General features: G+C 66.5%; 37 protein-coding genes and 1 tRNA gene. 25 read left to right on the top strand and 13 right to left on the bottom strand.

The window, feature by feature from the left end:
• The 3 genes from E6K76_07035 to E6K76_07025 all read right to left on the bottom strand — a co-directional run.
• The coding region (locus tag E6K76_07035) for a hypothetical protein (GenBank protein ID TMQ58770.1) at positions 1-334 on the bottom strand (334 nt) is incomplete at its 3' end.
• 45 nt (positions 335-379) lie between these two features.
• Positions 380-1363: an electron transfer flavoprotein subunit alpha/FixB family protein gene (locus tag E6K76_07030; protein ID TMQ58769.1), complete on the bottom strand. Its 984-nt coding sequence runs from the start codon at positions 1361-1363 to the stop codon at positions 380-382.
• Positions 1363-2151 carry an electron transfer flavoprotein subunit beta/FixA family protein gene (locus E6K76_07025; protein TMQ58768.1) on the bottom strand — a complete coding sequence of 263 codons (789 nt, stop codon included), beginning with the start codon at positions 2149-2151 and terminating at the stop codon, positions 1363-1365. The genes E6K76_07030 and E6K76_07025 overlap by 1 nt, the downstream gene beginning before the upstream one ends.
• 99 nt (positions 2152-2250) lie before the next feature.
• On the opposite strand from E6K76_07025, the gene E6K76_07020 reads away from it, so the two are divergent.
• From E6K76_07020 to E6K76_06970, 11 genes are all read left to right on the top strand, one after another.
• Positions 2251-4146 (top strand): bifunctional homocysteine S-methyltransferase/methylenetetrahydrofolate reductase, encoded by a 1896-nt coding sequence (locus E6K76_07020; GenBank protein ID TMQ58767.1) that lies wholly within the window; start codon positions 2251-2253, stop codon positions 4144-4146.
• Positions 4147-4201: 55 nt separating this feature from the next.
• Positions 4202-4286 (top strand) — tRNA-Leu (locus E6K76_07015).
• A gap of 2 nt (positions 4287-4288) precedes the next feature.
• Positions 4289-5575: a trigger factor gene (tig, locus tag E6K76_07010; protein TMQ58766.1), complete on the top strand. Its 1287-nt coding sequence runs from the start codon at positions 4289-4291 to the stop codon at positions 5573-5575.
• 31 nt (positions 5576-5606) lie between these two features.
• Positions 5607-6230: an ATP-dependent Clp endopeptidase proteolytic subunit ClpP gene (clpP, locus tag E6K76_07005; GenBank protein ID TMQ58765.1), complete on the top strand. Its 624-nt coding sequence runs from the start codon at positions 5607-5609 to the stop codon at positions 6228-6230.
• Positions 6231-6243: 13 nt separating this feature from the next.
• Positions 6244-7497 carry an ATP-dependent Clp protease ATP-binding subunit ClpX gene (gene clpX / locus E6K76_07000; protein TMQ58764.1) on the top strand — a complete coding sequence of 418 codons (1254 nt, stop codon included), beginning with the start codon at positions 6244-6246 and terminating at the stop codon, positions 7495-7497.
• Between the two features lie 31 nt (positions 7498-7528).
• Positions 7529-9931 carry an endopeptidase La gene (locus E6K76_06995; protein ID TMQ58763.1) on the top strand — a complete coding sequence of 801 codons (2403 nt, stop codon included), beginning with the start codon at positions 7529-7531 and terminating at the stop codon, positions 9929-9931.
• Positions 9932-9968: 37 nt separating this feature from the next.
• On the top strand, positions 9969-11129 hold the full coding sequence (locus tag E6K76_06990; protein ID TMQ58762.1) for an alanine--glyoxylate aminotransferase family protein: 1161 nt from the start codon (positions 9969-9971) through the stop codon (positions 11127-11129).
• On the top strand, positions 11119-12114 hold the full coding sequence (locus E6K76_06985) for a hypothetical protein (GenBank protein TMQ58761.1): 996 nt from the start codon (positions 11119-11121) through the stop codon (positions 12112-12114). Before E6K76_06990 ends, E6K76_06985 begins: the two co-directional genes overlap by 11 nt.
• A 222-nt stretch (positions 12115-12336) precedes the next feature.
• On the top strand, positions 12337-12954 hold the full coding sequence (thrH, locus tag E6K76_06980; GenBank protein TMQ58760.1) for a bifunctional phosphoserine phosphatase/homoserine phosphotransferase ThrH: 618 nt from the start codon (positions 12337-12339) through the stop codon (positions 12952-12954).
• A 137-nt stretch (positions 12955-13091) separates the two neighbouring features.
• Entirely contained in the window at positions 13092-14396 is a 1305-nt protein-coding gene (locus tag E6K76_06975) for an adenylosuccinate synthase (protein TMQ58759.1), read from the top strand.
• Positions 14365-14955: a response regulator transcription factor gene (locus tag E6K76_06970; protein ID TMQ58758.1), complete on the top strand. Its 591-nt coding sequence runs from the start codon at positions 14365-14367 to the stop codon at positions 14953-14955. The genes E6K76_06975 and E6K76_06970 overlap by 32 nt, the downstream gene beginning before the upstream one ends.
• Here E6K76_06970 and E6K76_06965 read toward each other — a convergent pair.
• The 6 genes from E6K76_06965 to E6K76_06940 all read right to left on the bottom strand — a co-directional run bounded on the left by E6K76_06965 (position 14950) and on the right by E6K76_06940 (position 25626).
• A complete protein-coding gene (locus E6K76_06965) occupies positions 14950-15369 on the bottom strand; it encodes a response regulator (GenBank protein ID TMQ58757.1) in 420 nt (139 codons plus the stop codon). The genes E6K76_06970 and E6K76_06965 overlap by 6 nt on opposite strands.
• Positions 15370-15385: 16 nt before the next feature.
• The gene (locus tag E6K76_06960) at positions 15386-16687 is read right to left on the bottom strand and encodes a PAS domain S-box protein (protein TMQ58756.1); all 1302 of its coding nucleotides are present in this window, start codon (positions 16685-16687) and stop codon (positions 15386-15388) included.
• Position 16688: 1 nt separating this feature from the next.
• Entirely contained in the window at positions 16689-17039 is a 351-nt protein-coding gene (locus E6K76_06955; protein ID TMQ58755.1) for an STAS domain-containing protein, read from the bottom strand.
• An 84-nt stretch (positions 17040-17123) separates the two neighbouring features.
• A complete protein-coding gene (locus tag E6K76_06950) occupies positions 17124-19205 on the bottom strand; it encodes a HAMP domain-containing protein (GenBank protein ID TMQ58754.1) in 2082 nt (693 codons plus the stop codon).
• Positions 19202-21049: a hypothetical protein gene (locus E6K76_06945; GenBank protein ID TMQ58753.1), complete on the bottom strand. Its 1848-nt coding sequence runs from the start codon at positions 21047-21049 to the stop codon at positions 19202-19204. The genes E6K76_06950 and E6K76_06945 overlap by 4 nt, the downstream gene beginning before the upstream one ends.
• The gene (locus tag E6K76_06940) at positions 21046-25626 is read right to left on the bottom strand and encodes a hypothetical protein (protein TMQ58752.1); all 4581 of its coding nucleotides are present in this window, start codon (positions 25624-25626) and stop codon (positions 21046-21048) included. Before E6K76_06940 ends, E6K76_06945 begins: the two co-directional genes overlap by 4 nt.
• A 319-nt stretch (positions 25627-25945) precedes the next feature.
• Between E6K76_06940 and E6K76_06935 the strand changes: the two genes are divergently transcribed.
• From E6K76_06935 to E6K76_06915, 5 genes are all read left to right on the top strand, one after another.
• On the top strand, positions 25946-26695 hold the full coding sequence (locus E6K76_06935) for a hypothetical protein (protein TMQ58751.1): 750 nt from the start codon (positions 25946-25948) through the stop codon (positions 26693-26695).
• A gap of 60 nt (positions 26696-26755) precedes the next feature.
• Positions 26756-27520, top strand: a complete 765-nt coding sequence (locus E6K76_06930) for a hypothetical protein (protein ID TMQ58750.1) — start codon at positions 26756-26758, stop codon at positions 27518-27520.
• A gap of 154 nt (positions 27521-27674) precedes the next feature.
• The gene (locus E6K76_06925) at positions 27675-28130 is read left to right on the top strand and encodes a chromate resistance protein (protein TMQ58749.1); all 456 of its coding nucleotides are present in this window, start codon (positions 27675-27677) and stop codon (positions 28128-28130) included.
• Positions 28127-28837 (top strand): GntR family transcriptional regulator, encoded by a 711-nt coding sequence (locus E6K76_06920; protein TMQ58748.1) that lies wholly within the window; start codon positions 28127-28129, stop codon positions 28835-28837. Before E6K76_06925 ends, E6K76_06920 begins: the two co-directional genes overlap by 4 nt.
• Positions 28744-29985 (top strand): ArgE/DapE family deacylase, encoded by a 1242-nt coding sequence (locus tag E6K76_06915; GenBank protein ID TMQ58747.1) that lies wholly within the window; start codon positions 28744-28746, stop codon positions 29983-29985. The genes E6K76_06920 and E6K76_06915 overlap by 94 nt, the downstream gene beginning before the upstream one ends.
• Before the next feature lies 1 nt (position 29986).
• On the opposite strand, the gene E6K76_06910 is transcribed toward E6K76_06915, so the two are convergent.
• On the bottom strand, positions 29987-30823 hold the full coding sequence (locus E6K76_06910; protein ID TMQ58746.1) for a tetratricopeptide repeat protein: 837 nt from the start codon (positions 30821-30823) through the stop codon (positions 29987-29989).
• A gap of 18 nt (positions 30824-30841) precedes the next feature.
• Entirely contained in the window at positions 30842-31750 is a 909-nt protein-coding gene (locus tag E6K76_06905; GenBank protein ID TMQ58745.1) for a Ku protein, read from the bottom strand.
• A gap of 85 nt (positions 31751-31835) precedes the next feature.
• On the opposite strand from E6K76_06905, the gene ligD reads away from it, so the two are divergent.
• The 4 genes from ligD (at position 31836) to E6K76_06885 (ending at position 37004) form a co-directional block, all read left to right on the top strand.
• Positions 31836-34475, top strand: coding sequence for a DNA ligase D (gene ligD / locus E6K76_06900; protein TMQ58744.1), 2640 nt, complete (start codon positions 31836-31838; stop codon positions 34473-34475).
• Complete coding sequence (locus tag E6K76_06895; GenBank protein ID TMQ58743.1) at positions 34472-35149, top strand: alpha/beta hydrolase; 678 nt, start codon at positions 34472-34474, stop codon at positions 35147-35149. The genes ligD and E6K76_06895 overlap by 4 nt, the downstream gene beginning before the upstream one ends.
• Before the next feature lie 21 nt (positions 35150-35170).
• Positions 35171-35875, top strand: a complete 705-nt coding sequence (locus E6K76_06890; protein ID TMQ58742.1) for a DUF72 domain-containing protein — start codon at positions 35171-35173, stop codon at positions 35873-35875.
• A 457-nt stretch (positions 35876-36332) separates the two neighbouring features.
• Positions 36333-37004: a sigma-70 family RNA polymerase sigma factor gene (locus tag E6K76_06885; protein TMQ58741.1), complete on the top strand. Its 672-nt coding sequence runs from the start codon at positions 36333-36335 to the stop codon at positions 37002-37004.
• A gap of 17 nt (positions 37005-37021) precedes the next feature.
• Here the strand turns inward: E6K76_06885 and E6K76_06880 are convergent, their stop codons facing one another.
• On the bottom strand, positions 37022-37288 hold the full coding sequence (locus tag E6K76_06880) for a UBP-type zinc finger domain-containing protein (protein ID TMQ58740.1): 267 nt from the start codon (positions 37286-37288) through the stop codon (positions 37022-37024).
• 14 nt (positions 37289-37302) lie between these two features.
• Between E6K76_06880 and E6K76_06875 the strand changes: the two genes are divergently transcribed.
• A complete protein-coding gene (locus E6K76_06875; protein ID TMQ58739.1) occupies positions 37303-38214 on the top strand; it encodes a hypothetical protein in 912 nt (303 codons plus the stop codon).
• 45 nt (positions 38215-38259) lie between these two features.
• Here E6K76_06875 and E6K76_06870 read toward each other — a convergent pair whose 3' ends face one another.
• Entirely contained in the window at positions 38260-39180 is a 921-nt protein-coding gene (locus E6K76_06870) for a hypothetical protein (GenBank protein TMQ58738.1), read from the bottom strand.
• A 337-nt stretch (positions 39181-39517) separates the two neighbouring features.
• On the opposite strand from E6K76_06870, the gene E6K76_06865 reads away from it, so the two are divergent.
• The 4 genes from E6K76_06865 to E6K76_06850 form a co-directional block, all read left to right on the top strand.
• Positions 39518-42220, top strand: a complete 2703-nt coding sequence (locus E6K76_06865; protein TMQ58737.1) for a PKD domain-containing protein — start codon at positions 39518-39520, stop codon at positions 42218-42220.
• An 80-nt stretch (positions 42221-42300) separates the two neighbouring features.
• Positions 42301-43488, top strand: a complete 1188-nt coding sequence (locus E6K76_06860; protein ID TMQ58771.1) for an aminomethyl transferase family protein — start codon at positions 42301-42303, stop codon at positions 43486-43488.
• Positions 43485-45068, top strand: coding sequence for an NAD(P)/FAD-dependent oxidoreductase (locus E6K76_06855; GenBank protein TMQ58736.1), 1584 nt, complete (start codon positions 43485-43487; stop codon positions 45066-45068). Before E6K76_06860 ends, E6K76_06855 begins: the two co-directional genes overlap by 4 nt.
• On the top strand, positions 44981-46177 hold a 1197-nt coding region (locus E6K76_06850; protein ID TMQ58735.1), incomplete at its 3' end, for an NAD(P)/FAD-dependent oxidoreductase. The genes E6K76_06855 and E6K76_06850, both read left to right, overlap by 88 nt.

The following is a 46177-nucleotide window of genomic DNA, read 5'->3' as shown; positions in this document are numbered from 1 at the left end:
CCAGGAGCGAGATCATTTTTTTGAGCAGCGTAAGCCCCTCTCGAAGGGGGAGGTGCTCGATCACGTCGAGGCACAGGATCGCTCCGTAATGGCGCCGAATCTCGTCTACATCTCGGTAGGTGTAGCTTCCTTCTCCTCCCACGTCCTGCGTGTGGTACTCACCTCGATAGCCGGCGCGCTGGAGCTTGCGCATGATCCTGAGATCTCCCGCTCCCACGTCTAGCAGGCTGGCCGAGCCGTGGATCGCGTCGAAGTACACGCGCTCGATCTCGCAAAGGTCTTCGGTCTCCCACCATCGGCGGACGGGGAAGCGGGGCGCTCCCTCCCGAAGCAACTGTTTGCGTTTCCAATAGGTTTCGTACGCAGGATCCGTGGTCGTCTACTCCTTGAGGGCTCGTTCGAACTCCTCGGTGAGGAGGGGCACGACCTGGTAGAGGTCGCCGACGATGCCGTAGCTCGCGATCTTGAAGATGGGAGCGTCCCGGTCCTTGTTGATCGCGACGATGGTGCGGGAAGAGGACATGCCGGCGAGGTGTTGGATCGCCCCCGAGATTCCGACGGCGAAATAGACCGTCGGGTTGACCACCTTGCCGGTCTGGCCGACCTGATGGCTGTGGTCGATCCAGCCCGCGTCCACGGCCGCCCGCGAGGCTCCCAAGGTCGCGCCCAGCACCTTGCAAAGCCTGCGAAGAAGCTCGAAGTTCTCGGGGCCCTGCATCGCGCGGCCGCCGCTCACGATGATGTTCGCTTCGGTGAGATCGAGCATCTCTCCCTCGGATCGTTCGAAGCCCACGACGCGGGCGCGCGCCTTCACCGGCCCGATTGGAACGTTCTCCACCTTCGCCTTGCGGGAGGTATCGGGCTCGAGGGGCGTGAAGGTATTCGGCCGAACGGTCGCGATCCGCGGGCGCGCCGCGTTCCATGCAACCCGGCCGAATGCTTTTCCCGCGAAGATGGGTCGGCGGGCGGTCAGGTCGCCGTTGTGAAAGGCGAATTCGGTGCAGTCCGAGGCGAGCCCGACGCGCAGCCGCGCCGAGACGCGAGGCGCCAGATCCTTGCCCTGGGATGTCGCTCCGATGAAGAGCGTATCCGGTCTTGCTCGATCCAACGCCACCTTGACTCCCTCGGCATAAGCCTCGGCGGCGTATCCCGAGAGAGCCTCGCCTTCCACGTGGTAGATATGGTCCGCGCCCTGGTGCGCGAGGCGGTCGCTTTCCCCGGGCCCAAGCGCTCCCAGCGCGATGAGACCGACGGTACCCCCCCCGGAAGCGTCCGAAAGCCGCCTCGCTTCGGCCAGCATCTCGAAGGTGATTTTCCGCGCGGCGCCGTCCTTCAATTCCGCCAGAACGGCGAGCGTGGCCATCAGATGACCTTCGCTTCCTCGTGCAGGATGCGAACCAACTCGCGGGCGGTATCCTTGGGCTCCCCTTCGAGGATCCGGCCGGCGGGCCGGGGAGGCGGGAGCGAGAACTCGAGGAACCGGATGGCCGCGGCGCCCTCGCCGACCGCGGAGGGATCGACGCCCAAATCCGCCGGGGTCCATTCGGGGATGACCTTCTTCTTCACGGCCATGATTCCCTTGAGGGAAGCGTACCGGGGCTCGTTCAGGCCCTTCTGCGCGGTGATCACGGCGGGGAGCCCGAATTCCACGGTCTCGACGCCTCCCTCGACCTCCCGTTTGGCGACGCCCCGCTTCCCGGGAGGATCGAGCTCGAGCCCCACGACCACGGACACATGGGGCAGGTCCAGAAGCTCCGCGAGTATGATCCCGGCCTGGGACCAGTCGTGGTCGACCCCCTGCTTCCCCGTGAGAATGAGGTCGAACCCCAGCTTTCGCGCCGCGGCCGCGAGCACGGTGGCGACGGCGAGCGGGTCCCAGAGCGCCACGCCGTCTCCTTTGACGTGCACGCCCTCGTCCGCGCCCAGGGAGAGCGCATACTTGATCGCTTCCTTAACGCGGTCGGGTCCCAAACTCACGACCGTGATCTTGCCTTGGCCGAGACGCTCTCGGATCCGCAGCGCCTCCTCGATCGCGAACTCGTCATAGGGGTTCGCGACCCATTTCACGTTCGTCGTGTCCACGACGCCGTCCTTGAGCTGGATCCGCGTCTCGGTGTCGAGGACCTGTTTCACGAAGACAAGAATGTTCATGAAGTCGCGCGCTCCCTCATTTCGTCCACGGCGGGCCGCGCAGTATAGTACGATGTCAGGAGCGATGGAAGAGCCCCTTCCCCTATGGAGCCATCGAATTTGAAACATCCCTTCCTCAAACGTCTCGAGGAGGGCGTCGTTCTGGCGGACGGCGCCATGGGCACCCTCCTCTACGAGCGCGGAATCCCGTTCGACCGCTCCTTCGACCTCCTGAACCTCCAAGAGCCCGCGCTCGTCCAATCGATCCACCGTGACTACATCCGCGCCGGAGCGGAGCTGATCGAGACGAACACGTTCGGCGCGAGCCGCGTCCGCCTGGCGGCGCACGGGGCGGGGGAGGACGCGCGGCGCGTGAACCGCGCGGGGGCGCAGCTCGCGCGGAACGCGCGTGAGGAAGTCGGGGAGGCGGTCTTCGTGGCGGGCGCCATCGGACCGCTGGGGAAACCGGTCGCGCCGCTCGGCACGATCCCGAAAGAGGAAGCGCTCGCGGCCTACGTGGAGCAGGTCGAGGGGCTCGTGGAGGGCGGCGTCGATCTGCTCATCATCGAGACGCAGACCGACCTCGAGGAAATGAAGCTCGCGATCCAGGCGGTGCGTCGGGTGACCGACCTTCCCCTCGTCGCCGAAATGACCTTCACCGAGGACGGACGCACGCTCTACGGAGCCTACCCGGAAGACGTGGTGCGGGCCACGCAGAGCCTCGGGGTGAACGTCCTCGGCGCGAACTGCAGCGTCGGACCGCAGAAGATCCTCGAGATCGTGCAGCGTCTAAGGCGGCGCACCGAGCTTCCCATCTCGGTCATGCCGAACGCCGGGCTGCCGCAATTCGTGGGCGGCCGGTTTCTCTACCTCGCCTCCCCCGACTATTTCGCGGACTACGCGATCCAGCTCGAGGCCGCGGGGGCGCACCTCATCGGGGGCTGCTGCGGCACGACTCCGGCCCACATCCGCCGCATGCGCGAGGCGCTCGCGCGTCCAGGCGCCGGCGCCGCGGAGGCCGCCGCCTTGGACCGCGCGTCCGCACCGCCGCCTCCGCCCCCGGCTCCCCACGTCGTCCTGGAGGAGCCGGCGGCTGGCGATCCCGCTTCGCGCTCGCTCCTCGCGCGGAAGCTCTCCAATCACGAATTCGTCGTGAGCGTGGAGGTGGACCCGCCGCGCGGCGCGCGTCCCAAGAAGATGATCGAGGGCGCGCAATTCCTGAAAAGCTCCGGGGTCGACGTCATCAACGTCGCCGACAGCCCGATGGCCCGGGTGAGGATGTCCTCGCTCGCGCTCGCGTCGATGATCTCGCACCAGGTCGGCGTGGAGACGATCCTCCACTTCACGTGCCGCGACCGCAACTTGATGGGCATCCAGTCGGATCTCATGGGGGCGCATGCCCTCGGCATCCGGAACATCCTCGCCTTGACCGGCGATCCGCCGAGGATCGGCGATTATCCCAACGCCACGGCGGTGTTCGATGTGGATTCGGTCGGGCTGATCCGGATCTTGAAGCAGCTCAACGCGGGGACCGATCTGGCGGGGAACTCGATCGGGGAGCCGACCCGCTTTCTCATCGGGTGCGCGGTGAACCCGGCCTCGGAGGATATCCATGCCGAGCTCGAGCGCTTCTCCAAGAAGGTCGAGGCCGGCGCCGAGTTCACGATGACGCAGCCGCTCTACGAGCTCGAGCCGCTCACCCGCTTTCTCGAGGCGGTCGGGAAAAAGCGCGTTCCGGTTCTCCTGGGGCTTCTGCCGCTCCAGAGCCACCGCCACGCCGAGTTCCTCCACAACGAGGTGCCGGGCATCAACATTCCCGAGCACGCGCGCGAAGCGATGAGGAACGCCGGGGAGAAGGGGATCGAGGTGGGGGTCGAGATGTGCCGCGCCCTCCTCCTCAAGGCGAAGGACATGGTCGAGGGGGCGTATCTGATGCCCTCATTTGGCCGCTACGAGGTCGTGGCCAGGGTCGCGGAGGTGGTCCGGAGCGCCCCCAAGGCGGCCTCCCCCGCCTGAGCGGGGCAATGTTCTTGAACCACAACCACTTCGCTGTTAGACTGGGGTTGCCTTCGCGAGAGTGGCGGAATTGGCAGACGCGCGGGACTTAGGATCCCGTGAGGCAACTCGTGGGGGTTCAACTCCCCCCTCTCGCACCAGCATGACCGGGAGCCATTATTTGAAAGTCGACATTCGCGACCACGGATCCCCTTGGCGAAAGCTCCTCGTGATCGAGGTGCCTTCGGAGGAGCTTGAGCGTGCCTTCCAGGACGTCGTCGAGGAGTTTCGCAATCGCGTCCAGCTGCCCGGTTTCCGAAAGGGGCACGTGCCCCGGAACGTGATCGAGCTCCAGTTCGGTCACTCCATGGAGCACGAAGTATTGGAAAGGGTGGTCAAGCGCTCCTACGAGTCGGTGGTTCGGGAGCAGAAGCTAGACCCGATCTCCTACCCGACGATCGAGAAGATCGATTTCTCGCGCGGGAAGCCCCTGACCTATGAGGCGCAAGTCGAACTTCGGCCTAAAGTTACACCGAAAGACTACCTGGGGCTGGACGTGGACGCCAAGGAGACCCAGGTTCCGGACCAGGACGTCGACAGGGCGCTCGAGGAGCTGCGTCAGCGCGCCGCCGAGTGGGTTCCCGTCGAGCGGGAAGCCGGGGAGAGCGATGCGGTTCTCGTGAATTACGTCCGGCTCAACGCGAAGGGGAAGCCGCTGCGGAAGACCGAGCAGAAGGATGCGCTCGTGGAGCTCGGGGCTCCGGGCCTCCTGTCCGAGTTTCGAAAGAACCTGATCGGGACCAAGGCGGGGGACCACCGCGATTTCGAGGTGGCCTATCCCCCCGACTTCGGCAACGAGGAGCTCAGGGGGCGCACCGCCGCCTTTTCCGTGGACATTCAGGGCGTCCGGGAGCGGCGCGTCCGGCCTCTCGATGACGAATTCGCTCGGGAGGTCGCCGGGATGCGCGACGCCGCCGAGCTCCGGGCCAGGGTCCGGTTGAACATGGAGGGGGAGGCGCGGCTCAGGGCCCAGCGGGAGCAGGAAGAAGCCCTGGTGGACCAAATCATCGCCCGAAATCCGATGGACCTTCCGGAATCCATGGTCCGCGAGTATCTGGAGGAGCTGGTCCAGCGTCTAAGGGTGGAAGGCCGGGAATGGAGCCCCGAGGAGGAGAACCGCTTCCGCGGCGAGTATCGCCCGATGGCCGAGCGGCGCATCAAGCGTGACCTGCTCGTGGACGCTATCGCCCACGCCGAGTCGGTAACCGTGACCGAGGACGAAATCGAGAGGGCCCTGCGGGGTGCCGCGGAGGGGGAGGGCGCGCCGCCCGAGACCGAGCGCCTGCTCCGGAGCGCCGAGCACCGCGAGCGGGCACGCGCGCATCTCGCGGAGCGAAAGGTATTCGCACTGCTCCGCGAGAAGGCCCGGCTTAAGATGGCGGTAGCGTAACCCGATATACAGGCAAGGAGGAAACGAGCACATGTCGCTGGTACCGATGGTGGTCGAGCAGAGCGGGCGCGGGGAGAGGGCCTACGACATTTATTCCCGGCTGCTCAAGGATAGGATTGTCTTCATCGGCCAGCCGATCGACGACGTCATTGCGAACCTCGTCATCGCGCAGCTCCTCTTCCTCGAAGCGGAAGACCCCGATCGGGACATCAATCTCTATATCAATTCGCCCGGCGGCATCGTCTCGGCCGGCCTCGCGATCTACGACACGATGCAGTTCATCCGGCCGGACGTCGCGACGATCTGCATGGGCCAGGCCGCGAGCATGGCGGCGCTTCTCCTGGCCGCGGGCGCCAGCGGCAAGCGCTCCGCGCTTCCGCATTCGCGGGTGATGATTCACCAGCCTCTCGGCGGGAGCCAAGGGCAGGCGACCGACATCGAGATCTACACGCGCGAGATCCTCGCCCTGCGCTCGGCCCTCAACGATATCCTCGTGAAGCACACGGGGCAGCCGCTCGCGAAAATCGAGCACGATACGGATCGAAACTTCTTCATGTCGGCAGAAGAAGCGAAGGCGTATCGCATCGTGGACAAGGTCATCGCCAAACTCGAACCCAGCAAGGAGAGAAAGCCCGAGCCGGCACCGGTCGGCTAGGGCACGCATCAGCATGAAGAAACGGGTCAATTCGCCTCACCCCATCCGGTGCAGCTTCTGCGGGCGCGGCCAAGACGAGGTCTCGCGTCTGGTTTCGGGGCCCTCGGTCTACATATGCAGCGAGTGCGTCAAGCTTTGTAACGACATTCTCGAAGGCGAGACCGATCGCGGGGCGGGCGCGCCCAAAGGCGCGCTCCCGAAGCCGGCGGAGATCAAGAAAGTCCTCGACGACTACGTCATCGGGCAAGAGCGCGCCAAGAAGACGCTGAGCGTCGCGGTCTACAACCACTACAAGCGCATCTATTCCGGCGGCGCCGTCGAGGATGTCGAGCTCGAAAAGTCGAACATCCTCTTGGTCGGTCCCACCGGAACGGGGAAAACCCTGCTCGCGCGCACGCTCGCGCGGACCCTCAAGGTTCCGTTCGCGATCGTGGACGCGACGTGTCTTACCGAGGCGGGATATGTCGGCGAAGACGTGGAGAACATCCTCGTCCGCCTGCTCCAGGCGACCGATTTCAACGTTGTGAACGCGGAGCACGGCATCGTCTACGTGGATGAGCTGGACAAGATCTCGCGCAAGTCCGAAAACCCTTCGATCACCCGCGACGTCTCCGGCGAGGGCGTGCAGCAGGCGCTCCTCAAGATCCTGGAGGGGACGATCGCGAACGTGCCGCCGCAGGGCGGACGAAAGCATCCGCAGCAGAAATACATCGAAGTGAACACGAAGGACATCCTCTTCATCTGCGGCGGGGCGTTCGAGGGCCTGGAAAAGATCGTGGAGCGGCGGGTCAGTCAGAAGTCGATGGGCTTCGGCGCGGATATCCGAAGCCGGAAGGACCGGAACATCGGCGAGCTTCTGGCGCTCGTGGAGCCGGAGGATCTGCTCCGCTACGGTTTGATCCCGGAATTGGTGGGGAGGCTCCCGGTCATCGGGGCGCTCGATTCCCTGAACAAGCAGTCGCTGATCGAGATCTTGACGAAGCCCAAGAACGCGATCACGAAGCAGTACCAGAAGTTCTTCGAAATGGAAGGGGTGAAGCTGGAGTTCACCGAAGACGGTCTGGAAGCCGTGGCCGACCTTGCCCTGAAGCGGGGCACCGGCGCGCGCGGACTGAGGGCCGTACTCGAGGAAGCGATGATGGATCTCATGTACGAGATTCCTTCGCGGCTCGAGGTCGTGGGTTGTACGATCACCCGCGATGTCATCGGACGCAAGGCGGAGCCGATCCTCACCTTCCGCGGCGATCGCCGCCGCAAAGAGGCCTAACCGGGGTTAGGGCGGAAAGAGGCGGAATCGAATGATTCGACTCGAGCGCGACGGAGAGGTCTTCGAGATCCGGGACCGGATCCCGCTTCTCCCGCTTCGCGATGTCGTTATTTTCCCGTACATGACCATCCCGCTCCTGGTGGGGAGGGTCCCCTCCGTGAACGCGATCGAGGCGGCCGTGCAGCGCGACCGCGTGCTGTTCGTGCTGGCGCAGCGCCGTCCCGACGTGCCCGATCCGGTCGCGAAGGATCTGTATCGCGTCGGCACCGTCGTGCGGGTCCTCCAGCTCTTCCGGCTGCCGGACGGCACGATGCGCGTCCTGGTCGAAGGGATCTGCCGCGCGCGCGCCAAGAAGTTCTTCCGAGGATCGGAGTACATGTCCACCTCGGTCGCGATCATCGAGGACAAGGTGCGTCAGGACGCTCAGCTCGAAGCGATGACGCGCAACGTCCTTGCCTCGTTCAACGACTACGTGCACCTGAACCGGCGCGTTCCCGACGAAGTGCTCTCGACCGCGAACAACATCGGCAACCCGGTCCTTCTCTCGTACACCGTGGCCTCGCACCTGATCTTGAAGGTCGCCGTGAAGCAGGCGGTGCTCGAGGAGGATGACCTGACCGAGCGGTTCCGCCAGTTGAGCAAGACACTCGCGAACGAACTCGAGATCCTGAAGCTCGAACGCAAGATCGAGGGGCAGGTCCGGAGCCAGGTCCACAAGAACCAGAAAGAGTTCTATCTCAACGAGCAGCTCAAGGCGATCCGCAAGGAGCTGGGCTACCAAAACGAGTTTTCGAACGAGATCGACGAGCTGGTCCAGGCCGTCAAGAAGGCCAAGATGCCCGTGGAAGTGCACGACAAGGCCGTCAAGGAGATCGACAAGCTCGGGAAAATGTCCTTCATGTCGCCCGAAGCGACCGTCGTGCGGAATTACGTCGATTGGCTGGTCTCGCTGCCCTGGGCACACAAGACCGACGACAACCCGGATATCCAGAGCGTCGAGAAGATCCTGGACGAGGATCACTACGGGCTGAAGAAGGTGAAGGAGAGGATAATCGAGTACCTCGCGGTGCTCAAGCTGTCGGGGAGCTTGAAGGGGCCGATCCTCTGCTTCGTGGGTCCCCCCGGCGTGGGCAAGACCTCGCTCGGAAAATCGATTGCCCGCGCGCTCGGACGAAAGTTCGTGCGTATGTCGCTGGGTGGCGTCCGCGACGAAGCGGAAATCCGCGGGCACCGGCGCACCTACATCGGTTCCATGCCCGGGCGGATCATCCAGGCGATGAAGCGTGCCGGCTCGATGAACCCGGTGCTTCTGCTCGATGAGATCGACAAGCTCGGAACCGATTTCCGCGGCGACCCCGCCTCAGCGCTTCTCGAGGTCTTGGATCCCGAGCAGAATCACACCTTCAACGATCACTATCTGGAAGTGGACTTCGACCTCTCGCAGGTGATGTTCCTGACCACGAGCAACACCCTCTATTCGATTCCGCCGGCGCTGCTCGACCGGATGGAGATCATCCGCTTGCCGGGATATCTCGAGTTCGAGAAGGTCGAGATCGCGAAGAATTTCCTGATTCCGAAGGAGCTCAAGGCCAACGGCCTGGTCCCCAAGGATGTTCAGATGAACGACGCCGCGATCCGGGCGGTCATCAACGCCTACACGCGGGAAGCGGGCGTCCGGAACCTCGAGCGCGAAATCGCGGCGATTTGCCGCAAGGTCGCGCGCAGGAAGGCGACGCTCAAGAAACCGCGCGTGTTCCGGATCGTGGAGAAGCAGCTTCCGAAGTTCCTGGGCGTTCCCAAATACCTCGACAGCCAGATCGAGCGCCGTTCTCGAGTCGGCGTGGCGACCGGTCTTGCCTGGACCGAGGCGGGGGGCGACCTTCTGAATATCGAGGTGAGCATTCTCGCCGGGACCGGCGTGCTCATGCTGACCGGGAAGCTCGGGGAGACGATGCGCGAATCCGGACAGGCGGCCCTTTCCTACTCCCGCTCCCGCGCGATCTCGCTCGGGTTGGACAAGGACTTCTACAAGGGGATCGATGTCCACGTGCACCTGCCTGAAGGAGCGATACCTAAAGATGGCCCCTCGGCGGGCATCGCGATGGCCACCGCCCTCGTCTCCGCGCTCACAGGCGTTCCGACGCGCGACGACGTCGCGATGACCGGAGAAATCACGCTCCTGGGCAACGTGCTCCCGATCGGAGGCCTGAACGAAAAGGTAGTCGCCGCCAAGCGCGCGGGCGTGAAGACCGTCATCATTCCCAAGCTGAACGAGAAGGATTTGCAGGAGCTCCCCGATTTCATACGGGAGGACCTCCAGTTCAAGCTTGTCGAGACCATGGACGAGGTTTTGGAGGTTTCGTTGAAGCCGGGCGAGTCCTCGACGTATCTACGCCGCAACCAGGAAGAGCAGCCGCATCCGTACACGCATTGATCCGCCCCGCTGGACCGAAGGCTAACGGGAGACCACGATGAAACGCGTGTTGTTCACCCCGGGACCCACCGAAGTTCCGTCCGAGGTCCTGGAAGCGATGGCGAAGCCGCTCATCCACCATCGCACGGACGAGTACCGCCAGCACTTCCTGGAGACAACGCGGCTGATGCAGGAGCATCTCGGCACGGCACAGCCAGCGCTCACGCTTTCCTGCTCCGGCTCCGGCGCGATGGAGGCCGCCGTGGTCAATCTGCTTTCGGCGGGCGATCAAGCGATCGTCGTCGAAGGGGGGAAGTTCGGGGAGCGGTGGAAGCTGATCGCCGAGGCGTACGGCGTCGCGGTGCACACGGTGAGCGTCGAATGGGGCCGGGTCGCGACGGTGGAGGAAGTGGAATCCGCGCTCGGGGCGCATCCCGGCGCCAAGCTGATGTTCATCACCCACAGCGAAACCTCGACCGGCGCCCTCTTTCCGGTCCACGACATGGCGCGGGCGGCGAGGGCGCGTGGGGTCGCGACGGTGATCGACGCGGTCACGAGCTTCGGCGTCTACGACCTGCACTTCGACCGCTCGGACGTGGACGGCGTGGTGTGGGGCTCCCAGAAGGGAATGATGATCCCGCCGGGGTTGGGGTTCGTCTGCTTGAGCCCGCGTGGGTGGGATCTCGTGAAGGCGTCGAAGCTCCCCAAGTATTACTGGAACCTCGCGAAGGCGAAGAGCGCCCTCGAAAAAGGGGACACGCCCTTCACCCCGGCGATCAGCCTCGTGCTCGCCGCCCGGGCGGCCATGCTCCTGCTCGCGAAGGAGGGGCGCGACGAGGTCTTCGCGCGCCACCAGCGTAACGGCGAGGCGACGCGGAAGGCCGTGCGCGCGCTCGGGCTATCCCTCTTCGCCGAGGTGCCCTCGAATACCCTCACCGCGGTTCGGGTGCCGCCGGGGGTGGATACCGGCGCCGTCGTGAAGACGATGGAGCAGCGCTACGGCGTCAAGATCGCGGGGGGGCAGGATCGTCTGAAGGGAAAGATCTTCCGCCTAGGGCACATCGGCTATTACGACGAAGGGGACATCCTCCGCCTCGTGGGGGCGTTCGAGGCCTCGCTGATCGAGCACGGCGCCTCGGTCGAGGCGGGCGCGGGGGTCCGAGCCGCGCAGGAATCCTTCCGCAGCTCCCGGGCTTCCGCCGCAGCGCGTGTCGGTTAGGATTCTCGTCAGCGACCCGCTCCCCGAGGGCGCGGTCGCGATCCTCCGCGGGACCCCGGGGATCACCGTGGAGGAGCGCCGCGGGCTTTCCGAGCCCGAGCTCTTGCCCTTGGTCGCGGATATCGATGCCTGGGTCGTGCGCGGCGCCACGAAGGTGACGCGGCGCCTGATCGAGGCGGCTCCGAAGCTCCGTTGGGTGGCGCGCGCCGGCGCGGGGATCGACAACATCGATGCGGCCGCCGCGCGCGAGCGCGGGATCCTGGTACTCAACGTGCCCGGAGCGAACGCGGTCGCCGTCGCCGAGCTCGTGTTCGGTCTCCTGCTCGCCCTGTTTCGCCAGATTCCCGCCGCCGATGCCTCCTTGAAACGCGGCGAGTGGGCGAAGGCCCGCTTCCAAGGACGTGAGCTTCGCGGGAAGACGATCGGGATCCTGGGCCTCGGGAAGATCGGCCGCGCCGTCGCGCAGCGCGCGCGGGCATTCGAGATGAGATGCGTCGGCCACGACCCGCTGCTTTCGGAAGAGGCGACCCGCGCGCTGGGCGTGGAACCGCTCCCCATGAAGGAGCTCCTTCCGCGGTCGGAGATTCTGACCCTTCACGTACCGCTTTCGCCCGAGACCCGAGGGATGATCGGGGCAGGCGAGATCGCGCGCCTCCCGCGGGGCGCGGTGATCGTCAACGCGGCCCGAGGGGGCCTCGTGGACGAGGCCGCGGTCCTCGAGGCTCTCGAGCGGGGGCACCTGAGCGGGGCGGTGTTCGATGTTTTCGCCCAGGAGCCGCCGGGCGGCTCGCCGCTCGTACAGCGGGAGAATGTGGTTGCCACGCCCCACATCGGCGCCGCGACCCAGGAGGCGCAGGAGGCCGTCGGGGAGGAGATCGTGACGCTCCTCCTGGGGAAGCTCCGCGAGAGCGGGGCGATCGGGGAGTCTGGCCCGCGCACCGCCACCCCCAGCCGCAATCCGGCCCACAAGAAGATTTCCCGTTGACAGATCTCCCACATGGGCCTGAGCATTCAGACATCGCGGAAAGGAGGTGGTCCAGTGCACACGTACGGCTTAATGGATGTACTGAACTGCGGAGGTGGCTGTAGCTAGCGGCATCTAGAGCGCCCTAGCCTGGTGCCTGCTGGCGAATCCCAACAGTCCACCGGAGGCTTCGAGGGGAAGCGGCGACGCTTCCCCTCGCTCTTTTTAGTATCATGGTAGCCTGTGATTGCCGCGATCGATCTAGAGGGCGTCCTCGCGCCGGAAATCTGGCCCCATCTGGGGCACCACTTCGGGGTCCAGGAGCTTCACCTCACGACGCGCGATATCGCTGATTTCGAGGCCCTGATGCGGCGGCGCGTGGACGCGTTGAATCGCGCCGGCCTGACGCTCGCGCAATTGCAGGCGGTGGCGCACGAGGTGCGGCCGTACGTGGGCTCGCACGAGTTCCTCGATCGGATCCGCCGCCAGTGCCAGATCATGATCATCTCGGACACGTTTCAGGAGTTCGCCGAGCCGGTCATCGAGCGTCTCGGCGGATACAACCTCTTCGCGAACCAGTTCGAGGTGAACGGAGAGGGACGGATCGTCGGCTGGAAGCTCAGGATTCGCGGCCAGAAGGCGCGGGTCGTCGAGGGGATGAAGGGCGCCGGGTTCAAGGTGATCGGAATGGGGGACAGCTTGAACGACCTCACGCTCTTGGAATCGGCGGACTATCCCATTCTCTACCGCCCCGTCGCGGCGCTTCGGGAGCGGTTGCCTTCGGCGCCCACGGCGGAGGGCCTCGACGAGGCGCTCCAGATCTTCCTCCAGATCTTCCGCATGAACGGCGCGCGGGTATGAGGCGCGGGCGGTCCGCGAGGGGCCCGACCCGCCCGATTGACGCCCGCCACGGCGTCTGATAAGGTTTCGAGTCCGCTGCATCCGCACCCACCGCGAGGGCCGAACTCGCGGTCTTTTCGTTTGGAGGTAATTCACGCATGGCCTGCCGTGTCGTCGTCGGCGCCCAGTGGGGTGACGAGGGAAAAGGGAAGATCGTCGACCTCCTGAGTGAAGAGGCCGACGTGGTCGCCCGCTATCAGGGCGGCCCGAACGCCGGCCACACCGTGGTCGTCGGCGATCGGACATTCATCCTTCATCTCATCCCGTCGGGCATCCTGCGTCCCAACACCATTTGCTATATCGGGAACGGTGTGGTCGTGGACTGCGATGCGCTCCGCAACGAGCGCGGTACGCTGCTTGCGCAGGGCGTCCACGTGGACGGGCGGCTTTTCGTTTCCCTGTCGGCGCACATCATCCTGCCCGACCACCGCGCGCTCGAGCAGCTGACCGAGGGCGGCCCGGAGGGCGCGCGCATCGGAACGACCGGACGGGGCATCGGACCGGCGTACACCGACAAGGCGGGTCGCGTCGGGCTTCGCGTTGCCGATCTCTTGGATCCGGGCGTCCGCGAAGAGCGCGTGCGGCGCTTGCGGGAGCGCACCCTGCGGATCGCGGGGCCGAGCACCCCGCTCGAGCCGGTCGACGCGGTTCTGGCGCGCTGCGCGAAGGACGAGGAGCTGCTCCGGCCCCTGGCGGTGAACGTATCGCACGCCGTCGACGCCGCGATCCGAGGGGGGAAGCGCGTCCTGCTCGAAGGCGCCCAGGGCACACACCTCGATCTCGATCACGGAACCTATCCCTACGTGACTTCCTCGAGCGCAACGGCGGGCGGGGCATGCACCGGAGTGGGAATCGGGCCGACGCGCATCACCGACGTGATCGGGGTCGCGAAGGCGTACGCCACGCGGGTCGGAAACGGTCCCTTTCCATCCGAGCTGGAAGGGGAGCTGGCGGCGAAGCTCCGCGAGGAGGGAAACGAGTACGGAGCGACCACCGGGCGCCCGAGGCGCTGCGGATGGTTCGACGTCGTCGCCATCCGGCACGCGGTGCGCGTCAACGGGCTCACCCAGCTGGTCATCACCAAGCTCGACGTGCTCGACGCGATGCCCGAAATCAAGATCGTCGTGGAATACGAGATCGGGAATCGCAGGGTCTCCGAAATGCCGGAATCGCTCGCGGATCTGAACGCGGCGCGACCCATCTGCGAGACCTTTTCGGGCTGGCGCGCGCCCACCACAACGGCCCGTCAATGGGATGACTTGCCCCGCGAGGCGCGACGCTATCTGGACCGTCTCGAGGAGCTCGCGGGCGTGCCCATCCGTCTGGTGTCGGTCGGCTCGGGGCGGGATGAGAACGTGAGCCGGCACGCCAATCCTCGCGAACCCCAGGCGGTGGGGCGGTAGAGCCGCGATTCAACCCGAGGCGACCCTCCGCCATTTTCCCCTAATTCCGCCGGCCGAACCTTCCGATAACTCCAAAGCGGACTGTGGCACGTCCCCCAATCGATGTCTTGCCGCCGCATGGGACACCCTCGGAGGCTCTCCCTTGGCAGAAACCTTGTGGACCGGAAGGGACAAGACCCGGGCACGGATTCTCGTCGTCGAGGACGAGGAGGCACTGGCGAGGCTCCTCAAGAGGCACTTGGAACGCGCGGGCTACGAAGTGAGGACGGAAGGAAAGGGGAAGGCCGCGATTGGCTTCGCCGCCGAGCATTGGCCCGATCTCGTGGTCCTGGACCTCATGCTGCCGGACATGAGCGGCTATGACGTCTGTGTGGAGCTGCGACGCTTGTACCGTCCCTGGATCCTGCCGGTCGTCATGCTCACGGCGCTCGATCAACCGAAGCACAAGCTACTGGGCTTTAGTCACGGGGCCGATGTCTATTTGACAAAGCCGGTCGCGACATCCGAGCTCGTCGGCACGGTCGCGGAGATGCTGAGTCGCGCGGAACGTCGATCATGACTTCGGGACGGGGGACGAGCCCGTCGACACTCGCGGGGTCTTTCCCAGCCGAGCTTCAATGCACCGGATCACCTCGTCGACCGTGACCGGCTTGGCGAGATACTTCTGGCCGCCGATGACGTTGCCTTTGGCCTTGGTTGTATCCTTCGATACGCCCGCCGTCAAGAATACGATCGGGGTGTCCTTGAGCTTCGAGTCGGCTCGAATCTTCGCCGCCACCTCCCCGCCGTCGACATCCGGCATGATCACATCGAGCAGAATGAAATCGGGCCTGAAGTCCTGAGCGACCGTCAGCCCGTACGCTCCGTTGTTCTCCACCATCACCTCGAAGCCCCCCCGCCGCTCGAGGCTCATCTTCAGCATTCGCGTGAAGCTCGGCTCATCGTCGATCAGAAGCACCCGGATCTTATCCATCGGCGTCAACCCTCCCCTAGGACCTGATACTGTGGAACACGACGGTGGCCCGCGCGCCACCGCTCTCCCGGTTCGCGATGCGAATCGTGCCCCCATGCAACGCGATGATCGATTTGCAAACAGCGAGCCCCAATCCCGTTCCTCGACCGGGGGCCTTGGTCGTAAAGAAGGGATCGAAAAGCCTCTCGCGGACGTTTTCGTTGATCCCGGTGCCGGTATCCTCGATGGAGACGACAATGGCGCTCTCGCCGATGCGAAACCGATCACTCTGCCGGTATCCGACATCCGGTCCCGTATCTTTCAATTGCTCGCGACGGGTCCCCACGATCAGAGTTCCGCCGGAAGGCATCGCGTCAATCGCGTTGATCATCAAATTGACGAACACCTGCTCGATCTTATTTCGGTCCAGCATGGCCTGGGGCAGGCCGCTCGCGAACTCCTCGACCACGAATATGTGTGACTTGGTCAATGCGTGACGGACCAGCGCGAGTGCCCGTTCGAGCAACGAATTCACGTCTTCAGGGGTGGGGTTCAAGTCGGTGGCCCTGGAGAACTCGAGCAGGCCGCGGATCACCGAGTCGGCGCGCACGACGGCGTCCCGCGCATCGTTGAGGGCGGTGACCATGTTCGCGTCCGGCGCCTGGATCGTCTCGGCGAGATAGTCGATGGCGAACAGGATCACGGCGAGGGGGTTCTTGACCTCGTGGGCGACCCCGGCCGCGAGCCGGCCGATCGACTCGAGCTTGGCGGCCTGGACGAGCTGCAGCTGTGTCGCCTTGCCCTCCTCGTGAGACTTCCGCAACGCCACGATCGCGCGCCGAAGCATCCTCTCCCGGTCGCTGAGCTGGACGCTGCTTTGCTCGGCCTGGCGGAGGGCCTGATGGATCGCCGTAATATCCCGGGCGACCACCAAGACGCCGGTAGCCTGGCCGCTTTCGTCGCGCGTCGGGGCGATGGACAAGGAAACATCGATCGGAACTCCGTCGCGCCTCAGCCGGATGGTTTCGAAGCCTTCGACCGTCGCTCCCCGCCCGATGCTCGTGATCGTCGTCGACAATTCATGACGCCGGTCTTCGGGTACTAGGATGGACAGGTGCTTCCCGATGATCCCTTCGGCCGGATAGCCGTAGATCCGCTCGGCGGCCGCATTCCACGCAACGATGATCCCGTCCAGGCCGACGGCAAAGAGGGCGTCGTTCGACAGCTGCCATACCGCCTCCAATCGGGAGCGCATTTCGGCGACGGACACCCCTTCGTCGACCGCCTGAGTGCTCCTCCCGGCCTGCGGCGGATCCTGGCCCGCACGCATGCCATCCATCTCAGGCCTCGAGCTCCGCGAGCGCTTCGTCTTCGGTGGGGTCGATGGTGAGGAAACGGTCGAGGTTCAGCAGCTTGACCACGGAGTGCACCGCCGGAGAGAGGGAAGCCAGCCGCACGGTTCCGGCCTGCTCCTGAAACTGTTCCACGAGCACAAGGAGCGCGCCGATGCCGCTGGATCCCATGAACGAAACTTCGGCCAGGTTCAAGACAAGGTTTTGGCCGCTCTCCTGAATTTCCGCGACCCGTTGAAGGAGGATGGGGGCGGTCTTGGCGTCCAGGCGGCCCCTCAAACGAAGCACCGCCGTGCGACCTCGATTCTCAACCTTGGAGATTTCCAAGTCGTTGTTCATCGTAGCCTCCTTCCCCCCTGATCATCGGCAGGTTTTGCCGCAAACTGAACCGCAACGGCGAGGAGCTGGATGGACGTGGCGCGGTTACGCATGGCGATGCTCCCCGTCTCCGGCATGGGCCATCCTTGGGTCCCAGTCCAGGATGGTGATGTTTCCCTGCTCCGTTCCAGGGTGGTACGCGATCCCGGTCATGGTCCCGTGGATGATGTCCAGTCCCAGCCCCCGGCCGCGCTTCCGCACGCCCGGATCCTCAAAGTCCGTGGGCTTCCACGGATCGGGCCGGAACGGCTTTCCTCGGTCGCGGATGAGAAAGGAACCATGTGCCGGTTGGTCGTCGCTGCCGGCGGACCCGGCGACCCACCAGAGCTCGAGGCTTTGGGCTGGATCGACGTCATAGCCGTGCTCGACGACGTTGGCACACGCTTCGTAGAGAGCCAGGCTCAACATTCCGGCGGCCGCTTCGGAAAGTCCTTGGAGAATTCCGGATCGGTCCAGCCACACCTGGAGGCGGTTCAGGGAGTCGAAATCTGCTTGGAGGCGGAGACAAATTCCGCGCTCTTCGGCCAAGGCGAAGCGGCGAAGCGCGGCGGCGACTTCGATCGAGGAATGTCCCGGACCTGTTGAGGGCTGCCGCTCCCGGTCGGCCACCCGCTCACGGCTGACCACGAGCACCGTTTCGTCGTCCATCGGGAGGCCATCCCTCCGCCATGAGCCGACGGCGTTGTGCAGCCTGTCGAGGACCCTGCGGGCCCCGGCACGAGCTGCTTCGAGAACAACCTCTTCCATCCGCTCGAACCCGAACTGTTCTTCGTCCGCCGGGGCCATCGTTTCATTGACGCCGTCCGTGAATTGGACGAGAACATCCCCGCGTGCCAACTGGAGAACGGAATCCTCCAGCGTGCGCCCGACCGCGCCGCCGCGAATCGAGCCGAGGGGGATGCCCTTGGACCGGAGCCACTCCACCCGTTCGGGTTCCCTCCGGTAGACCAGCGTGGGGTTGTGCCCCGCCGAGCAATAGACCAGCCGGCCTGTTTCGGGATCGAGCACCCCATAGAACATCGTCACGAAATTGCCACGCTGGAGGATCTCCCCGAGGCGTTCATCCAGGGCGGAGAGGAGCGAGGCCGGGGAAGCGTGGCTGGAGTGGTACGCCCGAAGCAGGGAAAAGATCATGGAGGTGACAAGGCATCCGGCGAGACCTTTGCCCGACACGTCCGCGACGGCCAGGGCGATCCTTCCGCCGGGCAGGGGAAGGACGTCGAAATAATCCCCTCCGACTTCGGCAGCGGCCCACTGCTCGCCGTTGATGATGAATTCTCCGGCCACCGTTTGCTCCGAAGGGAGAAGGGACCGCTGGATCTGCCGCGCCAGCTCCATCTCATGCGCCAAGCGTGCGCGCTCCACCATCTCCCCCTGTGCCTTGTGCAGTTTCGAGGACATATCGTTGACCGCCACCGCGAGCATCCCGAACTCAGTCCGGTCGGCCAGATCGACGGGCGTGCTCAAGTCTCCGCGTCCGATTCGCTCGATGCCGGCGCGGAGGGCGGCGATGGGGCGGAGGAGAACGGACATGAGAAGGAACGAGGCGGCAAATCCGGTCCCGAGGAAGGCGGCGAGGATGACAGGCTGCGGCTTGCCGATCTGATTGATCGCCCGCTCGATGTGCGACCGGTTCATGCCAACGAGCGCCGTGCCCAGGATTCGCGCGTTGGCGTCGAGTATGGGAGCCGAGACGAGAAGGATCGTTGCATTGCCCTCCAGGGATTCGTTTCGTCTCTTAGGGGCGGGATAGGGCACGCGTTGAAGATCCTTGGGGGGCGCGAACGTGGTTCCGATCCGCCGGACGTCCGGGTGTCCCTGAATGATTCCGGATCGGTCCAGCACGACGATCACCGCGAGCTCGGGCTGCCGCGCCTGCATCTCCTTCAACAGAGGGGCGAGGAGGAGCTCCGGATAGTCCGTGAGAAGGGCGCTGGAGCTCGCGAGAGCGAGATTCCTCGCCTCCAGCAGGAGTCGCGTCTCGATCTCGTCCGCGAGAACGTTTCGCGTCCTGCGCTCCATGACGCCCGTCACGCCCAGCACCGCGAGCGTGGTAAGGACGGCGGCCGCGCCCGCGACGATCCAGCGGATGCTGAGCACGGGCCGGCCGGGGGCAATCACCATCACCGGCCCCCGCTCATGATCTCGCGCGTCCTCGCCTGCTGCGTGCGGGCACGGGCGATGTAGCTGGCCGCGCGCGCATCGTTCGGATCGACCTGGAGCGCCTTTTGCCAATAGCCCATCGCCTCATCGAGCTTGCCCGAGGCGAAGAATTCCATGCCTCGGATGAGGTATTCGCGTTTCAGGTACTCGGCGAGCCTCTTGTAGCCGGGCTCCATCGACCACGCGAGCTCCCAGTAGCGAAGCGCGTCGTCGAGTCGTCGTTCCGACATGGCGGCCAGCCCCGCGGCGTACAGTTTCTCGATCTCTCGTTCGCGCTCGGGGGAGAGCCGCGGCCTCTCGGGCGCCGGGGTCGCGGCGCGTCGGGATTCGGCCTCCACGCGCCGTTCCGGCGTCCCGGCCCCCTTCTTGGGGAAACCCTTCCCCATGGCCGTGCCGCGTGCCTCAGCGGGGCCGGGGTCTGTTTCTGGGGAGTCCTCTGCGACCGTGTCCGAGGCGGCCGGGGAGTGGCGCGGGAGGTTCACGCCGCGGGCAACACGGCGCTCGCTCTCGGCCCGGCAGCGAAGCCGCCCCGCCACGGCAGCCGTATCGTCGGGAGCGATCGCGAGGGCGCGCCCGTATGCGGCGGCGGCCGCGGCGTAGTCGGCATTCGCCTCGAGCTGACGGCCCTTCTCGCGGTGGCAGAGCGCTTCGAGCGTTCGAGCCTCAGGCTGGCCCGGGTAGAGAATCCCGATCGTCGCGAGGACCTCCAGCGCCTTGTCGAAGTCCGAGTCGGCTTGGGCTGCCTTCACCTGCCCTAGGAGATTCTCGAGCTGCTCGGCCTGGCGCTTCTGGAACGCATCCTCTAGCGTCGCCTGAATATCCGCTTCCCGGGCGCGTGCGGCCGCCTCACGCTGCTGCTCCACGGTGCGCCCCAGGGAGCGGGAGATGCCGACGCGATGCACCGTCGAGACCTCCCCAGCGCCGAAGGCGTAATCCACGACGAAGTCCCGCCAAGCCACGGCCATGCCGGCGGCCAAACGGCCGTGGTTCCAGCCGGTCCGGATTGCGAGGAGCGGATGAATCCGGACCTCGAGTCCGGCGTGCACCTTGGCGCCAACGCCCGGGGATTTCTCGAGGTCCAGGGCCAGAAGCGCCGGCCGCCCGCCGAGGGACGGCTGCTGGTAGGCGATCCCCGTTCGAACCACGCTCGGATCGCGGACGCTCTCCCGGTCGAGACGGACGGATGGCTGGGCCACGTTTCGAACGGAAATGCCCCAGCTGAGGCGCTCCATCCACTCCGGCGGAGATCGCAGGAGGGCGTAGGGCTGCGCCCAGACCCCCAGATCCGCGCCGAGGCCGGTCCCGCTGAAACCGGCGAGGCTCTGGCGCTGGAGCTTGACCGCCCCGCCGACGCTGAGCCCCTCGGAGACCGGCCGTCCGAAGCCCAGGGCGATCTCGGTCTCCGAGTCCGAGAGCTTGTCGTTCAGGAGAAGATTCCCGTCGTCGCGACTCTCGATGCCGTCGATGCCGAAACGGCGAACGGAGAGTCCCGCGGCCCCCCACCGCCAGCTCGGCAGCACAACCGAAAGGTAGTCCTCTCGCGACTCGAGGTCGACGTACCCGGAGTGGGTGGCTTGGAGCTCCAGACGCTGCAGACGGCCGAGGCCGCCCGCGTTCCAGATCATCGCGCTCGCGTCGTCCGCGACGCCGACGAAGGCGCCGCCCATGGCGAGCGCGCGATTGCCCGCGCCCGAGGCGAAGATGGAGCGCGTCCCGCCGTCCTCGGCCGCATCGGCGGCCGGGATTCCCGAGAGCAGAATCGCCGCCAGGCAGACCAGCCTTGCCCATCCTCCCCCGGGGGCGTTCATCGGACGACGGCCACCTTCCGGCGCACGCGCTCGCGGGAGCCGTCGGAGAACGTGACGGTGAGCTCCGCGATGTAGACGCCGTTTCGCACGACGCTCCCGTTCCCGTTCCGCCCGTCCCAGAGGTCGCTCTGGTTCACACCCGCCGGGCGTGCCGCGTCGAGAAGCAGGGTCCGGACCCCGTCGCCCCCTGGTGTCGAGATCCTCAGGGTCACGCGACCCGCGTCGTGGAGGTAATAGGCGAACGCGGTCGTCGCACGCCCCGCGGCGAAGGGGTTGGGAAAGTTGGAATAGCTCTCATGCAGGGCGGCGCTGCCGAAGACCCCGGCGTTGGTCCAGAGGGGAAACGCACCACCCTGCGCCGGCGCGACCCGGATTTGCAGGAGCGCGCTCGAGGGCTGAACAACGCCGATTCCCGAAGCGTCGCATCCGAGGCGGAAGCTCGAGGGGTATCCGGCGAGCGTCGTGATCCAGCGCACTTCGAGGGTGACGGGATTCCCGGGCGGAACGCCCAAGGGGGACGGCGCCGAAATCGCGGCCAGGGCCGAGTCGGGCGAAAGCGCTCCGCTTTGCGCCCATAACGCTCCCTGCCGATAGACCTCCACGCGCGCCGCGGAGCTCCCCACGGGGACCGCGTTCTCCTGCCTGTCGCCGCCTCGTAGGACTAGGTGGTCGACGAGGATCGAGTCGGAACCCGCAGGAGCCGTATTGGTCAGGGTGAGGAAACCGGCCACGACCGAACGACCGTCGGGCGCCAAGGCCGCGGGCATCCGGCTCACCAGCTCCGCGACCAGCTCCCGCGGGGGTGACTCGAGCCGGCAGAGGCCGGAGACGAGGGGCAGCTCGGCGCCCGCGTCCGGCGCGGGCGAGACCGCGGTTCCAAGGTTCGCGTCCTCGGCGTGGATTCCGTCCCCGAAGATCATGAGCTCGATCGATCCCGCGGGCGCCGCGGCCGAAAAGCCGGCGACCACCTCGATGGTGGCGCTGTCGGACGCCTCGAGCAGAGGGCGCGGGAGCGTGATCGTGACGCTGCTTCCCGAGGAAGGTGGGTTCGTGACTTCGGCCATCGGCGCGCCGTTCCAGGTCACGCCGACGCGGTCGAGGTATGCGGAAGGTATTAGGGGACGCCGCGATTCATCCCGGCACTGGACGGTCAATTCGTCCAAGGCGATTCGTGCCGTGCCGGCCGAGCCCGGATGACGCAGCCTGATCCTCAGGGCCTGCACTCCCGAGGCCCCGACCGTGGACCTCTGCGGGAAGAGGGGAGTTCCCTGGACGCGAAGCGTATCGGCCCGAGCTTCCACGACGATCGTGTTCCCCAGGACCTGGCCCCCGGCGTAGACCGCCGGGATCGGGTCGCGCGTGTTGGCGTCCCGCGCGTCAAACGTTGTCGGGTCGAGGAGACGGAGTCGAATCGCGCCAAGCGGGCTCGTGCCCGAGATGTCGCCCCGGACGAAGAGATCCACCGGCGTATTGGCCGGAACGCTGAGCGGCAGGCTCAGGACAAGGTCGAGCGCGGGACCGTCGCTCGGCGTGAGCACCCGGGCGGCCAGAGTCTGGAAAGGCGTTTCGACCCGCAGGAGGCTGAGGAAATCCGCCGGCCTGGGAACCGCCGCGCCGTTCGTGTCCTCGAGAACCACCGAGAAGCCGAAGACCCGGACATCGGAGGTGATGCCCACGATCCCCGGGCTCTGAAGCCGCATGCCCAGAAGCTCAACGCCCGTCGCGCCCCGTCCGACCCGGTCGACGAGGACACTGTCTGCCGCGATATCGATCTCCGTGGCCGGCGCCACCACCCGTGCCACCCCGGTCCGAACGGGGTAGCTCCCGCTCCGCAGCGCGACCGAGACCGGCGCGCCGGTGTTCGCGTCCACCGCCGAGAAGACTGTGCTGTCGAGGATCGCGAGCCGGAACGCGCGGACCGTCGTAGACGACACGATGTCGAGACCGACGGTGAGCGCCGTGCTCCCCCCCGCGGCGATCGAAACGGGGGAGGCGAACGTCAGCCCGATTTCACTGCCGGAGGTTTCGATCGAGGATTTTCGCAGAACGATGTTCGCTCCATCGCGCACGATGACCTGCGCCACGAGGGCGGAAGGAATGATGCCCGCACCGGTCTCGTTCTGGACCTGCACACGAAATCCGAGAAGACGAACCGTCGAGGCCTGGGAACCGGGGTTGGTGAAGGTGAGCGTCATCGCTGCGACGTCGACCTGTCCGCGATTGACCTCCGCCGGCAAAGAAGAAGTCGCCTCGAAGTCCACGCGTTGTGCCTGCGTGAACACCTGGTGCGTGTTCGAAGAGGACGGGAGCGCGTTCCGGGCGATGCCGCTCGGCGACCCGGTTCCGCCGGCGTCCCCCGTCACCCGCACATCGCCGGCGGCGGAGGCGGTGTAGACCCAGAAGAACGAGTCCTGCGCCCCGGGAGCGAGGTCGAACGAGGGGGGCGCGGGGCCGGAGGCCGGCGTGAGGCTCCCGCTCCCGGCCGGGGAAAGGGAGGATGGGGTGATCCCTGTCACCGATTCTCCGCCGACGTTTCGCACGATCATCGTCGCGGATACGGTTTGCCCGACCGTGCTCGCGGGGGGCAAGATCGCGATCGAGGCAAGGAGCGGCGCGTTGCTCAAGAGAACGGCGTTCGGACACACAACGAGGCCGTCCAGCGGCCCGTCGTTCCCCGAGCCCACCGACACCCCGCCCAGGGGTATCGCGAGGCGGAGGGTGGCGGAATCGGTCGGAGCGCTCGACACCGTGAGCGAGACGAAGAGACGCGCCCCCGCGCCCGTCAGCGCCTCCGCGAGCGCTCCGCTCTCCCAGTGGTCCGCCTGCCAGGTCATCGGCCCGAGATCGCGATCGTCCCCGGAGCCTGGCGTGAACTGACCGTCCCCGCCGTCGCGCCAGAGCTCGAGCTGCGCGACGTCGCCGGGGCCCGCCGTTCCAAGGTTGAGGAGGCGGAGCCCGTCCAGGACGTCGTCTGCGTAGCCGTTCCGCGGCAGGAGAAAATCCATGACCAGGGCCGGCCCCTCGTTGCGCCCGAGCGTCATGGCCGGAGTTTCAAAGATCGCGATCTGCGCCGAGGTCATTCCGTCGACGGTGATCCGGGCGCCGGAGTCCAGTGGCCAGGCCGCGAAGATCCGGGTGGAATCATCGAAGCGGACCTGCGCCGCGCCGCGGACCGAGACGGAAAGGGCATCGCCGTCCCTCGCGCCGGCGAGGGACAGGTCGCCGGTCAGGAAGAGGTGCAGGCTCTCGCCGGCCGCGAGCTGCCACGCCAGGCCGCCGAACCGCGCCTCGCCATCCTTGAAGTGCGCCGTCCCGAGCATCGGATCTTCCGTGAGACTGCCCAGCGCTCCGTCGCCGTTTCCGTCGAATCGCAGGGTGAGCCGGTCCATCTCCGCGTCGAGCTCGGAACGGGACCCGGGGCCTGTCGTTTCGTTGCTGAAGTCGATCTCGGCGAGCGAACGCGGGTTTGTGTAGGAGTTTGTGAGGAGGATATGGGCCAGCGGCACGTCCGCGCGGCCCGGAGACGCGGATTGAGACGGAACGGAAACCGCGGTCAGCGTGATCCGATCGGCGGTGCTGACGCTGAGGAAGTACGGGTTCTCCACGACGCGATCGAGCGGCCCGTCGTTCGCGCTGCTCACTCCAACGCCGAGCTCCGGCAGGGTCGGAAGCGCCAGGCGGATCGTGTGCCCGTCGGTGGCGAAGTCCTTCAGGTCGACCGAGAAGAAGACCCGGAGGCCGCCGACCGGGACGACTTCGGAGAGTCCGGTGAGCTGCCAACGGTCCCCGGTGAACGAAAGCTCTCCGAGGGGTCGGTCCACGCTCGGGTCGAACAGCGCATCCCCATCGTCCACCCAAGCTCGAACCGCCGCGATGTCGGATCCCATCGTCGCGGTCCCCTCATTGATGACGGCCAGCCTTTCGAGGCGATCGGCCTGGTACCCGTTCGAAGGAAGCGAAACGTTGAGCGCAAGGTTATCGATCGAACCCGCCAGGAGCTTCGCCGGGCCGATCGACGCGACCGGCATCTGCGCCGCGGAAGCGCCATCCAGGACGATCGATCCGGCGGGGTCGACCGGCCATGCGTTGGTCGTGGTCGTGACCTGATCGAAGGTCAGATCGGAGGCAGACTGGATGGCCAGATCCAGATTGTCGCTGTCGCGAACGGTAAGGGGAATGTTGGTTCCGACGAAGAGCGTGACCGAGCCCAATGCGGGTATCGCGACGTTGAGCCCGGAGAATCGAAGGACCCCGCCGGATGCGGAGCTCTGTTCGAGAAGAGTGTCCACCGTGGACTGGAACACGGAGTCGCCGTTCGAGTCGCGGTAGAGACGCGGCTGACCGAGCTCCGCGTCGAGCCGGGGCTGATTGCCCGGTCCCAAGGACCTGTTCTTGAAACGGACCGACTGGAGCGTCACGGGGAGCGAAGAGCTGATCGTGAGCGTGAAGCAGAGCGCGTCGGCGTGCCCCGGCATCAGCGTTTGAAAATTCTGCGACCCGCTTACCGTGACGGTGACCGCCGGTGCGGCGGCGGGCAGCGCCGCGAGCGCCACCGAAAAATATAGGAAGGTGATCACGCCGCGTGAGAAGGTTCCGATCGCGGTCGCGCGCCCTGTTTCGGGGCATCCTGATATGGCGGTATCACCCTTCCACATAATGGAATAGGTATCGGCGCTTGCGCCGGCCGGCTGAAGCGCGATTCGATCCGACCACCTCCGGCCGCGGGGGTGATAGGCTCTCCATTTCGAAGGCGGACCGGTGAGTTCGCGGCTGGTCCAATCGAGCCGCAGGCCCGGGATTCGCCCAACCGAAGGCGGGTGGGCTCGCTTTCTTTGCGAGGTTCTTGCTCAAGACAGAGCCGCGCCATGCCGATTCCACGATGGGGAGGCTTGCCCCATGCGAACGCGACGACTCAGGGATCTAGTGCTCGCAAGCGTTATCTTCCTAGCCGCGCCCCCCGCGGGCGCGGGCACGCTGTCGGGTGGGGCCGGGATCGACTACCAGACCGGGCCGGAGGCGCAGTCCTTCCGGAGCGCCCTCCTGTTCGGCTCGGCCGAACTCGCGCACGGAGATTGCACGGTCGCCGCGATTCGGTTCGGCGACAGCCGCGCCGGGCCGGGCACGAGTGGGTTTGCGAATGCCGCCGTGCGGGTCTCTTCTGGGACGCGGCTTCGCGTGATCGGCCTGCGCACGATCGGTGACGGTGCCTACCGCGCCTGGCGATGGCGCGCCGGTCCGGAGCTCTACTTGACTCCAGAGGTGAGTCTCGGAGCGTATTACCTCCGCGCTCACGACAATTCCCCCGGAGATTTTGACGCCGCGGGCGTTGAGTTGAGCCTCCCGGTTGCCCGGGACCTGTCGGGTCAGGTCGGATCCTCGTACGGGAAATGGAACGGCGGCGAGACCACCGCCCAGGCGACCCTCGCTGGAACATGGCGCGCGGGGGTCCGGGTTCAGCTCCTGGGCGAGGTCCACGTCGGCCGAAACGTCACCTCGACCTCGGCGGCCGGCCCATCGAGCGGTGGAATCTTGGGAGGGCTTCCCATCGCCAACGGCCTGGGAAACGGAGGGTCGTCCACGCGGTCGGGACCCGATCGCCACGTCATGGTCACCAGTCAAGTCGGCGTTCGGTTCCTGATTCCGTGAGGTGCTGGGGGGGTCCCACAGCGTGCAACCCCTGCGGTGCGCGCGAAAGGAGGTCCTGAGATGAAAGCGATCACCGGTGCGTTCCTGGGCGGCGTCCTGATTCTCGCTTCACAGGGGGCTGCGTTGGGGCAGGGAAGCGATCCTGCTTCGTCCGGCGCCGCATCCACCACTGCCGGAGCACAAACGTCTCTCGAGGCCCGACAGCAGAAGGAGACGCGGACGCAGATGCAAGCCGAGACACAGGGCCAGGCGCAGACGGAAGCAAGCGCCGAGGCAAACGCCGACGCCAATGGCAGCGCGTCTTTCAAGACGGTCCGGGATCGAGCGAAGGAGGCTCCTTCCAAGGCGCGAGTCGCTCTTGAGAAGAGGCTCGCGGAGATCTCCAAGGAGATTGATGCCGAGGCGGCCGCACAGGGAGGTGCCGTCGTGGCGGATCGCGTGGCAGGGGAATTCGGCCTGACGGGCGAGAGCCTCGTGTCGGAGCAGAACACGCTCAACACCGGTTGGGGCGACCTCGTGATCGCCCACACGCTTCTTGCGAACGCAAAGACCCGGCTGAGCACCGAGCAGCTCTATTCGCTGCATCGCTCGGGAATGGGCTGGGGTCAGATCGCGTACGGCCTCAACCTCCGCCTCGGCGAGGTCGAGGCGGCCGTCAAGAGCGAAGGGGGAGTCGCGACGGGGATGGCCAAGGCTGACGGTAAGGCCGCCAGGATCCACAGCGGAGCGCGCGTCGGCGCGGGCACGAAAACCAGCGTGAGCGCCGGCAAGACGAGCGTGGGTGCCTCGAGCGGCTTGGGAGTGGGAGTCAAGGTAGGGAAGTAGCTCGACGAGGTCAAGCTGACCGTATCTCGCCCCGCCGGGCTCGGGCCCGCGCGGGGCGATTTTGTTTGGCCGCCGGGGATCCATTTGTATATTGTATACAGCATCGTTACGGCCCAGGACCGGAGCCCCGGTTCCACGTGAACGGGAGGGACCTATGAAGTGGATTACGCGTGAGAACGCGAAGGTAGATCGCGTCGCTTGCCCGTGGCTGATTCGCCGGTTCATCGACACGGCCGCTGAGTTTTTGTTCGTTCCCGCAAATCGTGTCACCGCGGTCGCGCGGGACGAGGGGGCGATTCCGTACGATGTGCCCGGAGTCCGGTTCGGCCACGAGGAGGGTCGGTGCTCGTTCGAGAGCCTCCTGGTGCATCACGGCCTGACCAAGGATCCCGCGCTGGTCGCGCTCGGGCGGATCGTCCACGCGGCCGACATACCCGAGGATGATTCGGTCTCCCCCGAGGGCGCGGGCCTGCGGGCCATCGCCCACGGCTTCTCCCTCCTCCACGGAGCCGACGATCAGGCAAAGATCAAGCTCGAGTCGCCCCTGTACGACGCCCTGTACGCCTGGTGCGGTCAGCGGACTCGGGCGAGCCAAGAAGCGCGCTCGTGAGTCTGGCCGCAAGCGCCGTCCGGCCCATCGTCCGGGTCCCGATTCGCTCCGAAGTGCGCCGCATGCTCCTCGAGGGCATGCTTCGGGGTGATCCCGCTCCCGGATCTTCTATCAACGAATCCGAGCTCTCCGCGCTGTTGGGCGTGAGTCGCACGCCGCTTCGCGAGGCGCTGCTCAGTCTCGTCGGGGAGGGATTCCTGCGAGCGACGCCGGGAAAGGGCTTCTTCGTGCTCCCGCTGAGCGTGAAGGAAGCGGAAGAGATCTATCCGATCCTCGCCGCGCTCGAAAGCCTCGCGCTGCGCTCCTCTCCGCCGCCGTCCGCGATCGAGATCCGACGGCTGGTGGAGCTCAATCAAAAGCTCGCGGCGGAGCGTGACAACTGGGCGACCGCGCTGAATGCGGACGAGAGCTGGCACGAGGCGCTTCTCTCCCGGTGTGGCAACGAGAGGCTTCGGGAAACGATCCGCGCGCTCAAGTACCACGCGCAGCGCTACGAGAGCGCCTACATGCGCCATTCCGGGACCCTCATCCAGTCGGTCGCCCAGCATCGGGCGATTCTGCGCGCCCTGCGCGGGGGCGATATCGAAGCGGCGGCCCGGCTCCTCGAGGCCAATTGGAAGATCAGTCAGGAGTTCCTGCTTCCCTGGCTCCGCGACCAGGCGGCCGCGCCACCTCCGGTGCGGCGGAAGAGATCCCGCCGGCCGTGAAGGCAGACCCGCTCGGCCCGGAGGAGGTCGTCGGCCTTCTGCGCGACCTGATTCGGATTCCTTCCGTGAACCCCCGGCTCGCGTCGGAGGAGGCGCACGGGGAGCAAAGAATCGCCGCATTCGCGGCGGAATGGCTCCGGGCCCGCGGCGTTCACGCATGGCTCGACGAAGTCGGTCCGGACCGGCCCAACGTCGTGGGCGAGGTGGGGGATCCCGGCGGGCCCCAGCTCATCCTCTGTGCGCATCTCGACACGGTTGGAACGGCCGGGATGACCATCCCTCCATTCGAGCCGGTCCTCGAGAACGGACGCGTGTACGGTCGCGGATCCTACGACATGAAAGGCGGCGTCGCGGCGGTCATGTGTGCCGCCGTGGCGCTCGCGCGCGAGAAGCTTCGGGGGCGGGTTCTTGTCGCGCTCGTCGCCGACGAAGAGTATGCGAGCGAAGGCGCCGAACACTTCGTCCGGAAATACGCCGCGGACGGCTGCATTCTCACCGAGGGCAGCGAAGGGAAGCTGATCCTGGCGCACAAGGGCTTCGTCTGGGTGGATGTCGTCACCCGGGGTCGGGCCGCGCACGGCAGCCGGTGGGACCTGGGCCGTAGCGCGATTGGCAGGATGGGGCGGATCATCGCGGCGCTCGAGGAGTTTGATTCCAGCGAGCTCAGGGGCCGGGTCCATCCCCTGGTCGGCCCGGCATCGATGCATTGCTCGCTCATAGAGGGTGGCGTGGGTGTTTCGACCTACGCACCTGAGTGCCGGATGCAAGTCGAGCGGCGCACGCTGCCCGGCGAAACTCCGGAGCAGGTGATCGATGAGCTCGAGCGACTCCTCCGAGGCGCCGGGGAAGATGGGGAAGTCAAGCTTCGGTTCTCCCGACCTCCTCTTCTCACCGATCGGAACGCCAGAGTCGCCCAGTGCGCGCGTGAATCCGTCGCGGCGGTGGTGGGGACGGCTCCCGAGGAGGCCGGCGTCGGGTACTGGATGGACGCGGCGGTCTTCGCCGCGGCGGGCATCCCGAGCGTGAACTATGGCCCAACGGGGGCCGGGGCCCATGAGGCGGTTGAGTGGGTCGATGCGGATTCGGTCGTTTCGTGCGCCCGGGTTCTCCACGAAAGCGCGAGGCGATTTCTCGGGATTCGCCCCTGAGCTACTGTCCGCGACCTGCCAGCGCGTACAGCCGGCGCGCGGTCATCAGGTGTCGCATGGCATCGGAGCGCCGGCCCCGCGATTCCAGCAACAGCCCGAGGTTGTAGTGGGCGTCGGCCGCGTCCGGGTCACGCGCGATCGCCTGTTCGTAGGCGAGGATCGCCTCGTCCGGACGGCCGCGGTCGTCGAGGAGCACGGCGAGATTGAAGCGGCAGATCGCGTCCTCGGGCGCGCATCGCACCGCGTCGCGGTAATGCGCCTCCGCCTTCCCGAGCTCGCCGGCTTCGTGATCGAGCCTTCCCAGGTTCAGGTGGGCGTCCGCGAAGTCCGGGTCCGCCTCGAGGGCCTGCATGTACGCTTGCCGTGCCTCGACCGGTGACGTGCCCTCGAGCTCGGATCCGAGATGGAACCACTGGTCGGCGGTGAGCCTCGGAGCTTCGGCCACATCGGGGAGGGTCGGGTCCTCCGCGGCGATCTCACCGGCATCCAGATCGAGCAGGAACTGGCCGGAGTCAGGCTGCCAGGGTGCGTTCCCGTCCCAGGCGACGGCGCGATCGCCGTCGGCGAGAATTCTTATGCTCGTGAGCGGCAGGTCTTCCGCGAGCTGGCGGCGGAGCGAGGACCAGATGCGCCGCACCCGGCGCGCCGGGATCCCGGCCTCGAGCAGGCCCTTGGTGGTGCGGAGCAGCAGGAGCTGCTGGAAGGTGAATTCGGGACGGCCGCCGGGTCCGGGCTCCGGGATGACCCCTCCCAGGCGAGCCAGGGTCCTGAGCCTGGCTTCGCTGGACTGGAGGATCCGGGCCGTGTCGCGCGTGGAAAAATGCTTCGTCGCGTCCATGCTCCACCGCCTCCCCCGCTATCTCGACGCCCGCTTGCTCTCCTTCGCCGAGGGCTCCGTGCGCTTCGCCCTGACAGCCGGCTTCTTGCCCTCGGCTTGGCCGACCCTGGAGGCACGGCCTTCGAGGCTCTGCTTGAGCGCCTCCATGAGATCGATGACCTGCGTTCGCTGGACTTGCGGACCGATGGCCGTGATTTCCTTGCCCTCGACCTTCGATTCCACGACCGCCAGCACGCGCTGGCGATATTCGTCTTCGTATTTCTCGGGCTGGAACTCCTTTCCGGAAAGCTCCTGGATCAGGCGCTGGGCCAGATCCAGCTCGCCGGCTTTGATCGCGGCGTTCGCCCCCTTGTCGATCTCGCCGAAATCCCGCACCTCATCGGCGAAATACATCGTGTGGAACATCAGGCCGTCCTGACTGGGGCGGATGAGCACGAGGCTCTCCTTCCCCCGCATGACGAACTTCGCGAGGGCGACCCGGCCGGTCTTGACCATGGCGTCGCACAAGAGCCGGTAGGGCTTCTCGCCCCCCTTGTCGGGGCCGAGATAATACGTTTTCTCGAAGTAGATCGGGTCGACCCGTTCCAGCGGCACAAACTCCGCGATGTCGATCACCTTCGAGGCCTCGCCTTCGAGCCCCTTCAGCTCCTCTTCGGTGAAGCGCACGTACTGGTCCTTGGCGAACTCGTACCCCTTGACGAGGGAGGAGCGCTCCAGGACCTCGTTGCAGGCCGGGCAGATCTGCTGCTGCTTGATCCGGCCACCGCACTTCTCGTGGAGCAGGTTGAAGGACACCCCAGCCGACGTGGCGGCTGTGTACATTTTGACCGGGATCGAGACCAGGCCAAACGACAGGATCCCCGATCCAATGGAATGTGGCGGCATGCGTAGTCCCTCCAATACTGGATGGCACGAGGCTATCACCATGCTCTGCTATACTCAACGCTAAGTCCAATATCGACCGCTCAGGCCTCGGCCTTAAGGCTGCCGGGCCGGCGCCGAGGCCCATCCCGTGAGCTCAGCCCGCGACCCCCATCTCGAGGATTACCGCCGCAAGCGGGACCCCGTCCGCACTCCGGAGCCGTTCGGCGCGGGCGACGCCCCGCCAGCCGGCCGGGCCATCCCCATCCCCGGACCCGGCCCCCGGTTCGTCGTTCAGAAGCACTGGGCGCGCAACATGCACTACGACCTCAGGCTCGAGCTGGACGGCGCGCTCAAGAGCTGGGCGGTCCCCAAAGGGCCGTCGACCCGCGTCGAGGAAAAGCGTCTCGCCGTGCATGTCGAGGATCATCCGCTGGAGTACGGCGACTTCGAGGGAGTGATTCCCTCGGGCAACTACGGGGCGGGATCGGTGATCGTTTGGGATCGCGGTTCGTTTCGCTCGTTCAAGCCCGAGGATCCGCTCGAGCAGTACGCGCGCGGGAAGCTGGAGTTGGAGCTCAACGGGTTCAAGCTGCGCGGCCGGTGGACGCTCGTGCGCATGGGGAAGAAGGAAAAGGAATGGCTCCTTCTCAAGAAGGCCGACGGCGCCGTCACCGAGTACGAGGCGATCGACCGCTATCCGGAGTCGGTGATTTCCGGCCTAACGGTCGAGGAGATGCGTGACGTGAGCGGTACCATCGCCGCCGTACGGGAGCGGGTTGGATCGCTGGACGCGCCGAAGGGTGAGGCGTCGGCGCGCAAGGTTCCGCTCATGCTGGCGACCCTGGCCACGCGCCCCCCGTCGGGTCCCGAGTGGTGCTTCGAGATCAAGTACGACGGCGTGCGGGTCCTCGCCTGGCGCAAGGACGACGAGGTCCGGCTGACCGGCCGGAGCGGCGACGATATCACGGGCCGCTATCCCGAGGTCGCGGCCGCGTTGCGCGCCCTCGCCGTGCCGCGGTTCTTGCTCGACGGCGAGATCATCGCCGAGGACGAAAGCGGTCATCCCAGCTTCCAGCGCCTGCAGGCGCGCATGGGGCTCACCCGCCCGCGCGACGTCGAGGCCGCGATGGCGCGGGTGCCGGTCCGCGGCATGTTCTTCGACTGCCCGGGTCTTTTGGGCTGCGACCTTCGAAACCTCCCGCTCGTCCAGCGGAAGGAGCTTCTCGCCCGCGTGGTCCCGCCGCTAGGGACCGTCCAGCGCTGCGACCACGTGCTCGAGCACGGCGAAGCGTTCTTCGCGGCGGCGTCGGAGATGGGGCTGGAGGGGGTCGTGGCGAAGCGGCTCGCCAGCCGGTATTCCGGCCGCCGCTCGCAGGACTGGGTCAAGGTCAAGTGCGATCGCCGGGAGCTGTTCGTGATCGGCGGCTATAGCGAACCGCAGGGCTCGCGCGCCCGGTTCGGCGCGCTCCACGTCGGGCGGTACGAGGGGACGCGGCTCGTGTACGTGACGAAGGTCGGCACCGGCTTCGACACGGCGGGGCTCGAGGAAATCGCGCAGGCCCTCGCGCCGCTCCGGCGCGCAACCTCGCCGTTTCAGACCGGCGGTCCCCCCGGCCGCGGGCATACCTGGGTGGAGCCGCGCCTCGTGTGCGAGATTCGATTCACCGAGTGGACCGACGATGGCGGGCTGAGGCACCCGACGTTCATGGGACTGCGCCCCGACAAGAAGCGCGAGGATTGCCGCCGCGAGGAAGCGATGCGGATCACGGCGGATCCGAAGGAGGTGCCGGCGCCGGTTCCCACCGCCGTCCCCCGGCGCGGCGATGGCGCCGCTCCGGCCGCAGGCCGCGACGTCCGCCTCACGAATCTGAAGAAGGTCTTCTGGCCGGAGGGCTACACGAAGGGCGACCTCATCCGCTACTACGACACGGTGGCGCCCCTGCTCCTGCCCTACCTGCGCGACCGTCCCGTCGTGCTGACGCGCTATCCAGACGGTATCGAGGGCAAATCCTTCTTCCAGAAAGACGCGCCCGTGTACGTGCCCGATTGGGTGCGGACCGAGACCGTGCATTCCGACGACACCGAGCGCGACATCCGTTATTTCGTGATCGACGACCTCGAGTCGCTGCGATACGTGGCGAACCTCGGCACGATTCCCCTCCATGTCTGGAGCGCGCGCGCCGGCTCCCTCGAGAAGCCCGACTGGCTTATCCTCGACCTGGATCCCAAGGGGGCGCCGTTCGCGCACGTCGTGCAGGTGGCGCGCGCCCTGAAGGCGATCCTCGACGAAACCAAGCTGCCGAGCTACGTCAAGACTTCGGGCGCGACCGGTTTGCACGTCCTGATCCCGATGGGCCGGCGCTACACGCACGAGGAAACCCGCACCTTCGCCCGACTGCTCGCGATGCTGACCGTGGACTCCGTTCCGGAGATTTCGACCGTGGCGCGCGCGATCAAGGGGCGGGGCGGGAAGGTCTACGTGGACTTCGGACAGAACGGGCACGGCAACACGATCGTGGCGCCGTATTCGCTACGTCCCTTGCCCGGGGCGCCGGCCTCCTGCCCGCTGCGCTGGGACGAGGTCACGGCGCGGCTCGACCCGGCGCGCTTCACGATCCAGACGCTGCCGAAGCGCTTCGAGTCCATGGCGGATCCGATGAGCGAGGTGCTCGGGGAGGGCGTGGACGTGGCCGCGGCGATCGCGGCGATCGAGCGGCGGATGAACCCTCCTGCCGCCGCGAAGCGAACGCCCCGGAAGGGAACCCCTGGGAAGCGAGGCCGGTCGTGACGACCGCCACCGAGCTCCGGTTCCAGGCGAGCCGCTCCTCGGGGGAAGTCTCCGCGCTGCTCGAGCGGCCCGACGCCGCGCGCTGGCTCTTGGTGCTGGGTCACGGGGCCGGGGCGGGTATGCGCCATCGCTTCATGGATGCTGCCGCGACCGCGTTGGCCTCCCGCCAGATTGCGACGTTCCGGTATCAGTTCCCGTACATGGAGAAGCGGACCTCACGCCCGGATCCGCAACCGGTGCTGCTCGCCACCGTGCGGTCGGCGGTGGCCGCGGCGCGCGGCGCAGCCCAAGACCTGCCCCTCCTCGCCGGCGGGAAGTCCATGGGCGGGCGCATGACCTCTCTGTCCTCCGCCGAGGGCGGTCTGCCCGACGTGCGCGGGCTCGTATTTTTCGGCTTTCCGCTCCATCCGCCGGGGGCGCCGGGAATCGGGCGGGCGGAGCACCTCGAGCGTGTCCCCACGCCGATGCTCTTCCTCCAAGGCACGCGGGACAAGCTCGCGGATCTCGGGCTCTTGGGCCCGGTGATCGAGCGGCTCGGCCCCAAGGCCACGCTCCACGTGGTGGAGGGAGGCGACCACTCGTTCGAGGTGCCCAAGCGCTCAGGTCGGAGCGTGACCGATGTGCTCGAGGAGCTGGCGCAGACAGTGGCGGGGTGGGCGGAACCGTTGGCCTAGAAAACGAGACGAGGAGCGCGAATGCGAATCCGGGTCGGCACCAGCGGGTGGTCGTACAAGGAATGGAAGGGACACTTCTATCCCGAGAAGCTCGCCGCGAAGGATATGCTGCACTACTACGCAGAGCGCTTTCCCACGGTCGAGGTGAACAACACCTTCTACCGGATGCCGAACCCCGCGACGCTCGAGAGCTGGTCGGCCGAGGTGCCGAGCGATTTCGCGTTCGTGCTCAAGGCGTCCAAGCGGATCACGCACGACAAGCGCCTCAAAGAAGTCGGCGATTCCGTGGCGTACCTGCTGCGCACCGCGGCCGCGCTCGGGCCGAAGCTCGGACCTTTCCTGGTGCAGCTTCCGCCGAACATGAAAAAGGACGTTCCGAGGCTGCGCGATTTCCTCGCGCTGCTCGAGACGCCCGCGCGCGCCGCGTTCGAGTTTCGCCATGTTTCGTGGTTCGACGACGAAGTGTACGCGGCCTTACGGGAGCGAGGAGCCGCGTGGTGCGTCGCGGACACGGGCGAGGAGGGCGACCCTCCTTTTGTCTCCACCGCCGACTGGGGCTACATGCGGCTGCGGCGTGTCGAATATACGACGGACGATCTGCGGTCCTGGGCGGACCGGGTCCGCGGCCAGACCTGGGGCGAAGTCTTCGTGTTCTTCAAGCACGAGGAAGCGGGGACAGGCCCCAAGCTCGCCGCGAAATTCATGGAGGCCTGCGAGGAACGTTAGTCTCGCCGCTGCGGGCGCAAATCCGCTCCTCCGCGCCCACGGGCCGATCCTCGGGCGATTGTAAGTCCTACCCGGTTTTGCAAAGGCGGGAGGACCGGGTCCGGTCCATCGTCATCAAGGTGCGGAACGGCAGCAAGGTACGCCCGCGGGGCCCGTGGCCTGCTTGATGCTTGCAACCGGCGACGGACCGCCACCACGCAAGGAATGCCAGACTCCCAGGGAGGGAAAAGAAATGCCCGCGACAGCGCCCGCCTGCTCGGAATCACCTACGACACGCACACCAACTGCGCTCGAGTTCGCGCTCGACAGCGGCGATCACCGCGTCTATCAGCCACAGGAGGTGTGGCCCATCAAGGGTGCCGCGTCCTGACCGCGACGGCCGCGTAGACGAAACGACACAAAACGCCCGGCAAGCTCGTGTTGCGCCCGGGAGGATGGAACTACAGGGGGGAAGCAGATGAATACGTCGTCCGAAGAGCGTAGCCGAGAGACATTCTTCTCCCTGATGAGCAAGCACCTGAAGCAGCTGTATCACTTTGTCCGTCAGGAGATCGGCTGTTTTGAGGCCGTGGGGGACTTGGTAACGGGCGAGGTGACCGCGGAGGATGTGGTGGATGCCGTGGTGCTCCGAGCGTATCGCGAGTTCGTTACCGAACCGTCCGGGCGCAGGGTTAGAGGCTGGCTGATACGGCTGGCCAGGGAGCAGCTCGAAACCGAGGTGAGAAGGCTGAAAGAGGAGCGGGAACGCTCGGTGCAAATCGAGGAGGACCTGGCGGAAACACCGCCTCAAGAGGAGGTATCCACGCTGGGCGAGGAGATTCTCTATTTCTACGAGCCGGAGGAAGACCTGAAGCTGGAAGAGGTCATTCCGGACCTCACCGTGCCGACGCCCGAGCAGGAAATGGAGACCAGGGAGCTGCGCTCGTCCGTGAAGGCGTCTCTGACGCACATGCCCAGAGAATGGCGGCGGACTTTGATGCTACATCACATTGAAGGGCTCGAAGGCGCCGAGCTCGCCGAGGCCGTCGGTCGGCCGGAGTCGGAATTGCAGCACATGCTCGAGCAAGCGCGCAACTACCTGCGCGAGCGGCTGGTCGAGGCGGGATGTCACTTCACGACCGCCGCATGATCGGGCCTTCCCGAGCGTCAATACTCCACGAAGGCGTCGTCCAAGAAGCAGTAGAGCCATTGCTCGCCGGGCTCCGCTGACGCGACGACCGGATGGCCGGTCGAGCGCGCGTGCTTGCTCGCGTGACGGTTCGGTGAGGAGTCGCAGCAGAGCGTGGAGCTGCACTGCTGGCATGTGCGTAGGTGCAGCCACTGCGCCCCGATCTTGACGCACTCCTCGCACACCCTGCGCGTCGGCCGCTTGACGTCGGTAATCGCGGTTATGTGGGGACAGGCTTCGATCATCGCGTCAGTGTATCATGGTCCTCATGGAAGGGGAGCGGTGGCCGGCGTTGGCGTATGAGGACTGGAAGGACACCTACGCGACGCTCCACATGTGGACGCAGGTCGTGGGGAAGGTGGCGCTCGCGCAGGCGCCGCCCCTCAACCATTCGTGGGCGATCGCCATGCAAATTACACCCCGCGGGCTTTCCACGCGCACCCTCCCGCACGGGCGAAGGTCGTTCACGATCGAGTTCGACTTCATCGACCACCAGCTCGTGGTCCGGGCGTCGGACGGGCCGGTGCGAACGCTGCCGCTCAAGCCACGATCGGTCGCGGAATTCTACCGCGATGTCATGGACTTGCTGGGAGACATGGGCTTCGCGGTGAAGATCTGGCCGATGCCGGTCGAGATCCCTTCACCGATTCGCTTCGACGAGGATAGGGTCCACCACTCGTACGATCGGAAGTACGCGAACCGCGTCTGGCGCATTCTCGCCCAGAGCGAGCGCGTGTTGAACGAGGTCCGGTGCCAGTTCATCGGAAAGTGCAGCCCCGTGCATTTCTTCTGGGGCAGCTTCGATTTGGCGGTCACGCGTTTCTCGGGCCGAACGGCTCCACCCCGTGACGGCCCCGCCTTCATGCGCGACGCCTACTCCCACGAAGTCATCAGCCATGGCTTCTGGCCGGGCGGCGAACCTCTTCCGGAGCCCGTGTTCTACGCGTACGCCGTGCCGGAGCCCCGGGGGTTTCGTGAGGCGCCGGTGGAACCGGTCGCGGCGTCTTATCGCGGCGACCTCGGCGAGTTCATTCTCCCGTACGAGGCGGTCCGGAGGGCCGCGGATCCGGACGGCGCGATTCGACTCTTTGTCGAGACCACCTACAGCCAGGCCGCGACCCTCGCCGGATGGGATCGGGCCGCGCTCGAGCGTCCTCTGATCGCGAAGTAAGGCCAGCGCTGTTTTGCCGGAGAGAGGCGGAACATCTCGCCGGCGTTACTTGGCGGCGAGTTGCTCGCGGAGCCAGTCGACCTCGAACCGATCATCGGGGTCGAGCACAATACCGGCACGGTTCAGGGTCGATTCCACCTCCGCCACCCGGTCAGCCGTTCTCTCCGTTTCCCCGCGGTGGTACGCGAGAGCGGCGCCATTCAAAAGCTCCATCGCCCGGTCATACGGGTTCTCGCTCCCGCGTCGGAGCTCGCTGCACTCGCCAAAATATTGCACCGCCGCCGCGACATCGCCCAGGTGAAGACTTACGTGGCCGAGATTGTGCAGCTCCGTGCGGACCATCCCGAGATCCCGAAGCCCGCGGTTGAGCGTGAGGCTGTCCTTGTAGAGAGTCGTTGCCCGGGGGTAGTCACCGGACAGCCGCGTCCCGGCCGCGAGCAGGTGGAGCGGCATCACCTGGGCGTCCCGTTCGAGATCCCGCGTGACTCGCAGTGCCTCCTCGGCCAACCGGCATACAGAGTCGTATTCGCCGGCTCGGAGTGCCACCCGGCTGAGGCCCACCAGGGCCAGGGCCTCCGATTCGGGGTCTCCGATCTCGCGCGCGACCCGCAGCGCCTCCTCGTTCCGCGCCTGCGAGCGTGCCTGGTCCCCGGCGCGGAAAGCCAGGAGGCCGTCCGCGTAGAGCGCCCGCGATCGCGCCGCCGTTGGTGCACCCGGCCGGTCGAGCGCGGCCGCGAGAAGCGCCCGTCCCTCCGCAATCGCGCCGCTGCGGTGCCAGAGACGCCATACCGCCGCCGCGAGCTCCACACCCGCATCGACCTCGCCGTTCGCAGCGAGCCACTCGACAGCCTCGCGCAGGGCGCTCCGCTCCGGGTCGAGCCGCTTGGCCCAACCGTCCGCGTCCTCTCCGGTGAGCTTGGCTTGCCGCCCCAGAGCAAGCAACCGATCCGCGTCCGCCCGTGTCATCGTCCGAGCTTCTCGCAAACAGATCCGGTGGGCAAGCGCGGACAGCACAAGGGGGCATCTCAGGCGGCGAGACCTCGCCGCTCGCCGCCGGCCGAGGCTTGGAATCGCTTGAATCCATAGGGCGACATGCTAGAATGTATTCTAAGGTCGTAAGACTAGCTTGAGGCTTAGGGCGCCCATGGGGGGGAGCCACTCAAGCACGATGAGCCGTAATCTGTATCGATGATCGTGCCCAGAGGTACGACCTCCCCTCGCGCTTCACCCCCCGAGCCCTTCGCTTGTTCGCCGACCCTCAAACGCACCGCGTCCAACCACATCTTTGAAGAGGGGATCGTCGATGATGCGTCGGAACGTTGCAAGCGGCCTGCGAGCGACGGGCCTGGTCGTTTTTTTCTTCCTGCTTTCGCTCGGCTTGGTGACCGGCGCCTGGGCGGCCGGGACCTACTACGTCGACTCAACGAGCCCGGCGTGCTCGAATTCCGGCCCCGGCACGCAAGCCAACCCGTACTGCACGATCAGCGCCGCGCTCGCGGCGCACAATGGCCCAGGAACGACGATCGTCGTGCAGCCTGGCGTGTATCCCGAGGAGGTGACGGTGCCTTCATCCGGGGTTTCCGGGAACGCCTTCGTGATTCAGGCGGCGGGACCGGGGGCCGTGGTAGATGGCTCCGACGACTTTTCCTCCACGGCCCGATGGACACCGTATTCGGGAAATGTATGGCTCGCGTCTAGCGTGAGCTGGAGCCCGAAGCAGGTCTTCGCGGACGGGCTGCGACTCGCCGCGTCCACGGCGGCTCCGGCTTCCCTGCCCCCGCGGACCTACGTATGGGTGAGCGGCCAAGGGTTGTACGTCAACGCAGGCGGCGGGAATCCCGGGACGCATCAAGCACACGTGGGACACCGGAACTTCGGCATCTATCTGCCCGGGCGCTCCTGGGTCACGATAGACGGATTCTCCGTCACGCGCACGGAGGACAAGGCCGTCTTCGCCAATACCGGCTCGAACAACACGACGATCAGCCACAACACCGTGACGTTCGCCAACCGGTACGGCATCCAGGTCACCGGGTCGTCGGGCGTTCTGGTGGCCTCGAATGTGACCTCGGACAATAACTTTCACGGAATCGGGGTCACCTCCGGCGTTTCGGGATCCACCTTTGAGAACAACGATTCGTACCGTAACGCATACCCGCCGGCGCGCCAGGCGAACGGGATCTACGTCCGCGGCTCATCCGGGAATACGTTCCAAGGAAACCGGCTCCATGACAACCAGGATACGGGCCTCGACTTCGGCTCCTCGTCCAATAACAACATCTGCATTCAAAATCGATCCTGGAAGAACGGCGATCACGGCTTCGACGAGCTCCTTTCGACCGGGACCGTCCATCTGGGGGATGTGGCCTGGGGGAACTACAAAGACGGATTTTCCGTCGAGGGGGGCTCTGCCAGCACCACCTTTCGCAACTGCATCGGGGTCGACAACGGTCTGACGACCAACGAGTTCGATCTCTGGGTGGATTCGGGGTCCGCGCCGGGATTGGTCTCAGATGACAACATCTTCTGGAACAGCACGGCCCAGGCTCCGGTCAAATACATCTCCACCGTCTATCCGACGGTCGCGGCCTACTCGGCGGCGAGCGGGCAGGACAGGCGCTCGATCCAAGCGGATCCGCGGTTCATCGATCCGGCTGGGGGCAACTTCCACCTGTCGCCGGGCTCGCCCGCGATCGATTCTGGAAACTCGTCGCCGTCCCGGTGGCCCTCGACGGATGCCGAGGGGAATCCCCGCTTTGACGACCCGTCCACGCCGAACACAGGGTTGGGGCCGATCAGCTATTCCGACCGCGGCGCGCTGGAGTTTGCCTCGAACGATATTCCTCCGGTGGCATCCTTGTCGGTCACTCCATCGACGGGCGTTGCACCGCTCTCCGTCACGGCCGATGCCAGCGGCTCGAGCGACCCGGACGGCACGATCTCTTCCTATACCTTCGATTTCGGCGACGGATGGGTGGTGGGCCCTCAGGAGCAGGCCGTTGCCACGCACACGTTCCAGGGGGGTACGTGGCGCGTGAAGGTCACGGTGGTGGACAATGCGGGGGGCACCGGCTCCGCGACAGCGACGGTCACCGTCACCCGGGTGGATCGCCCGCCGTCGGTCACCGCGCCGACCGCCGTCTCGGGATTCGAGGGGTCCCAGCTGACCGTGGTTGTGTCCGCCTCGGATCCGGACGGGGATTCCATCAGCTCCCTGACGGCCGACCTCTCCGGCCTTCCAGCCGGCAATCTGGCCACGTTCACAAAGGCGACCGGGAACACCTCCGGGACGCTGAGATGGACCCCTGGATTTCAGGACGCCGGTTCCTACTCGGTGACCTTTACCGCCTCGAACGCGTTGTCGGGATCGGCGACGACCAGCATCGCGGTCTCCAACGTGGATCGTGCGCCTGTCGTGCAGGCGCCGAGCGACGTTTCCGTCAGGCAGGGCGCCGTGCTGACGATCAGGGTGACGGCCCAAGACCCGGACGGGGACCCCATCGCCTCTCTCACGGCGGATCTCTCCAAACTGCCTCCCGGCAACAACGCTTCCTTCGTGACGGACTCCACGAACACGTCCGGCGTTCTCAGTTGGACGGCGAATAAGGCCACCGCGAAACACTACGATATCGTTTTCACAGCTGCCAACGGCCTTTCGGGACGCGCAACGACCACCGTCCGGATCAGTAAGCACAGCGCCCAACCAGCCGGAGTCGGCGCGGCGTTGCCCGCCCTTGCGCTGGAGCAGAATCATCCGAATCCGTTCAACCCGGCGACGACCATTTCATTCGACCTTCCCGTGGAACAAGACATCCGGCTCGGTATCTACGGCGTCGACGGACGGCTTGTCGCGATGCTGGTCAACGGTGTCACGCCCGCGGGCTGGCACGACGTCACCTGGGAGGGGCGTGATGCCACCGGACGTTCCGTCTCATCAGGAACCTACTTCCTTCGCTTGGAGTGGGCCGGCCACGAGATGATCCGGCGGATGACTCTTCTCAAGTAAAAGAGGCCGCGCCGCCAGCTTGAGAGGCGGGAGATGCCACGTTGCCAGATTCCTACGTGGCGCCTAGACTCTGCCTCCTTATGCTGAAAACCACCCCCTTCCATTCCCGCACGGCCCCGTTGGTGCGCGCCCAAACGTGGCGTCGTTGGTCGGGCTACCAGATGGCGAGCGCATACGACCCGCACCCGGACCGCGAGTACGCGGCGATCCGGAACGCGGCGGCCTTGATCGACGTCTCGCCCCTCCACAAGTACATGCTGACGGGAGCGGATGCCGGCCGGCTTCTCGACCGGATGATCACCCGGGACATGGCCAGGTGTGCGGTGGGGCAGGTCTACTACACGCCGTGGTGCGACGCGGCGGGGAAGGTCATCGACGACGGAACGGTGAGCCGGCTCGCCGAGGCCGCCTACCGCCTCACCAGCGCGGACTCATCGCTGCGCTGGCTCTACATGAACGCGGTCGGGATGAAGGTACAAATCGACGATGTCTCCGAGCGGGTCGGAGCGCTCGCCCTCCAGGGGCCCCTCTCTCTGGCAATCCTGAACGAGGCGTCTCCGGCGGACTTTGCCAGGCTCAAGTACTTTCGCCTCGTCGAGACCACGGTTGGCGGTGTTCCCGTGACGGTCTCTCGCACCGGATACACCGGAGATCTGGGATACGAGATCTGGGTTGAGGCTCCGCGGGCCGAAGCGTTGTGGGACAGCCTCATCCAAGCGGGGACGCATTACGGGATCACGCCGGCGGGGGTCTGGGCGATGGACATCGCCCGCATCGAGGCGGGCCTCATCATGCTCGACGTGGACTATTTCTCCGCCCATCACGCGCTGATCGAGTCGCGCAAGTCCTCGCCCTACGAGATCAACCTCGGCTGGGCGGTCAGCTCCACGAAGGGGCCGTTCAACGGCCGGCGGGCGCTCGCGGCGGAACGGGCCCGAGGCGCCGCATGGGGGTTCGTGGGCCTCGAGGTCGAGTGGGATTCCTTCGAGCGCCTGTTCCGCGCGCATCACCTTCCGCCGCAGCTCTCCGGCATCGCCTGGCGGGCCAGCGCCCCCGTGTATCGGGCAGGCCGCCAGGTCGGCTATGCGACCAGCGGGTGCTGGTCGCCGCTCCTCAAGAAATCGCTCGCGCTCGCGCACCTGAGGGCGCCCCATTTCGAGCCCGGCACCCGGGTCGAGCTGGAGATCACGGTGGAGCACCAGAGGAAGACGGCCGACGCCGTGGTGCGCAAGCTTCCCTTTTTCGAGCCCGAGCGCAAGAAGGCATGAGCGTCCGGCGATACGACGCCATCCTGATCGGCGGCGGACACAACGGACTCGTGGCGGCCGCGTATCTCGCGCGCGCGGGCAGAAAGACCCTCGTGCTCGAGAGGCGCCCGATCGTGGGCGGCGCCGCCGTGACCGAGGAGGTCTTCCCGGGGTTCAAGTTCTCGGTCTTTTCGTACGTCGTGAGTCTCTTGCGTCCGGAGATCATCCGAGATCTCGATCTCCCGCGGCACGGGCTCCAGATCTTGCCCCTGGAGAGCACGATCACCCCGCTCGACGACGGCGATTATCTGGGGTCGTGGGCGGATCCGGACGAAGCGCGCCGCGAGCTCCGCCGCCACTCGCCGCGCGACGCGGACGCCATGGCGCTCTTCGGACGACTGATGCATCACATGGCCATGGCCGTGAAACCGATCATCGGCATGGTTCCGCCCGACCCGGCGTCGCTTTCGCCGTCGGATCTACGAGGCCTGCTCCGGCTGGGAAGACATTTCCGCTCGCTCGGCGCCGAGCGGTTCCACGCGCTCCACAAGCTCATGACCATGAGCAGCGCGGACTACCTCGACGAGTGGTTCGAGTTTGGACCTCTCAAGGCCACCAAGTCCGCCAGCGGAATCATCGGGACGTTTCTCGGTCCGCGCTCGCCCGGCTCGGCCTACGTCCTGCTCCACCATTACATGGGGGAGATCGATGGTGCCTTCCGGGCGTGGGGGTTCCAGAAAGGGGGAACCGGGGGGATCAGCGACGCGATCGCCGGCGCGGCACGCGCGTCGGGGGCCGAGATTCGCACCGACGCGGCCGTCGAGCGCGTGCTCGTGCGCGGCGGTCAGGCCGTGGGGGTGGCTCTCGCAAGCGGGGAAGAGATCGCCGCCAACCTGGTCGTTTCGGGGCTGGACCCGCGCCTCACGTTCACCCGGCTGGTCGACGCCGAGACGCTACCCGCCGAGCTCCTCGAGGGCGTGCGTCGATACAAGTTCCGAGGTTCGTCGGGGAAGGTGAACCTCGCCCTCGCGGGGCTGCCCGACTTCACGTGCCTGCCGGGCCCCGGCCGCCACCTGCGAGGGGCCGTTTCCATCAGCCCGAGCGTTGAGTATCTGGAGCGGGCGTACGACGACGCAAAATACGGCGAGTTCTCCCGGCATCCCTACCTGGACATCGTGATCCCGTCCATGATCGATCCAGGCATGGCGCCGCCCGGGAAGCACGTCATGAGCATCTTCGTCCAGTACGCTCCCTACCATCTCAACGGGGGCTGGACCGACGCCAGGCGCGAGGCGTTTGGCGACGCCGTGGTGCGGACGCTGGCGCGCTATGCGCCCAACATCGAATCGCTCATCCTCCACCGGCAGGTGCTGACGCCGGCCGACATCGAGCGCATCACCGGGCTCTCCGAGGGGAACATTTTCCAGGGCGAGCTCGCGCTGCAGCAGCTCTTCTTTCTCCGGCCTGTTCCGGCATGGGCGAAATACCGGACCCCCATCCGGGGCTACTGGCAATGCGGAGCCGGGACGCACCCTGGAGGCGGGATCATGGGCGCCTCGGGACGGTTGGCCGCCCTCGAGATTTTGAGGGACTCGCGATGACGATGCGCGGGTTCGAAGCGGTCGTCATCGGCGCCGGCGCGAACGGGCTCGTGGCCGCGACCTCGCTCGGACGAGCCGGGCTCAAGGTCCTGCTGCTCGAACGCAACGAAACGCCCGGAGGTCAGGGCCGGCTGGTCGAATTCGCTCCCGGGTTCCGCGCGGCTCCGCTCGGCCTGGATCCAGGCTGGGTGCCCCCGGTCGTCGCCCGGACGCTGGGTCTCCGCACGCTGGCACGAGCCGCCCTGGACTCCCCGGTGTCGGTGGTCCTCGAACCGGGCAGAGCCCTCACCCTTTCGCGGAATGCGGTCCGGGCCGCGGACGCGATCCGGGCCCACTCCGGGAGGGATGCCTCGAAGTGGCCCGCGTTCACAGCCCGCCTGAGAAAGCTGGCGGGGTTCCTCGAGGTCCTCTACCAAACCCCAGCGCCCGACATCGACGCGCGGTCGCTGGGCGAGATCCTTCCGCTTCTCGGGATCGGCCGTAGGTTCCGGGCGCTGGGACGCGTGGATATGGTCGAATTCCTCCGCACGCTTCCGATGTCGGTCTGGGAAATACTCGACGATTGGTTCGAGTGCGCGCCCCTCAAGGCCGCCGTGGCGGCGGGGGGAGTGCAGGACCTCCAGCAGGGGCCGCGCTCGGGTGCCACCGGCTTCGTCCTGCTCCACCACCTGGTTGGTGCGCCGGCCGGCTCGGTGCGTGGTCGCGTTCCCTGGCGCGCGGGGCCGGCTGCGTTCACCGAAGCAGCGGAAAAGGCCGCGCGGGCGGAGGGCGTCACCGTTCGCGCGGGCGCACCCGTCGCCGGCGTCCGCGTGCGGGAGGACGCCGTCTCCGGGGTGGTGCTCGAGAGCGGCGAGGAGATTGATTCGAAGCTCGTCCTCTCGACCGCCAGCCCCGCGCGCACGTTTCTGGAGTGGGTGGATCCGGTCTGGCTCGATCCGGAATTCCTTCACGCGGTGAGGAACATTCGCTACCGGGGGTGCACCGCCCTGGTGCTCTACGCTCTCGAGGCGTTGCCGGAGCTTGGCGGGCTTTCGCCTCGTGACGCGCTCGAAGGGGTCGTGACGCTCACCCCGAGCCTCGAGTCGCTCGAGCGTGCGTCCGACGCCGCG

This window comes from Candidatus Eisenbacteria bacterium, from assembly GCA_005893275.1.
Classification (GTDB): domain Bacteria; phylum Eisenbacteria; class RBG-16-71-46; order SZUA-252; family SZUA-252; genus WS-7.
This window is presented reverse-complemented; position numbering and strand designations above follow the sequence as displayed.

What these genes read in the sequence shown, in the direction of transcription:
- E6K76_06955 (TMQ58755.1), bottom strand. Translation starts at nt 17,039, where the DNA reads ATGAACAACGACTTGGAAATCTCCAAGGTTGAGAATCGAGGTCGCACG.
- E6K76_07030 (TMQ58769.1), bottom strand. Translation starts at nt 1,363, where the DNA reads ATGGCCACGCTCGCCGTTCTGGCGGAATTGAAGGACGGCGCCGCGCGG.
- clpX (TMQ58764.1), top strand. Translation starts at nt 6,244, where the DNA reads ATGAAGAAACGGGTCAATTCGCCTCACCCCATCCGGTGCAGCTTCTGC.
- E6K76_06910 (TMQ58746.1), bottom strand. Translation starts at nt 30,823, where the DNA reads ATGGACGCGACGAAGCATTTTTCCACGCGCGACACGGCCCGGATCCTC.
- clpP (TMQ58765.1), top strand. Translation starts at nt 5,607, where the DNA reads ATGTCGCTGGTACCGATGGTGGTCGAGCAGAGCGGGCGCGGGGAGAGG.
- E6K76_06925 (TMQ58749.1), top strand. Translation starts at nt 27,675, where the DNA reads ATGAAGTGGATTACGCGTGAGAACGCGAAGGTAGATCGCGTCGCTTGC.
- E6K76_07025 (TMQ58768.1), bottom strand. Translation starts at nt 2,151, where the DNA reads ATGAACATTCTTGTCTTCGTGAAACAGGTCCTCGACACCGAGACGCGG.
- E6K76_06930 (TMQ58750.1), top strand. Translation starts at nt 26,756, where the DNA reads ATGAAAGCGATCACCGGTGCGTTCCTGGGCGGCGTCCTGATTCTCGCT.
- E6K76_06890 (TMQ58742.1), top strand. Translation starts at nt 35,171, where the DNA reads ATGCGAATCCGGGTCGGCACCAGCGGGTGGTCGTACAAGGAATGGAAG.
- E6K76_06885 (TMQ58741.1), top strand. Translation starts at nt 36,333, where the DNA reads ATGAATACGTCGTCCGAAGAGCGTAGCCGAGAGACATTCTTCTCCCTG.
- E6K76_06905 (TMQ58745.1), bottom strand. Translation starts at nt 31,750, where the DNA reads ATGGTGATAGCCTCGTGCCATCCAGTATTGGAGGGACTACGCATGCCG.
- E6K76_06975 (TMQ58759.1), top strand. Translation starts at nt 13,092, where the DNA reads ATGGCCTGCCGTGTCGTCGTCGGCGCCCAGTGGGGTGACGAGGGAAAA.
- E6K76_06855 (TMQ58736.1), top strand. Translation starts at nt 43,485, where the DNA reads ATGAGCGTCCGGCGATACGACGCCATCCTGATCGGCGGCGGACACAAC.
- E6K76_06880 (TMQ58740.1), bottom strand. Translation starts at nt 37,288, where the DNA reads ATGATCGAAGCCTGTCCCCACATAACCGCGATTACCGACGTCAAGCGG.
- E6K76_06875 (TMQ58739.1), top strand. Translation starts at nt 37,303, where the DNA reads ATGGTCCTCATGGAAGGGGAGCGGTGGCCGGCGTTGGCGTATGAGGAC.
- E6K76_06965 (TMQ58757.1), bottom strand. Translation starts at nt 15,369, where the DNA reads ATGGATAAGATCCGGGTGCTTCTGATCGACGATGAGCCGAGCTTCACG.
- E6K76_06870 (TMQ58738.1), bottom strand. Translation starts at nt 39,180, where the DNA reads ATGACACGGGCGGACGCGGATCGGTTGCTTGCTCTGGGGCGGCAAGCC.
- E6K76_06990 (TMQ58762.1), top strand. Translation starts at nt 9,969, where the DNA reads ATGAAACGCGTGTTGTTCACCCCGGGACCCACCGAAGTTCCGTCCGAG.
- tig (TMQ58766.1), top strand. Translation starts at nt 4,289, where the DNA reads ATGACCGGGAGCCATTATTTGAAAGTCGACATTCGCGACCACGGATCC.
- E6K76_06995 (TMQ58763.1), top strand. Translation starts at nt 7,529, where the DNA reads ATGATTCGACTCGAGCGCGACGGAGAGGTCTTCGAGATCCGGGACCGG.
- E6K76_06935 (TMQ58751.1), top strand. Translation starts at nt 25,946, where the DNA reads ATGCGAACGCGACGACTCAGGGATCTAGTGCTCGCAAGCGTTATCTTC.
- E6K76_06945 (TMQ58753.1), bottom strand. Translation starts at nt 21,049, where the DNA reads ATGAACGCCCCCGGGGGAGGATGGGCAAGGCTGGTCTGCCTGGCGGCG.
- E6K76_06960 (TMQ58756.1), bottom strand. Translation starts at nt 16,687, where the DNA reads ATGGATGGCATGCGTGCGGGCCAGGATCCGCCGCAGGCCGGGAGGAGC.
- E6K76_06860 (TMQ58771.1), top strand. Translation starts at nt 42,301, where the DNA reads ATGCTGAAAACCACCCCCTTCCATTCCCGCACGGCCCCGTTGGTGCGC.
- E6K76_06865 (TMQ58737.1), top strand. Translation starts at nt 39,518, where the DNA reads ATGATGCGTCGGAACGTTGCAAGCGGCCTGCGAGCGACGGGCCTGGTC.